We start from the raw sequence: 57,671 nt of genomic DNA, 5'->3' as shown, positions 1-57,671 counted from the left end.
ACGTTTCCACCGGCAGGCAGTGGGAAATCGGCAGCAAGTTCGACTATCTCGACGGTCGTGGCAGCGCCACGGCGGCGGCCTATCACATCGTGCGCAAGGACTTCGCCGTCACCGACCCGCTGGACCCGAACAACACCCTGCCGGTGGGTCAGCAATCATCGAAAGGCATCGAACTGGCCAGTTCGCTGCGGATCACCCCGAAACTGCTGGCCGAAGGCAACTTCGCCTGGGTCGATGCGCAGTACGATGAATTCAACGAGAAGAACGCCGCCGGCGTCGTGGTTTCGCGCAAGGGCAACACGCCGACCAATGTGCCGGAACGGGTGGCCAACCTGTGGCTGACCTATGACTTCGATCCGCACTGGCAAGGGGGTGTCGATGCGCGTCATGTGGCCAGGGTGTATGCCGACAGTGCCAATACCCGGTACGTGCCGGGCTATACCCTCTATGGCAGCTTCCTGAGCTACAGGCTCGACAACCACACGACGCTGACCGGGCGGGTGCGCAACCTGACCAACCAGGTCTATGCCGAGTTCGCCCACGTGTCCCCGGCGTATTACCTGGGCACGCCGAGAACCTTCGAGCTGGCGGTACAAACCCGCTTCTGATGGGTTCAGAGATCGGATAAATCCTCCCACAGTGCCCGCGTCGTTCGCAGGATCCATGCACGGCGCGAGCACTTGGGGGAACCGGCGGTCCGGCGTCCCGGTTCATCCGCGAACAGGCCGCCACCGAACCTACAGACTGTCAGCGACCTTCTGCGCCACATCCGCCGGCACCCAGGCCTTCCAGACCTGCGGGTTGTCCTTGAGAAAGGCCCGGGCCACCTGATCCGGCGGCAGGCGTTCCTCGCTCATTTTCGCCAGCGCCTGGTTCAACAGGTCGATCGGCAGGTCGACCTTGGCGAAGAACGCCACCACCTGCGGATGTTGCTGGCGGAACGGTGCCGACACGCCGATACTCAGCTTCGAGGCCAGTGACCGGGTCGGCTTGGGGTCGGGATTGTCGGCATCGGTCAGGGTCTTCCAGGCCTCGGCATCGAACGGCGGCTCCTGCAGTTGCACCAGCTTGAACTTGCCCAGCAGGGGCGTCGGCGACCAGTAGTAGAACAGGATCGGCTTGCCGCGCCGAATCGACGAGGTGATTTCGGCATCCAGCGCCGCACCGGAGCCACTGCGGAAGTTCACATAGCTGTCGCTCAGGCCATAGGCCTTGAGCTTCTGCTTGTTGACGATCTCGGAGGTCCAACCGATCGGGCTGTTGAGAAAGCGCCCCTTGCCGGGCGACTCCGGGTCCTGGAACACCGCCTTGTAGCGCTTGAGATCCTCGACACTGCGCAGCCCCGGCGCCAGGGGCTTGATACCCCGCTCGGGGTCACCCTTGATCACATATTCCGGCACCCACCAGCCCTCGGTCGCGCCCTTGACGGTATCCCCCACCGCCACGACCTCGCCCGCCGCCTCGGCCTTGACCCAGACCGGGCTGCGCCCGGCCCACTCCTCGCCGATCACCTGGATATCGTTTTTGGCCAGCGCGGTTTCCAGGGTCACGGTAGTGCCTGGCAGCGTGTCCGTCGGCAAGCCGTAGCCCTTCTCGACGATATGTCGCAACAGCTCGGTGATCAGGCTGCCACTTTCCCAGTTCAGGTCGGCAAAGTGGATCGGAACCGCCGCACGGGCCGGAAGCGCCGCGAAGGCAACGCTCAATACCGCCAGGGAGCCGGCGAACAGCGCACGAAATCCTTTCATGGGTCTACCTCAGTCATGGAGTCACCCTCGACGCGTTGCCGAAAGTCTCTGAATTAATCAGTCAACTGACTTTAGTAGAGGTTCCCTGACAATCACGGCGCGCTTCAATCCGTAGCGTGCGTCTGAAGTTGCTGCAACTCGCGCCGGACCATGCTGGCGTATTCGGCCGGGGTCATTGCATAGAGCTGTGAAGCGACCCATGGCAACCAGGCGCCCTGCAACTCGCCCTTGCGTTCGAACAGGCGCCGGGCATCGCGGCGGGCCTGCTCCAGGTGCTGCTGATGAAACCCGGCCCTGCCGCCACTCATTGCTCGCTGGCCTTGAATGTCAGCTCGCCCTTGCGCCACTTCGCGGCCTTTCGGGTGACGTCCTTGAGGGTCTTGGTCAGGCCTTCCTGCAGCTGTTCATGGGCCGCGAACACCATCACCACGGTATGGCCTTCCTTGAACAGGATGCCGTGGCCCTGTTCGCAGGTGACATAGGCGTAATCGCCCAGTCCATAGACCGTCAGCTTGATTTCGCGAAACTTGATATCGAACTTCCCACCTTCGCGACTGGGCAGTACCGAGGCGCGGAAATGATCGCCGACTTTCAGTTCAAGACGCTGTTTGTCATCGACGACCATCGCCGTTTCAGTGTCGATTTCAGCGATATAGATGCCTTCGGCGGTTTGTTCGGTGATGTAGACGAAACGTGATTGAAACTGCTTGACCAGCTTTGCCCGCAGGTCGCCCAGTACGAACAATGCGTGCATATCCAGATTACTGACTGCCAACGAAAAGCCCTCAAACCCAAAAATGAAGCCGCCCGGCAGGGAGCAGGCAGCACAAGTCCTTCGGTCATTGCCGACGGTTACTCACTGGAAACCCTGATGACTGCGTGTCGACCCCGCGCAGGTCGCGTGAAAAGACACAGAGAGACTAATGGATCAAAAGCCCCGTTACTTCTGCGAATACTCACCAGGGTGTGAAGGAAAACACCGCATATCGCTGACGCCAGCCAGTGGGACAGTGAAGTTGCGGAGATGACCTTTCTGAAAAAGCGAAGTTTCCGACGTGCAAGTTGAAAGCCCCCCAGAACAACGATCGGGGGCACGACTTCGATTTTAGAACACGTCGACCCGTCACTGCCAATCAAACCACCGTCAAGTGGTATCAGACAAGACAAAAAGTACTGACCGATTGCCGGCCTGGCAATCCCTTGCGGCATGGAACCGGCGATTTCCGCAGTATGGCCGCTCAAGCACCCGGTAACGATGCCGATACAAGGGCAGGCATTCATTGAACGGAGTCCATGATGATCAGCCTGAATCCACTCGCGATCCCCATGCCTTCGCTGACCAGCCGCAGCGACGACACCGAGGATGCGGCGCCGGTCCTGTCGATTCGCGCCCTGCTCGGCGAGGACGCCGACAGCGACTTCAACACCGTGTCTGCCGGCAACAGCCTGGCCGGCAATGAGTTGGCGGCGAAAAACCGCGTCAAGCAGTTGAAGAAACAGATCGAACAACTGCAGCAGAAACTGCGGCGGGCCAACACCCGCCTGGCAGCGCTGAAAAAGGCCCGCTACCGCAGCGAAGAGGCCCGCAATGCGGCCCTCCAGCCGGCCCGGGCCGAGGTGATGGCGCTCAACAGCGCCTTGAGCAGTGTCAATATCGCGCTGTTCATGGCGCAGAAACTGCTGGCCGGGATGGTCAACACGACCGTCTGACAGCGCCGCCCCCATCAGGCGCGGGGCCAGCGGTCACTTGTGCGGCGCGCTTTCCGGCCGGTAGCCCAGGCGCAGGCCACCCCAGTGCCGGCCCTTGACCATGATCGGCACCGACAGGTCGTGCATCAGCTCGCCGGTATCGCGGGTATAGGTCTGCAGCAGCACCGGTTGCTGATGGCTGCCACAGCGAATGCCGGTGCGGTCATCGAACTTGCGCTTGGTGCGGTTCTGCAGGGCGTCCTTGGCCGCATCCCCGGTCAACGGCTGGGAAAACGCCTGGTTGTGGGTCGGCACGTAGCCTTGCGGGGTACAGGCGATGGCGAACACCAGACCCTCATGACGGCTCAGCAGCGGCTCCTGGATCGCCGGCAAGACCTGGTCGGTGTAACGGTCGAAGCGGGTCTGGTACTTGGTCGGTGACGTGTTGGCAATGGGCTGGTAGCTGCGGTCGAACAGATCCTCGAGGCTGATGCGGTTCTGCTCGATATCGGCCTCGAAGCGGGCGGCGATCTGCGCCGCGCCCTCGCGCGCCAGGTCGTAGGCACGCTGGTGATAATCGTCCAGGCCGACCTCGGCCAGCCGTTCGCTGATGGTCTCGGCCTGCCCTTCCATCTGTACCGCAGCCTCGGCCAGCCGCCGGGTTTGCTGGTCACTGATCGACAGGTCGCCGCGCATCTGCTCTACGGCACTGAACAGGCTGCCCAGTTGCTCGCGATTGTTCTGCGCGCCGTGGGCGATTTCGCTGACCTGGCTTTCCACGCCCGCCGCCAGCTGGGCAATATTTTCCAGTTGCCGGCCGGTGTGTTCGACCTGCTCGACACCGCTCTCCAGGTCCACCGACAACTGCTGGATCTGCTCCACCACCTGTGCCGTGCGCTGCTGGATATCGGCGACCATCACCCCGACCTCATCGGTGGCGGCCGCGGTGCGCCCGGCCAGGCCACGCACTTCGTCGGCCACCACGGCGAAACCGCGTCCGTGCTCGCCGGCACGGGCCGCTTCGATGGCCGCATTGAGGGCCAACAGGTTGGTCTGGCTGGCGATCGCCTGGATCACCAGGGTCACTCGCTGGATTTCCTCGCTGCGCTGGCTCAGGGCCTCGATCAGTTGCCGACTGGCCGCCGCGCGCTGGCTGAGCTGGTGCATGCGGCTGATCGACTCCGACAGCACCGCGTGCCCCTCGGCACTGCTCTGCCGCGCCTCGCTGGCCGAACCCAGCGCCTGCTGGCTGAGCTGCGACGTGGCCTGCTCGGTGTCGATCACCCGTTCGGCGCTGCTGACGATCTGCGCCGCGGCATCGAGTTGCGATTGCAGCTTGCCGGCCAGTTGCTTGACCGCAAAGGCCACACCGGCGGCGGACAAGGCGTTATGGCTGGTGGCATAGGACAGGTCGCGGGTCAGTTCGCCCAGCGCATCGCCCTCGGCCTGGGCGGCAATGGCAGCCGGACGTGGACGCAACAGCGGCAACCAGGCCAGCAGCAGCGCCAACGGCAGGCAGACGCCCAGGGACCAGTTGGCATAGGCCATGGCCGACAACAGCAGCGCCAGCCCGATGCTCTGCAGCAGCGGTACGAGCCAGCGTGGGGACGACTTCGACTGCGCCTCCAATGGCGCGAAAACCCCGGACAGAATTCCTTCTCCAGACATAGGCGTTACCCACTCTCGGCTTTTGATTGTTTTCCTTCATTAAACGCCATCACACGGCCATTATCCATGGTCCATTAGTGGTAATCGGCGAAGGGGAACGATCCAGGGGACCGGGCGGCGCTGGAGAACGTGAGAGGGTTCAGGGGCAACACCGCAGGAACTGACGAGCGGCCGGGTCGGGACTCTGCACGCCGTACCCGCGCGGCGAAGTGCTCGCAGCCGATCGTATCGGGGCGTCGGGTACGGCGTCTATCGGCGCTTGCATCGGGGCGCTTTGGCACCCCGACGAGGCCGCGGGCATCAGGAGGCCGATCAGGCCTGGCGCTGGTGCTTGTCGATCTGCTCGTGACGCTCCTGCGCCTCGATGCAGTATTTGGTGGTCGGGCTGATCAGCAGGCGCTTGAGGCCAATCGGATCGCCACTGTCGTCACACCAGCCGAAGGAGTCGTCGCGAATGCGGTCCAGGGCCTGTTCCAGCTGCGGCAGCATGCGCTGGTCGCGATCGATCGCGTTCACCAGCCAGGTGCGCTCTTCTTCAACGGACGCGGCGTCGGCCGGGTCTGCCGGAGTATCGAGGCTTTCGATGGCGACACGGTTCTGCTCGATACGCTCGTGGGTTTCTACTTTCATGGCTTGCAACAGTTCGGTGAAGAAAGCCAGTTGCTCGGCGTTCATGTAGTCGTCCGCCGGCATGGCCAGCAACTTTTCCTTTGTCATTGATTTCTCTATAGAAAATACGTGCATTAAGGCGAATTAGGGAGCGTTCTGGGCACCTGAGGGGATGCACAGAAAGGCGCCGTCCATTCCAAGCGCCACCCGGCACTCAATTTACGAGGGGCGGCAGTCTAAGGCCGAGTTATCGAGTCAGCAACAGAAATGACAGCAAAATCGTTTCGATCGCCCCGAACAGGCGCGATGAAGCCCTGTATACGGGGGATCGGAATGCTTTTATAACAAGAAATTCCCTGGCCTGCCTGCAGCCGGGAGACGGACGGCAGTGGCCAGCGGGCCGGGAATGGCCGCACCACAGGCGCCAACCCTGCGCGCGGCCTCGACTGCCACTATTCGCGCAAGGCCCTGCGCAATACCTTGCCCACCGTGGTCTTGGGCAGTTCCTCGACCCGGAACTCGACGATCCTCGGCACCTTGTAGCCGGTCAGGAACTCCCGGCAATGCGCCAGCAACTGCGTTTCGGTCAAACCCGGATCCCGCCGCACGACGAAGATCTTCACCCGCTCCCCGGTCACCTGGTCCGGCACACCGATCGCCGCCACCTCGGCCACGCCCGGATGCAGCGCCACCACGTCCTCGATCTCGTTGGGATAGACGTTGAAGCCCGACACCAGGATCATGTCCTTCTTGCGATCCACCAGGCGGATGAAGCCCTGCGCGTTCATCACCCCGATGTCCCCGGTTGACAGCCAGCCGTCAGCATCAAGGACCTTGGCCGTCTCGTCCGGGCGCTTCCAGTAACCCTTCATGACCTGTGGCCCACGTACCTGCAGCTCGCCCTCCTCGCCGATTTCCGCCAGCGTGCCGTCCTCGCGGACGAAGCGCACCCAGGTCGACGGCAACGGCACCCCGATGGTCCCGCTGAACTCGCCCTCGCGCATGCGCTTGATATCGATCGGGCTGATGCTCACCACCGGCGAGCACTCGGTCAGCCCGTAGCCCTCGATGATCGGCACCCCGGTCACCTCCTGCCAGCGCCGTGCCACGGCGGTGTGGGTGGCCATGCCGCCGGCGATCGCCAGCTTCAGGTCGGAGAAGTCCCGGGCGCGGAATTCGTCGTTTTCCAGCAGGCCGTTGAACAGCGTGTTGACCCCGACGATGCCGTTGAACTTCTCCTTGCGCAGGATCATCTGCACCCGTTTCACGTCCCGCGGGTTGGCAATGAGGATGTTGCGCCCGCCCAGGCACATGAACATCAGGCAGTTCACCGTCAGCGACAGTACGTGGTAAAGCGGCAACAGGGTGACGTTGGTCTCCTGCCGGTTCTCGTCGAGCTGGTCGCCGACCCAGGCCTTGGCCTGCATCAGGTTGGCGAGGATGTTGCGATGAGTGAGCATCGCGCCCTTGGCGTCGCCGGTGGTGCCGCCGGTGTATTGCAGGAAGGCGATGTCATCGTGGGCCAGTGCCACCGGCCTGGCCTTCAGCCCGCGGGCCTGCTTCAGCATCGCCGGAAAACGGATCGAACCCGGCAGGTCGAAGCGTGGCACCTGCTTCTGCACATGGCGCAGCACGAAGTTCAGCGCAGCGCCCTTGAAGGTCCCGACCAGGTCCCCGATGGCCGCCACCACGATGTTCTTCAGCGAACTGCCGTCCATCGCCTGTTCCAGGGTGTGGGCGAAGTTCTCGAAGATCACCAGGGTTTCGGCGCCGCTGTCCTTGAGCAGGTGCTTGAGCTCGCGGGCGGTATACAGCGGGTTGACGTTGACCACCACGGCGCCGGCCAGCAGGGTGCCGAACAGGCAGATCGGGTACTGCAGGCAGTTGGGCATCATCAACGCCACGCGATCGCCCTTCTTCACCCCGCGCGACTGCAGCCAGGCGGTGAAGGCGAAGACCCGGCGCTCCCATTCGTCATAGCCCATCTCGGTGCCGATACTGACGTAGGCCACCCGCTGGCGGTACTTCTCCACATGTTCGAGGAACACCTCGCGCAGCGACGGGTAACGGTCGATCTCGGCCTCGACATCCGCCGGCACGCCGGGGTGGTAGGCCTTCACCCAGACACGTTCGGTACTCTGCAGGCTCGCGACACTCATGGCAGTCTCCTTGTTGTTGTTTTATTTTTCGACGATCGCCGTCACGCCCAGGCCGCCAGCGGCACACACGGAAATCAGCCCGCGGCCGCCACCGCGCTGGTCGATGGCCTTGGCCAGGCTCGCCAGCAGCCTGCCGCCGGTGGCGGCGAACGGATGTCCGCAACCCAGCGAACCGCCATTGACATTGAGCCTGCTGCGGTCGATGGAGCCCAACGGCGCCTCCAGCCCCAGCCGCTCACGGCAATAGTCGGCATCCTCCCAGGCCTTGAGCGTACACAGCACCTGTGCGGCGAAGGCTTCGTGGATCTCGTAGAAGTCGAAGTCCTGCAGGCTCAGGCCTTCGCGGGCGAGCATTCGTGGCACGGCGTAGGCCGGGCCATCAGCAACCCTTCGCTGCCATCGACGAAATTCACCGCTGCGGTTTCGCCGGTACGCAGGTAGGCCAGCACCGGCAGGTTGTGCGCCGCCGCCCATGCCTCGCTGGCCAGCAGCACCACCGAGGCGCCGTCGGTCAAGGGCGTCGAGTTGCCGGCCGTGAGGGTGCCGTTGCGCTTGTCGTAGGCCGGTCCCAGCCCCGCAAGCCTCTCCAGGCTGGCGTCGGCGCGCAGGTTGTTATCGCGCTGGAGTCCCCGATACGGGGTGACCAGGTCGTCGAAAAAGCCCCGCTGATAAGCCGCATGGAGCGACTGGTGGCTGCTCAGGGCCAACTCATCCTGGGCCAGTCGCCTGATCTGCCAACGCTTGGCCATCTGTTCGCAGTGTTCGCCCATGGACAGCCCGGTGCGCGGCTCGCCATTGCGCGGCAGCAGCGGCTTGAAGAACATCGACGGGCGAATGCCGAGCAGGCTGCGCAGCTTGCCCAGGGTATCCTTGCTGCGATTGGCTTCCAGCAGGATTCGGCGCAACGACTCGTTGATGCCGATCGGCGCATCCGAGGTGGTGTCGGAGCCGCCGGCGACCCCGACCTCGATCTGCCCCAGGGCGATCTTGTTGGCCACCAGCAGCGCCGCCTCCAGGCCCGTGCCGCAGGCCTGCTGGATGTCATAGGCCGGAGTTTGCGGCGCCAGCGTGGTGGACAGCAGCGTCTCGCGGGCCAGGTTGAAGTCCCGCGAATGCTTGATCACCGCACCGGCGGCGAACTCGCCGAGGCGCTGGCCATGCAGGCCGAAGCGCTCGACCAGCCCTTGCAGGGCGGCGGCCAGCAGGTCCTGGTTGCTGTCATGGGAATACGCGGTATTGGAGCGGGCAAACGGAATCCGGTTGCCGCCGAGAATCGCGACCCGTCGTACCGGGGCCGGGGTGAAACTGTATTCGGTCATGCGGAGTTTCCTTCCATACACTGGCCCTTGTCTCTTGTGTTTCCTGTGGAAGCGGGCGGCGTGTTCAAGTGAGCGTGAGCACCCCACGCATGTGCGGTTTGTCGCCCGCCGCCGTGCGCACTTCAAAGGCCTGGCGCGCCTCGGAGGACGGCAACTTCCATAACGTCGCACTGCCGGGCAGGAACATCGGCAGCTTGAACTCGCAGTCGAGCCCGGCCGCGTCCAGGGGCCGCGGTGGCTGTTGCGCCGCCAGGGCCCGGCCGAGGGTCCACATGCCATGGGCGATCGGCCGCTTGAAGCCGAACAGCCGGGCGCCTGGCCAGGAGGTGTGGATCGGGTTGTGATCGCCCGACACCCGGGCAAAACGCCGTCCCAGGTCCGCCGCCAGCGGCCAGCGCTGGGTCAGGACCCATGCCTGTTCATCCGGCTCCAGCTCACCCTGCCAGGGCTCGCCGACCGGCGCGGCGACACCCCGGCGCAGGTACAGGCTCTCGCTTTCCCAGACCAGGCGGCCATCGCCATGGGCCTGGCTGACGATCAGCAGCGCCTGCCCCTTGGGGTGCGCCACCCAGCGTTCGCAATGCACCTGCAGGCGCAACGCCTGGCCCTCGTGCAGCCGCCGGTACTGGCGGATGCGATTGGCCAGGTGCACCATGCCGCTGGCCGGCCAGGGAAACGCCGGACTGGTCAGCAACAGCAGGTGCAGGGGAAACGCCAGGGTGTGCACGAAGGACAGCGGCACCCCGTGTTCGCGGCGAAAGCCACAGGCACGGGCGTAACGCTCGATATCCGCCGCGCGCAGTTCCACCGCCGGCCGTACCAGCCGCTCCTGCGGCAGGCGCGGCGCCCCCTCGACCTTGGGCTTGCGCAGGCTGCGCAAGCCGCTCCACAGCAACTGGCCGGTCGAAGGCACCGGATCGATGATACGAAGGGTCGAATCGGCGTTCATGGTTCAGGCCCCCAGCAGGCTTTGCCCGCACACGCGGACCACCTGCCCGTTGATCCCGCCGGAAGCCGGGTGTGCCAGCCAGGCGATGGTCTGCGCCACGTCCTCGGCCTGCCCGCCCTGGGACATGGCGTTCATCCGCCGCCCCGCCTCGCGGATCAGCAGCGGGATCTTCGCGGTCATCTGGGTCTCGATGAACCCCGGCGCCACGCCATTGACCGTCACCTGCTGCCGCCCGGCCAATGGCGCCAGGCCCTGCACCAGGCCGATCACCCCGGCCTTGGAGGTGGCATAGTTGCTCTGCCCGAGATTGCCGGCGATCCCGGAAATCGACGACACGCAGACGATCCGCCCGCCGGGGTTGAGCCCCTGCCCTTCGAGCAGCGCCGTGCTCAGTCGCAGCGGCGCCTCGAGGTTGACCGCCATGACCTTGCACCAGGCCGCTTCGGTCATCTTCGCCAGGGTCTTGTCCTGGGTGATGCCGGCGTTGTGCACGACGATATCGAAGGCCCCGTGCTCCCCGACAAAGGCCAGCAGGCGCTCGGCGGCCTGCGGCGCGGTGATGTCCATGGCCAGCGCCGTGCCCCCAGTGAACCGGCCACCTGCTGCAACTGCGCCTCGACCGGTGGAATATCCAGGCAGACCACCTCGGCGCCCTCGCCGGCCAGCACCTGGGCGATCGCCAGGCCGATACCGCGACAGGACCCGGTGACCAGCGCCCGGCGTCCGGCCAGCGGCCGCTGCCAGTCGACGGCCTTGGGCACATCCACCGCCTCGGCGATGCGCACCACCTGGCCGGAAACATAGGCGGAACGGCGCGACAGGAAGAAGCGCAGGCTGCTGTCCATTTCCGTTTCCGCACCGGGTTCCACGTACAGCAACTGCACGGTGATGGCCTTGCGCAGCTCCTTGCCCAGCGAGCGCACGAAGCCCTCCAGGGCCCGTTGTACCACGGCCTGGGCCAGTTCCCCGCAGTGCTCCGGCGGCGTGCCCAGCACCAGCACGCGACCGTGCTGGCTCAGGCGCCGGACATTGGCATGGAAGAACCGGTACAACTCGTCCAGTTGGGCGATATCGGCCAGGCCGCTGGCATCGAACACCAGGCCCTGGACCTTGACCGTGGAGGGAGCCTCGACACTCGCCGGGGCGGCGGCCACCGTCTCGGTAGCGGCGAAGATCCGCTGCAACTCGCCCAGCAACCGGCCTTGTGGCGCCCCCGCCAAGACCACCGGATTGAGATGGTTGCCCACCTGCCCCTGCCGGTAGCGCTGCAGCGGCAACGGTTGCGGCAAGCCGACCGAGCGGGCCAGGCGCCGCCCCCAGGGCGAATTGACGAAAGCAAGATAACTGTCAGACATGAAAGAATTCCGTTCCAGACCCGAGAAAGATCAATAGCTGCTGTCGTCAGCGACAGCCGTGCCTTCGCTGACCGCCGCACGCCGCCTGGCCGCCGGCTTGGCGGCCTGCTCGAAGTGCGCCTGGCGCCGTTGCAGGGCTTCGAGCAGACCGAAGTCCTGCGGGAAGTCGTCGACCTGGATCGCGTGGTCGCCGTACTCGACGTAGCGTTCGAGCAACTGCTCCTCCTCGGCGCTGATCAGTTGCAGTTCCAGGGCCTTGGCACGCCAGACCACAAAGGCCTCGCGGGAGATCGGCAGCGGCCCAATGGTCCCGTCGCGGACCGCTGTCTTGAGCCGCGCCTCGATCAGTTCCACCTGCGGCAGCAGGCGGAAGGCCAGTTCGCCATAGGCCAGCTTGTCGATGTCCGGTTGCGGGATATAGGAATCGGCCAGCAGCCGATCGCGGCTCGCACCCGACTGTTGCACCAGTTCGGCGACTTCGCCGAGCAGGCGGTCGGACGGCTTGCGCAGCGGGATACCGAACGGGAAGCTCAGCGCACGAATCACCCGCGCCGCGGCCTTCGACGGGTAGTTGTCGAGGGTTTCGGCCAGGGCCTCATGGGCACGCAGCAAGGCATCCTGGGCAGCCCAGTGCACCAGCGGCAGGTCGCCCTGTGGACGCCCGTCGTCCTCGAAGCGCTTGAGCACGCAGGACAGGATGTACAGTTGCGAAAGGATGTCGCCCAGGCGACCGGTGATGCTTTCCTTGCGTTTCAATGCCCCCCCAGCACGCCCATGGAGATATCCGAGGCCAGCGCCAGCACCACCGACAGCCGTTCGATCTGCCGGTAGTAGGCGGCCAGCGCCTTGTCGGTTTTCGCCGGGGCCTTGAGCAGTCGCCCGCCGCTCAGGCCATGGACCGCCGCCCGTACGGTGTTGGCGACGACGAAGCTGATATGGCCGAACATTGCACTGTCGAACGCGTCCAGGCCGGCACGGCCCTGGGCGCGGGCAGCTTCCATTTCGCGGAACACATAGGGATGGCAACGGATCAGCCCCTGACCGTAGATGATCAGGCAGCGGGTCATGATGTTCGCGCCTTCCACGGTGATCGCGATCGGGCTCTGCTGGTAGGCGCGGGCCAGGAAGTTGTTCGGGCCCATGCAGATACCCTTGCCGGCGACGATGTCCATGCCGTCATTGACCACCGCCCGGGCACGCTCGGTGACGTGGTACTTGGCGATGGCCGAGATCACCGACGGTTTTTCCCCGGCATCCAGCGAGGCCACCGATACCTTGCGCACCGCGTCACAGGCATAAAGGTGCCCGGCCATCCGCGCCAAGGGGGCCTGCACGCCTTCGAACTTGCCGATGGGCAGGCCGAACTGCTTGCGCATCGCCGCATAGGCGCTGGTGCCCCGCACCGCGATCTTGCTCAGGCCGACGTTGGCCGACGGCAGCGAGATCGCCCGCCCGGCGGCCAGGCATTCCATCAGCATGCGCCAGCCGTTGCCGACCTGGTCGCGGCCGCCGATCACCCACTCCAGGGGGATGAACACGTCCTTGCCCTGAGTCGGGCCGTTCTGGAACACCGCATTGAGCGGCCAGTGCCGGCGCCCGCTCTGCACGCCGGGATGGCTGGTGGGAATCAGCGCGCAGGTGATGCCCAGGCTGCCCTTGCGCCCCAGCAGGCCCTCGGGGTCTTCGGCGCGGAACGCCAGGCCGAGCACCGTGGCGATCGGGCCCAGGGTGATGTAGCGCTTGTCCCAGGTAACCCGGAAGCCCAGCACCTGCTCGCCCTCGAACTGGCCCTTGCAGACGATGCCGACATCCGGGATGGCCCCGGCATCGGAACCGGCGTACGGGCTGGTCAGGGCGAAGCACGGAATGTCCTCGCCGCGCGCCAGCCGCGGCAGGTAGTGCTGGCGCTGGGCCTCGGTGCCGTAGTGCAGCAGCAGTTCGGCCGGGCCGAGCGAGTTGGGCACCATCACCGAGATCGCCGCCGCCGAGCAGCGGGTCGACAGCTTCATCACCACCTGGGAATGGGCGTAATGGGAGAAACCCTTGCCGCCATACTGCTTGGGAATGATCATGCCGAGAAAGCCGGCATCCTTGGTGTATTGCCAGGCCTGGGGCGACATGTCCTGCCAGACCTGGGTGGTTTCCCAGTCGTTGGCCATGTCGCAGAGGGTTTCCACCTCGTTGTCGAGGAACGCCTGTTCCTCCGCGCTCAGGCTCGCCGGAGCGGCCTTGAGCAGGCGCTCCCAGTTCGGCTTGCCGCTGAACAGCTCGGCATCCCACCACACCGTGCCGGACTCGATGGCGGCGCGCTCGGTATCGGACATCGCCGGCATGATCTGGCGAAACAGCGCCAGAGCCTTGCTGCTGAGCAAGACCCGACGCAGCGGTTTGATGGCCAGCACCCCAGCGGGCAGCAGGACCAGGATCGCCGCCACCGCCGCCCCCAGCGGACCGACCACGTTGAACAGATAGCCGCCGGCCAGCCAGGCTGCGGCAACGCCGAGCCAGAGAACGGCCGCAGCCTGTCGATAGGCGAGTACGAGGGCGGCAACGAGCCCTGCCAATAACCATACCATCATGGAATACCTCTCTCTTTGCGTACGAGACAACCAGCGAGGGCGGGATTCAGCGCCTTCTCGAAGATCACCTTACAAATGAAGCGCACGCGTTTCAAATTTTATTTTTAAATATTTATTTATTTCATGGGCAAAAAAATGAGGCCGAACGGGTTCAGCCTCAATGAACAGTAAAAGGAGTGAAAATGCGCGCTCAGATCACTTCAGTGCATGCCTCAGAAACGATAGGTCGCCGATAGGCTGACCACTTCGCCCTTGCTGTTGACCTTGCCGTCGAGCGAGGCGCCACCGAGACGATCCTGGTTCTGGGTCTTGAGCTTGACCTCTTCCACGAACTGGCGTGAATACGCACCGTCCACACTCAGGCCCGGTATCGCCCTGATTTCGTAGCCAAAGCCCAGCGATGCAAACCAGCGGTCCCCGTCGGGGATACGCGGGTCGCGGGTCGAATTGCGGGTTGGCGTCTGGTCACGGGCCACACCGGCACGGAAGGTGAAGTCATCGGTGACCTTGTAGTCGCCGCCCAGCGAGAGCATCCACGAGTTCTTGTAGTTGTAGGGAATGGCAACCAGCGTATTGCCATCGGATTTCAGCGTCAGGTTCTTGAACGATGACCACTCGGTCCAGTTGACGCTGGCCCCCAGGGTGAACCTGTCGTTGAACTGGTGAACCCAGTCGAGTGCCGCAGTGGCGGGAATGTCCAGTTGGGTCGAGGCGTTGGCCCCATCGGGAAACAGCTTGAGTCCAGGATAGGCAAACTCGACCAGCGTCTCCCCATTCGGCCCGAAAGGCTGGGTCATGAGGCCCCTGGAGGTCTCATCCGCGTAGATGTTGTATTTGCCCTCCATCTTGTTCTTGATCTTGGCGTGATAGTTCAGGCCGATCGTATCGACCTCGGTCGGTTTCCAGACCACCCCGGTAAACCAGCCCACCGAAGTATTGTCTACCTTCACCCGAATCAGGGACTGCCCCATGCCCGATGGAAGCTGAACTCCACCGAAGTTGGGGGAGAGAGAGGCTGCTGCCAGAAGGTCAATGTTCTGGCTGACGAAACCACTGCTGTGCTGGACGATGAGGCCACCACCCAACGAAAACTGATCGTTCACCTTGAACGAAAGAGATCCAGTCACTCCGACCGTCTCAATTTTGGTGTCCACGGCAAAATCACGTCCTTTCCAATCCTGATCCCAAGTGCTTTTCATGCCTTGGGGAACCACCTGGCTCAGACCGAAACTGATCCGGTCATTGATCGGCATCACCAGAAAACCGGTAGGCAACCAGGCTGTAAAACCTGCCTGACCACCATTGCCAGTACGCTCGTTGAAAACGGGAGCGCCGGTCAGTGGGTCAGTCGTCGTGTTGGAAGTCGGCTGGCCGGTGTAATCCTTGGCCGTTCCCTTGTACTTGATGCTGATTCGCGCGTAGTCCACGGTCTGCTGCACGACCGCCTGATCGATGAATGCCATGGCAGCCGGGTTGTTGAACGCCGCCGAAGGATCGTTCTTGAACAACGAACCACCACCAAATGCCCGCCCCCATCCTGGCGCACCATAGGTCGGTGTCTGAAAGCCACCCGCCTGCACCGAACCGGATGCCATCACACTGCCCAGCAGTGCCAGTCCAATCGCTACATGCAACTGCTGTTTCTTATTATTCATGCCCCACTCCTTATTATTATCTACCGCTGCGCCGTAGCGCTTAGCACTCAACAGGCGCCTCTTGCGAGGCGCCTGTCTTTCAGCGGGTGATCAGCCCATTACGGAGTACCCAGCCTCAAGGGGTGATGCTGATGGTCGGAGCGCTGACAGACAGCGAAGACACGGTGCAGTTACCGCTCAGCGCCTGGTTGGTAGCGCTCAGAGTGCCACCGACCGTCCCCGTGGCGGTCCAGGTCACGTTAATGGTGCTTGGGCCGCAGTTGGTCGATGGCAGGCTGCTGATGGTGTAGCCCACGTTGGCGATGGTACCGGCGGTGGTGCTGGCGGCAGTAATCACCCAGCCTGGAGAAGGCAGGTTCTTGAACTGCGGCAGTTGGCACAGACCGCTACCGCTGGCAGTGCTGAAGCTGGTGATCGTGGCAACCCCATTGGCGACTGTGCCGCTCGCGGTGACAGGGCAGGTCACCGGAGCCTGGAACGACGACGGCGACTTGACGGTGATGGTACCCGTGGCCGAAAACGGACCATTCGGGCCAATGGTTGCGGCGGATGCGATGGATGCAGCGCCCATGCAGACAGCGATTGCAGTTGCAGACACGAGAGTCTTGATGCCTTTCATTGTTGTTTTTCCTCACATGTATGGCGATTCATTTCGCCGGGGTTAATGGCCTTTTGAGACGACACGGAGTACCGCAACCACGACCGAGCTTCCCTTTCAGCCAAACTTCAAAATTCTGCTGTGGCCTGAACCACCGCCGACTCAGGGGACTACCCGGAACGTCGGCGGCATCTGGATCGAAACCGTCTTGATGGTGCAACCGCCGTCCAGCGCCACGTTGGCCGCCTGGAGCTTGCCGGTGCTGTTGTTCCAGCTGCCTTCGGCGGTAGTCGGCCCGCAGTCGCCGCCCACCAGCGGCGCATGCACGGTGACCTGGATACCCGACATCGCACCGCTGGTTTCATCCTTGGCGATCAGCTTCCAGGGCAGGTGCGTGGCCTCGACCTGGCCGCACTTGAGGCCGCCGTCGAAACCGACCTTCTCGACGCTGACATAACTGCCGTCGGCACTGATCCGGCCACTGACCTGGATGGTGCAATCGGCACTGATGATGCTCTTGGCGAAACTGATGGGGCCCTTGGCGGTGAACTCGGCATTGGCCGGCTCGATCCGCGCCGCGGCAAACGCCGGCGCCACCTGGGAAAGCCCCAGCAGCGCGGCAACGACACGAACGGTCAACAGAACCTTGTGCATGGTCGACATCCTTCCCGTTACTTATTGTTTTTATCCGGTCAACTTGTCACGGCTGCAAACAGCCCCCGAAAGTGGGCAAGCCACTCCCGTCATGCGCACTTTCAAGTACGCATTCAATGCAACTCTTCAATTCAATCGGTGTAGCGAGTGCCGTACTGTTGAAGCAACTGCTTTCGCCTGGAAGGTTGCAGATTCGCCAGGCGCACATCACCCGCATAGTGCGCCAGCACCCGGTGATCCATCAGCCGCCGCCAGAGGAACGGCACGTAGGCCCAGACGATCATGCTCGCGTAGCCGTAGGGCAGTTGCGGCGACTCGTCGAAATGCCGCAGTGCCTGGTAACTGCGGGTGGGATAGGCGTGGTGATCGGAGTGGCGCTGCAACTGGAACAGAAAGATGTTGGTGACAATACGGTTGCTGTTCCAGGAGTGCCGGGGCGAGCAACGTTCATAACGACCATTGGGCAACTTCTGACGCAACAGGCCGTAATGCTCCACATAGTTCACCACTTCCAGCAGCGAGAACCCGTAGATACCCTGGATGATCAGGAAAGGAATCACCGCCACACCCAACCAGGCGATCAGCACGCCCCACAGCACCACACTGAACAGCCAGGCCGTCAGCACCGTGTTTTTCCAGTGGAAGGTCGGCAGGCCCTGCTTGTGCAGGCGCTCGCGCTCCAGGTGCCAGGCCGAGCGCAGGCTGAACCAGACCGAACGGGGCAGGAAGCTCCAGAAACTCTCGCCCAGGCGCGAACTGGCCGGATCCTCCGGCGTCGCCACCCGTACGTGGTGACCGCGATTGTGTTCGACGAAAAAGTGCCCATAGAAGGTCGGTGCCAGGGCCACCTTGGCCAGGAACTGCTCCAGCGGCCGGGTCTTGTGGCCCAGCTCGTGGGCGATATTGATCGCGATACCCGTCGCCGCCCCGGTGGACATCGCCATGCCCAGGTAGGTGAACCAGCCGATACTGCCATGCACCTGGGCCCGCTCGGTGATGTAGCCCAGCAGGCCGGCCAGGCCGCCCTGCAGGTGATGGGCCTGGACCAGTTGCGTCAGGCCACCGCCGATGATCCAGTCGATGCCACCGGCGGCCATCCAGGCCGTGGTGACCACGGAAAGGCACATCAGGGCGACACAGGCGTAGATGATCCAGCGGTAGTAGGTCTGTTTTTCGAGGTCAGGAACGATGGTTTCCGGTGGGTTGCTGCGGTCTTCGCCGAGCAGGCCGTCGATCATCGGGATCAGGCCGAAGATCACCACCACCCCGCTCCACCACAGCGATTGAACGCCGGTGACCAGGGCAAAGATGCCGGACAGCACCGGGGTTGCCATGGGCAAGGCGCCGAGCCACCACAGGTGACGCTTGCCATCCGTCCAGATGCCAGGTGCAGCGACAGTGGAGTTCATGGCAACCTCCGGACGACGCTGATGGACGGCGCTGTGGCGGATGCAGCCCAGATGCGGGCCGAATCTTGCGCCAGGCAGCGGGCAGGAGTAGACAGAGAAAATGCTTCAAAAGGCGTTATTTTCATTATTCTAATCGCTCAATTGCATTTTTTAAAAAAAACATTCAAAACGTTTTTTCAAAAAACTAGCCCGATTTCGATAGCTCGTCAACTATTTTTTTTGGCGTCATTTCGAATGTCGTTCGTGGCGCCGCTCGCACACCTGAAACCCATCTCAGGAAAGCGTGGCGGCCGCTGCTTCGTGTTGCCGGGTGGTACCTTGTTGCTCGTTGGCCCGAGCGGCGACAGCGCGCACCATGGCCACCACCGGCTCAACTGCCGTCACCGGCAGCATGTGCCCTCGCCCCTCGAGAATGTCCATTTGAATGCCGGGCACCAGGCCCGCCATCGACTCGCCGTGCCGGCGATAGTCCAGCACCTCGTCCTGCGCGCCGTAGATCAGCCCCACCGGCAGGTCGAGCTGCGGATAGCGCCGGACCATCCGCGGCAGATCGTCGTTGACCGTGGCGATCTCGCTGGAGGCGCAATAGAAGTTGCCGGAGCGCATGCCCAGCAGGCCGCCGCCGCGCTCGGAGAAATCCGCCGGCGGCCGTTCGGGCGCGAACACCGCCTTGAGCAGGCTGCCGCGTCCGAGCATGGCCATGGGCGCCGCCAGGGTCCGGGCGAACCAGCGCCGGATGAAGTCGGGCCTGACCCCCAGTGACAGGAACACCAGGGGCAGCATGCGCTGCGGATGGGTCAAGGGAGCCACCAGCACCAGCCCGGACACCCGCTGTGGATGATCGAGCGCCAGGGCCAGTGCCAGCGCGCCACCCAGGGAGTGCCCGACGACCAGTGGCCGGTCCAGGTGCAGGATCTCGATGAAACGGGCGACCAGGCTGGCCTGCGCGGTAATGCTGACACCCGCACCGCGAGAGCGGCTCGAATAACCGGAACCGGGGCGATCCAGGGTGATCACGCGGAACTGCTCGCACAGCCGGGGCGACAGCGAATGGGTCAGGTTGCGCCCGCAACCGCTCAGGCCATGGATCATCACCAGCACCGGGCCCTTGCCTTCATCCACATAGTGAAGGCGCTCGCCGTCGACTTCGATAAAACGCCCATCGGGCGGCACGGCCTGTTCGATCCGACGATTGATCCGGTTGCTGGTGGCCCAGAGTCCGACACTGCCCAGCACAAAAGCCACCGCTGCTACGCCCCATCCCATGACTTCAACCCTCTGCCTCCCTGCACCCGGCCAGAAACCGGTATTGGCTCCTGCCGTGGCTATCTCCCGGCGCCTGTTTCGCGACTCCCATCGGTCGGGTGAGTCGGTCAATTCGTACAGACCACTAGCGTAGGTGAGATTTTCAGGTAAATTATTTAAATTAATTTTTAAAACAAATAATTTAATTGTGCAACACCGGGTTTTCCCCAAACGACGAAACTGACGGTCAGGCGTCGCCACAATCGAGGTACACACCATGAATGCGTACTCGTCACCCCCAGGCCGCGAATCGGTCGATATCGTGATCATCGGCTCCGGCTTTGCCGGGCTGTGCATGGCCATCAAGCTGAAAGAGGCCGGGATGGCCGATTTCTTCATTGCCGAACGCGCCGACTCGCTCGGCGGTACCTGGCGGGACAACCACTATCCGGGCTGCGCCTGCGATGTGCAGTCCCATGTCTATTCCTTTTCCTTCGCACCCAACCCGCACTGGAGCCGGCAGTTCGCGCCCCAGGCGGAAATACGCGCCTACCTGGAGCGCTGCGCCCGGGACTTTGGCCTGACGCCGCACCTGCGCTACAACATGGAGCTGCAGCAGGCCGTGTACGACGAGACGCAGCAACGCTGGCACCTGAGCTTTTCCGATGGCCGCGAGGTCAGCGCCCGGGTGTTGATCAGCGGCATGGGCGGGCTGTCCCGCCCGGCATTGCCGGATATTCCGGGGCTGGAGAATTTCGCCGGCAAGAGCTTTCATTCCCAACACTGGGATCACCAGTACCCACTGGAGGGCAAGCGTGTCGCGGTGATCGGTACCGGCGCCAGCGCCATCCAGTTCGTGCCGCAGATCGCCCCGCGGGTGGCGCACCTGAGCCTGTTCCAGCGCACCCCGCCGTGGATCCTGCCCAAACCCGACCGCCCGTTGTCCGACGCCGAGCGCTGGCTGTTCAAGCACCTGCCGTTCACCCAGCGCCTGGCCCGTTCGGCCATCTACTGGCTGCTCGAAAGCCGGGTGATCGCCTTCGCCCGCCAACCCAGGCTGATGAAACTGGTGCAGAAGGTCGCCCTGCGCCACCTGCACAAGCAGGTCGCGGCCCCGACCCTGCGCCAGGCCCTGACCCCCGACTACACCATCGGCTGCAAGCGCATCCTGATCTCCAACGACTATTACCCGGCGCTGACCCGCAGCCACGTCAGGGTGGTGACCCAGGACGTGCAGCGGATCGAGGCCGATGCCGTGGTCACCGCCGATGGCGTGCGCCACCCGGTCGACTGCCTGATCTACGGCACCGGTTTCCAGGCCACCGAACCGCTACCCCGTGGCCTGCTGATCGGCCGCAACGGCGAGGACATCATGGACGCCTGGGCTGAGGGTGCCCACGCCTACCTGGGCACCTGCCTGCCCGGCTACCCCAACCTGTTCCTGATCATCGGCCCCAACACGGGCCTGGGGCACAACTCGATGATCCTGATGATCGAGGCCCAGGTCGACTACATCCTCCAGGCACTGAAACAGATGCGCGACCAGCGGATCCGCGCCCTGGAGGTCCGGCCCCAGGTCGAAAGCCGGTACAACAGCCGGCTGCAGCAGCAGCTCAAGCGGGCGATCTGGTCCACCGGCGGTTGCCGCAGCTGGTACCTGGACCCGCGCACCGGCAAGAACACCACGCTCTGGCCGGGCTCGACCTGGCGTTTCCGCCAGGCGACGCGGCACTTCGAGCTGCGCGACTACCTCACCTTCGGCGACAGCCATCAGCGCCCCGCCGCTGCCGCGCCCGCCGCCATCGAACCCGTACAAGGCAGCCACTCATGAAGACATTCGACGGCAAGGTCGCCGCCATCACCGGCGCCGCTTCCGGCATGGGCCGCGCACTGGCCATTGCCCTGGCCCGCGAGGGTTGCCACCTGGCGCTGGCCGACAAGAACGCCGCCGGCCTGGAACAGACATTGCACCTGGCCCGCGCCGCGGCGCTGCTGCCCCTGCGCATGAGCTCGCAGGTGCTCGACGTGGCCGATCGCCTGGCGATGTTCGACTGGGCCGCAGCCACAGCCGCCGAACATGGCCAGGTCAACCTGATCTTCAACAACGCCGGCGTGGCGCTGTCGAGCACCATCGAGGGCATGAGCCTGGAAGACCTGGAGTGGATCGTCGGCATCAACTTCTGGGGCGTGGTGCATGGCACCCAGGCCTTCCTGCCCTACCTCAGGCAGTCCGGCGAGGGGCATATCGTCAACACCTCCAGCGTGTTCGGGCTGTTCGCCCAGCCGGGCATGAGCGGCTACAACGCCAGCAAGTTCGCCGTGCGCGGTTTTACCGAAGCGCTGCGCCAGGAACTCGACCTGATGAACTACGGCGTCTCGGCCACCAGCGTGCACCCGGGCGGCATCCGTACCGATATCGCCCGCTCCAGCCGCATCAGCGACAACGTCAAGGGCCTGCTGATCGACAGCGAGCAACAGGCCCGGGCCGACTTCGAGAAGCTGTTCATCACCAGTGCCGAACAGGCCGCCAGGGTGATCCTGCAGGGCGTGCGCAAGAACCGCCGCCGCGTGCTGATCGGCCGTGACGCCCACGCCCTGGACCTGTTCGTCCGGCTGCTGCCCAGCGCCTACCAGGCCCTGGTGGTGTTCCTCACCCGGCGCCTGTCGCCCCTGGGCCGCCGCAAGAACAGGGCCGCAGGCTACGACGTCAAGGACTCGGGCGGAATCTGACCGCCCCCAACCGACATTTCAGGAGGGCCAGCCATGCTGCCAATCCGTCGCGACATCCACCCCGAACTGCCAGCCGAACGCATCAAGGACTGGCATGCCGAAGGCCCCTGGGTCACGCATTTCTTCAACGCCCTGTCCCTGCTGTTCCCCTCCGGCGAGCTGTTCTTCATGGACAGCGTGCGCCACTACCGCGACCGCATAGAGGACCCGCAACTGCGCAAGGCGATCCAGGGCTTCATCGGCCAGGAGGCCATGCACAGCCGTGAACACCTGCTCTACAACGACCTGCTGCAGCATGCCGGCCTGCCGGCGCACCTGCTCGACCGGCGCCTGCGGGCCATCCTCGACTTCCAGAAGAAACACTTCGCGCCGTCGTTCAACCTGGCGATCACCATCGCCCTGGAACACTACACGGCGATGCTCGCCGACCTGCTGCTACGCGACCCGAGCCGCTTCGGCGATTCGGTCGAGGGCTACCGGCAGATGTGGACCTGGCACGCCCTGGAGGAAACCGAACACAAGTCGGTGGCCTTCGATGTCTGGAACACGGTGATCAAGCCGGGGCCCAAGCGCTACCTACTGCGGACCGGCGCGATGCTGTCGACCACGTTCTTTTTCTGGCTGGTGGTGTTCGACTTCCATGTCCGCCTGCTGATCGCCGACCGCAAGGCCGGCCATCACCTGCGGGGCGGGTGGCGGATGATCAAGTATCTGTTCGGCTGGCGCGGGGTGTTTCCGCGCATTGCGCTGCCGTGGCTGGACTACTTCAAGCCGGGGTTCCATCCCTGGGACCATGACAACCGCGAGCAACTGGAGCGCATCGAGGGGTTGATGGAGGCCATCAAGGGTGGCAAGCCTGCCCAATAGTTGAGTGGGCGCCGGAATCAGCTGTCACCTTTAGAGCCCTGTTCGCGGATAAATCCTGCTCCCGCAAACGCTTCGCGCTGAGCACAGGCCCTATGAGCCCGGTCAATCGGTGGGAGCCGGCGGTCCGCTTCATCCGCGAACAGGCGCAACCCATCTCAGAAGGCCTCCTCCACCGCCTTCACCTCACTGGCGGTGTCGATACTCACCACCACCGACATCCCCGGCCGCAGCCGCTCGGCCTCGGCCTGGCCCGGATCGACAGTGATCCGCACCGGCACCCGCTGGGCGATCTTGACGAAGTTGCCGGTGGCGTTATCGGCCTGCAACAGGCTGAACTCCGAGCCCGTGGCCGGCGCGATGCGCTGGACCCGCCCGGTAAAGCGGCGATGGTCGAGGGCATCCACAGTGAACGAAGCCGCCTGCCCTTCGCGCACCCCGGCCATCTGCGTTTCCTTCAGGTTGGCGATGACCCAGCGCCGCTCCGGCACCAGCGCCATCAGTTGCGCACCGGAGTTCACATAGGCGCCCAGGCGCACGCCGATCTGCCCCAACTGCCCGTCCCGGGGCGCCACCACCCGGGTATTGGACAGGTCGATGCGCGCCAGCTCGACCGCCGCCTCGGCACTGGCCACCGCCGCTTCCAGCGACCCGCGGTTGACCACCACCGTCTGCAGGTCCTGCCGGGAAATCTCCAGCGCGGCCTCGGCCTGGGCGATGGCCGCCAGGGTCTGGGCCCGGTCGGCACGGGTCACGTCCAGCTCACGGCGTGATACCGAGCCATCGGCGATCAACGCCTGGTTACGGGCCAGGTCGGCTTCGCTCTTGCGCGATTGCGCCTTGCTGTTCTCCAGGGCGGCGCGCCGCTGGGCAATGGTTGCCTCGGCACTGCGCCGTTGCTGCAGATTGTTGGCCAGGGCAGCCTTCTGCACCGCCAGTTGGGCCAGTGCCTGGTCCAGGCGTTGCTGGTAGATGCGGTCGTCGAGGCGCACCAGCAGGTCACCGGCCTTGACGTGCTGGAAGTCCTGCACCGGCACCTCGAACACATAGCCGCTCAACTGCGGGCCAATCAGCGTCACCTGGCCGCGAACCAGCGCGTTCTCGGTGCTCTCGATGGCACTGCTGAACGGCGGCAGTTGCCAGGCGTACAGCACGATCAGCACGCCGACCAGGGCGATCGCGGCAAAGCCCAGTGACGAGATGATCCGCACCCGCAACGAGCGCGGTTCGGTCGACGATGCCCCGGGAGGCGTCTGGCCCTCGGCGGTGGCGGCAATGGCATTGGTGGTGGTGACGGATTCGCTCATCGTGGGGTGGCACCGCTGCTGGAGGTGGAAGGTGGAGGATTGCCGGCGACCCGCCGCGTGGTGCTCATCAGCCACAGGCTGCGGATGAAGATCCAGATCATGGTCAGCACCGCGATCAGCGCGATCAGCATGAACACATCGTTATAGGCCAGCACGTTGGCCTCGCGGGTCGCCGCCGTGGCCAGCGCGCGCATGCCCTGGGTGGTACGCAGCGCCGGATCGAAAATGGTCGAGGCATAACCGGCGGCGGAACCCTGTATCCGCGCGGCCACCAGCGGGTCGCTCAGCACCAGGTGCTCGACGATGCTGCTGGAGTGGAGTTTCTCGCGCACCACCTGGAAGGTTCCCAGCAGCGCCGAACCGATCAGCCCGCCGAGGTTGTTGCAGATCCCGAACAACACGGAAAAACTCACCAGGTTGCGCGGGTTGGTGATCACGTTGCGGGTGCCCAGGGCCATGGTCGGACCGACGAAGAAGGTACCGCCGAACGCCAGCAGGAACTGGCTGAGGTACATGTTGGCCGGACGGGTCAGGTTGTTCGAGAAGCTGTCGAGGGAGGAACCCAGCGCCATCAGCGCCAGGGAAATGATCAGCGGCATGAACAGGTGGTCGGGATGAATGGTCAGGGCACTGACCGCCAATCCGGCGATGCTGCCCACCAGCATCACCAGATAAAGGCTGCGCATCTGCTCGCTCCCCATGTTCAGGGCCTGCAGGAAGCCCACCGCCCCCGTGGACTGCTCGGAGAACACCAGGCGGATCAGGATCACCGCCAGCGCCAGGCGGATCATCGCCCCGCTGCCCAGCCAGCGGGTCATCAGCATCGGGTTGCTGCGGTTGTGCTCGATCGCCAGCCCGGCCAGGATCAGCACGATCGACGCGGCGCTGGCGATGCCGATCCACGGCGCCTCCAGCCACCAGTCGATGCGGCCCAGGGACAGCACCGCACACAGCAGCGCGACACCGGTGGCGAGGATCGCGAAGGTGAGAAAGTCGAGCTTTTCGAAGGTCCTGAAACGGTCGCCCGGTGGCAGCTTGAGCAGGAACACGCAGCCCAGCGCCGCCAGCGCCAGGCCCAGTTCGAACAGGTACAGGCCACGCCATTCGGCGATCTGCAAAAGGTCCTCGGAAAACAGCCGGGCCAGCGGCAATGCCAACTGCGAGGTGCCCAACCCCAGCACCAGGGCCTTGAGCCGCCATTTCGCCGGGAACGCCTGGATCATGTAGTAAAGGCCGAGGGAGCTCAGGGCCGCGCCGACCATGCCGTGGGCCGCGCGCACGGCAATGGCCGAACTGAGGTCGTTGACGAACAGGTGGCCGAAGGTCACCAGGGCGTAGAGCACCAGGAACACCTCGGTGAACGCCCGCAGACCGAACTGCTGGCGAAATTTCACCAGCAGCAGGTTCATCGAGACATTGGTCATCACATAGGCCGCCGGCAGCCAGGCCATTTCCGCGGTGGTGGCGCCGAGTGCGCCCTGCAGGTAAGGCAGGTTGGCCACCACCAGCGCATTGCCCAGGCCACCGGTCAGGGCTACCAGCAGCCCGACCATGGCATAGGCCAGGCGCCGGGGCGTCGAATGCAGTGGAGTCGAGGGTGAGCCGGGCAGACTGGGGCGTTCGTGGGGCTGCCAGTTGCGCGGCGTGTACTGATTCATCCCGGATTCCCGAATACAAGAGCGACTTGGAGATTACTTATTTTCGTACAGCGCCGGGAGCCTGTCAGAAAAATTCCCATGCTCGAAGCGGTTGCAGTGGGTTGAGCAAAAAATCACCGATTGCAAGCCGCAGAACGTTACAAGTTTTCACATCCCCCCGGATTCCTGAATAGAGCCTGTCTGTATGTCAAAAAGGACACGATGTTGAGCTATCTTTCATAGGCTTTTCACATCTCTACGTTTACCGTAGCCCCTGTCCAGGACTCAAGTCAGGGAATTGATGGAAATCATGAAGATAACGCGACATCACTCCTTTACCTTTCACGGTTTTAGGCTTTAATCGCCGGATGTCCGTCGTGTGTGTTTAGCATCTTCCTACAAGCAGTTCTGGTTTTGCCCGACACACTGGTACAAGTCGTCTTTCCCATGGTGAAATCCGACCTGTCACACGATGACACAGATCATCGCTTGCATTACTGAAACCTTTCTGGAAAGAAGCCTTTGAAACCTTACCCGATTCAGCGCGTGTCGATCGTCATACCGGTCTACAACGAAGAACAGAGCTTGCCCGAGCTGTTGCGCCGTACCGAAGCCGCCTGCGCGCAGTTGAGCCAGGACGTGGAAATCATCCTGGTTGACGACGGCAGCCGTGATCGCTCCGCCGATATCCTTCAGGAAGCCGCCGAGCGCGAAGGCAGCCCGGTGGTTGCCGTGATCCTCAACCGCAACTATGGCCAGCACGCAGCGATCATGGCCGGTTTCGAGCAGTCCACCGGTGACGTGGTGATCACCCTGGACGCAGACCTGCAGAACCCGCCGGAAGAGATCCCGCGCCTGGTGGCCCAGGCCGCGCTGGGCTACGACGTGGTCGGTACCGTGCGCAACAACCGCCAGGACTCGGCCTTCCGCCGCTGGCCGTCGCGCCTGATCAACCTGGCCGTGCAGCGCTCCACCGGCGTTGCCATGAGCGACTACGGCTGCATGCTGCGCGCCTATCGCCGCAGCATCGTCGACGCCATGCTCGCCTGCCGCGAACGCAGCACCTTCATCCCGATCCTGGCCAACAGCTTCGCCCGCCACACCACCGAGGTGCTGGTGCAGCACGCCGAGCGCGAGCACGGCGACTCCAAGTACAGCCCGATGCGCCTGATCAACCTGATGTTCGACCTGGTCACCTGCATGACCACCACGCCCCTGCGGCTGCTGAGCATCATCGGTTTCGCCATGGCCGGCCTCGGCGCGCTGTTCGCCTTGCTGCTGATCTTCCTGCGCCTGATTTTCGGCGCCGAATGGGCCGGTGACGGTACCTTCGTGCTGTTCGCCGTGCTGTTCGTGTTCACCGGCGGCCAGTTCATCGGCATGGGCCTGCTGGGTGAGTACCTGGGTCGCATGTACAGCGATGTCCGCGCCCGTCCACGCTTCTTCATCGAGAAAGTGCTGCGCAGTCAGCCCTCTTCCAGCAGCACTGCCGCGCAAACCCCTTCTACAACTACTGTCAATCAGGTTGCCCCATGAATCCGAAAGCTGTTGTCTTTGCCTATCACGATATCGGTTGCGCAGGCATCGAAGCCCTGCTGAACGCAGGTTATGAAATCGCTGCCGTGTTCACCCATGCCGACGATCCCAAGGAAAACACCTTCTACGGTTCGGTAGCCCAGCTGTGCGCCCTCAAGGGCATCCCGGTGCATGCCCCGGAAGACGCCAACCACCCGCTGTGGATCGAGCGCATCGCCAAGCTGAACCCGGATTTCATCTTCTCCTTCTACTACCGCAACCTGCTGAGCGAAGCGCTGCTGGCCACCGCCAAAAATGGTGCGTTCAACCTGCACGGCTCGCTGCTGCCACGCTATCGCGGCCGCGCGCCCGCCAACTGGGTACTGGTCAACGGCGAGACCGAAACCGGCGTGACCCTGCACCGCATGGTCAAGCGTGCCGATGCCGGTGCGATCCTGGCGCAGAACCGCGTCGCCATCGAGCGCTCCGACACCGCCCTGAGCCTGCACGCCAAACTGCGTGACAGCGCCGCCAGCCTGCTGCGTGACGCCCTGCCACAACTGGCCCAGGGCAAGCTGAGCGAAACCGCCCAGGACGAGTCCAAGGCCACCTACTTCGGCCGCCGTACCGCCGCCGATGGCAAGCTGGTCTGGAGCAAGCCTGCCGAAGAACTGTTCAACCTGGTTCGCGCCGTGACCAAGCCTTATCCGGGTGCGTTCTGCGCCGTGGGTGAGCACAAGCTGATCGTCTGGGGCGCCGAAGTGGTCAAGGGCAACGAAGGCCAGGCGCCTGGCCGCGTGATCAGCGTCGACCCGCTGCGCATCGCCTGCGGCGAGGACTCGCTGGTGATCAACGCCGGCCAGCGCAATGAAAACGGCCTGTTCCTCAGCGGCCCGCAACTGGCCAACGAGCTGGGCCTGGTCGACGGCTCCCTGCTGCGTGGCGCTGAAGCGGCCCGCAAGAAACGTCGGACCCGCGTGCTGATCCTGGGCGTCAACGGTTTCATCGGCAACCACCTGTCCGAGCGCCTGCTGCGTGACGACAAGTACGAAGTCTATGGCCTGGACATCGGCTCCGACGCCATCGAGCGCCTGCGCAGCCACCCGAACTTCCACTTCGTCGAAGGCGACATCAGTATCCACTCCGAGTGGATCGAGTACCACATCAAGAAGTGCGACGTGGTCCTGCCGCTGGTGGCCATCGCCACCCCGATCGAATACACCCGCAACCCGCTGCGCGTGTTCGAACTGGACTTCGAGGAAAACCTGAAACTGGTTCGCTACTGCGTCAAGTACAACAAGCGCGTGATCTTCCCGTCGACCTCCGAAGTCTATGGCATGTGCCAGGACAAGAACTTCGACGAAGACACCTCGAACCTGATCGTCGGCCCGATCAGCAAGCAGCGCTGGATCTACTCCGTCTCCAAGCAGCTGCTGGACCGCGTGATCTGGGCCTACGGCGCCAAGGGCCTGAACTTCACCCTGTTCCGTCCGTTCAACTGGATGGGCCCGCGCCTGGACCGCCTGGACTCGGCCCGTATCGGCAGCTCCCGCGCCATCACCCAGCTGATCCTGAACCTGGTGGAAGGCACGCCGATCCGCCTGTTCGACGGCGGCGAGCAGAAGCGCTGCTTCACCGACATCGCCGACGGCATCGAGGCGCTGGCGCGTATCGTCGACAACGAGAACGACTGCTGCAACGGCCAGATCATCAACATCGGCAACCCGGACAACGAAGCCAGCATCCGCCAACTGGGCGAAGAGCTGCTGCGTCAGTTCGAAGCGCACCCGCTGCGCGGCAACTTCCCTCCGTTCGCCGGTTTCCGCGAGGTGGAGAGCAAGGCGTTCTACGGCGCCGGCTACCAGGACGTGGAACACCGCAAGCCGAGCATCGAAAACGCCAAGCGCCTGCTGAACTGGGAGCCGACCGTCGAGATGAGCGAAACCATCGGTAACACCCTGGACTTCTTCCTGAAGGAAGCCATGCTCGAAATCGCGGAAAAACGCTGATGCAAGCTGGACTTCGTATCGATGTGGACACCTATCGCGGCACCCGTGACGGTGTGCCGCGACTGCTGGAACTGCTCGACGAGGCCCAGGTCAAGGCGACGTTCTTCTTCAGTGTCGGGCCGGACAACATGGGGCGCCACCTGTGGCGCCTCATCAAGCCGCAGTTCCTGCTGAAGATGCTGCGCTCCAAGGCAGCCAGCCTGTACGGCTGGGACATTCTCCTGGCCGGCACCGCCTGGCCAGGCAAGCCGATCGGTCGGGACCTGGGGCATCTGATGCGCCAGACCCTGGCCGCCGGTCATGAAGTCGGCCTGCACGCCTGGGATCACCACGGCTGGCAGGCCAATGCCGGACGCTGGAGCGAAGTCGAGCTGATCGAACAGATCCGCCGTGGCGTCGACTGCCTGAGCGACATCACCGGGCAAGCCGTCGAATGCTCTGCCACCGCCGGCTGGCGGGCGGACGAGCGCGTCGTGCAAGCCAAAGAACATTTCGGCTTTCGCTACAACAGCGATTGCCGGGGACACGGCCTATTCCTGCCACGGCTGGCAGACGGTAGCCCGGGCACCCCGCAAATCCCCGTGGACCTGCCGACCTTCGACGAAGTCGTCGGTGCGGACCTGGCCGCGAAAGACTTCAACGCATTCATACTCGACCGGTTCAGCCCGGCGAAACTGAATGTCTACACCATCCATGCAGAAGTAGAAGGGATTCTGATGGCAAACGAGTTTCGTCAGCTGCTGGCGCAAGCCAAGGCACGCAGTATCGAGTTTCAACCCCTGGTCAATCTGCTGCCAGCCCAACTGGACAGACTGCCCGAAGGTCGGCTGGTGCGTGGCACCCTCAGTGGCCGTGAAGGCTGGCTGGGGGTGCAGCAGGGATGACCAGACGCTGGGCTTTGCCACTCCTGTTCCTCGCTTTCCTGCTGTTCTATCTGGCTCCGCTGATGAGCCATGGCATGTGGATTCCGGATGAAACCCGCTACGCGCAGATCGGCCAGGAAATGCTCCTGCGCGGCCACTGGGCGGCACCGCACTTCATGGAGCTGCGCTACTTCGAGAAGCCGATTGCCGGCTACTGGATGATTGCCATCGGCCAGGCGATCTTCGGCCAGAACTTCTTCGGCGTGCGCTTCGCCTCGGCCCTGAGTACGGGCCTCAGCGTGTTGCTGGTGTATCTGCTGGCCGGGCGCCTGTGGAACGACCCGCGCAAGAGCTTCGCCAGCGCCGCGCTGTTCATGAGCTTCGGGCTGATCGCCGGCCAGGCCGGCTATGCCAACCTCGATCCGCAATTCACCTTCTGGGTCAACCTGAGCTTCGTCGCCCTGTGGCTGGCGATCGACAGCCAGACCCGCAAGGCCCGCCTGCTGTCCTGGGCAGCCCTGGGCTTCGCCTGCGGCTGGGGCTTCATGACCAAGGGGTTCCTGGCCCTGCTGCTGCCGGTACTGATCGCCCTGCCCTACATGATCTGGCAGAAGCGTTTTCGCGAACTGGTGGGCTATGGCCTGGTGGCGGTGCTGGTCGCCGCGCTGGTCAGCCTGCCCTGGGTCATCGCCGTGCACCTGCAGGAACCGGACTACTGGCGTTTCTTCTTCTGGCACGAGCATATCCGCCGCTTCGCCGCCGAAGACGCCCAGCACACCCGGCCGTGGTGGTTCTACCTGCCGCTGATCGTGGTTTCCAGCCTGCCCTGGGCCCTGCTGTTCCCGATCACCCTCAAGGATGCCTGGAAAGGCAAGGGCCAGCGGATTACCGCGTTCCTGCTGCTGTGGCTGTTCCTGCCGCTGGCGTTCTTCAGCCTCAGCCGCGGCAAGCTGCCGACCTACATCATGCCGTGCCTGATGCCATTGGCGCTGCTGATGGGCCATTCGCTGATGGAGCGGCTCAACCAGGGCCTGCCCAGGGTGTCGCGCCTCAATGGCCTGCTCAACCTGCTGCTGGGCCTGCTGGCGCTGGCTGCCGTGGTGTTCTTCCAACTGAAGAAACCGTTCTACGACAACGAGCCGCAGCACCTGGCCCTGCTGTGCGTGGTGATCGTCGGCTGGATCCTGTTCAACGCCCTGACCGTGTTCAAGCCGCTGCAATTGTGGGCGCTGCCGGCACTGGGCATGGGCCTGCTGATCGCCCTGCTGCCGGCGGCGATGCCGAGCGTGATCGTGCACAACAAGATGCCCGACCAGTTCATCGCCGACCACGAGCAGGAACTGGCCAGGAGCCGTCATCTGCTGAGCAACGACCTGGGCGCCGCCTCGGCCCTGGCCTGGCGGGTGAAACGTACCGACATCACCCTCTACAACACCCAGGGCGAGGTGAAATACGGCCTCTCCTACCCGGAGGCCGAGCACCGTACCCAGGACATGGACCAGATCCAGGGCTGGATGGAGCAGGCCCGGCGTGAAGGCCAGGTGGGTGTGGTGATGCGCGTCAAGGACGAGGAAGAGTTGCGCGAAATCGACCGGTTGCCAAAGGACTTCAAGCGTTACGACGAAGGCAATATCGTGATCCTGATCTTCCCGCAGAGCGCTCCATGACCCTGGTTCTCCTCCTCGGCGCCTGCCTGCTGACGTGCCTGGGCCAGGTGGCCCAGAAGTTCGCCGTCGAAGGCTGGCGTGAAACCTCCCCGGGCGCACTCGACAAGCTGCGTTCGCCCTGGTTGTGGCTGGCCCTGGCCAGCCTCGGCCTCGGCCTGCTGGTGTGGTTGCTGGTACTGCAGCGGCTGGAGGTCGGGATCGCCTATCCGATGCTCAGCCTCAACTTCGTGCTGATCACCCTGGTGGCGCACTACCTGTTCAAGGAATCGATCGACCGCCGCCACTGGCTGGGCGTCGCCCTGATCATGGCCGGCGTGGTGCTGCTGGGGTTGCATCTATGAGCCTGGCACGCGGTTTCACCTTCGCCAGCGCTAGCGTGGTGCTGGTCAGCAGCGCCCAACTGGGCATGCGCTGGAGCATGACGCGCCTGCCCGAGCCAAGCCAGTGGCTGGACGCGCTGATGACCGGCAACGTCTCGCTGGTCGCCCTGGCCGTCGTAGCGGCTTCGATCCTCGCCTATGCGCTGTCGATGCTCTGCTGGCTGATGGCCCTGCGTGACGTGCCGCTGGGCCGCGCCTACTCGCTGCTCAGTGTCAGCTATGCACTGGTCTACCTGCTGGCCGCCAGCCTGCCGTTCTTCAACGAAAGCTTCAGCCTATCCAAGACCCTGGGGGTGGCGTTGGTCATCCTCGGTGTCCTTACGATCAATTCTCCACGTATACCCCGTCCTAGAGACTCCGTATGAAAATCAGCGTAATTGGTAGCGGTTATGTAGGCCTGGTACAGGCGACTGTTCTGGCCGAAGTCGGTCATGACGTCGTGTGCATGGACGTTGACCAGAACAAGATCGACTTGCTGCGCAAGGGTCATATCCCGATCTTCGAACCAGGGCTGGAGACCATGGTCAAGAGCAATCTGGAAAGTGGCCGCCTGCACTTCACCAGCGATGAAAAGCTGGCCATCGAGCACGGCCAGGTGCTGTTCATCGCCGTCGGCACGCCATCGGACGAGGATGGTTCGGCCGACCTCAAGTACGTGCTGTCGGTGGGTGACGCCGTGATCCGCCATCGCTTCGAACCGCTGATCCTGGTGGAAAAGTCCACCGTGCCGGTCGGCACCGGCGACACCCTGCGCGCCCACATCGAGGCCGGTCTGAGCAAAGCCGGCCGCAGCCTGCAGTTCGATATCGTCTCGAACCCGGAATTCCTCAAGGAAGGCTCGGCGGTCGAAGACTGCCGCCGGCCGGACCGCATCATCATCGGCTGCGAACGCGAGGAAGTGCGCGAGGTGATGCGCGACCTGTACGCACCGTTCAACCGCAACCATGACCGCATCATGTTCATGGACCTGCGCAGCGCCGAACTGACCAAGTACGCCGCCAACTGCATGCTGGCGACCAAGATCAGCTTCATCAACCAGATCGCCGAACTGGCCGAACACCTGGGCGCCGACATCGAGGCCGTGCGCATGGGCATCGGCGCCGACCAGCGCATCGGCTACCACTTCATCTACCCGGGCTGTGGCTACGGCGGCTCGTGCTTCCCCAAGGACATGCGCGCCCTGATCCACAGCGCCCAGGAAGCCAACTGCTCCAGCGACCTGCTGCAGGCGGTGGAGGCGATCAACGAACGGCAGAAACACAAGCTGTTCGACCGCATCAATGCGTTCTACAAGGGCGACCTCAAGGGCAAGACCTTCGCCCTCTGGGGCCTGGCGTTCAAGCCCAACACCGACGACATGCGCGATGCGCCAAGCCGGGTGCTGATGGAAGCGCTATGGGCCGCCGGTGCCCAGGTCCGCGCCTTCGACCCGGAAGCCATGCAGGAAACCCAGCGCCTGTATCCCGATGAACCGGGCCTGTCGCTGATGGGTACCCCGGAAGCGACCCTGGTCGGTGCCGATGCCCTGATCATCTGCACCGAGTGGCAGCAGTTCAAGGCGCCGGACTTCGAGCGGATCAAGCAGCGCCTCAAGGCACCGGTGATCTTCGACGGCCGTAACCTGTATGACGCCAACCGCATGCAGCGCAAGGGTTTCACCTACTTCGCGATCGGCCGCGGCGCGTCCCTGGAACTGCCGGTGACCCGCCATGGCCAGGTAGAAGCCTGATCCCCGGCGTGCCTCTGTAGGAGCCGGCTTGCTGGCGATAGCGGTCTGACAGCCCCGATGCGGTCGTTGAATGGCCGCCTGGCGGCGGTTCGCGGGCAAGCCACGCTCCTACAGACTTCCTTCGCGTCCTCAAAACGGTGTCATCCTCCTTTCACAAGGACTTCGTTGTGACATTGACCTCCCGCGCCACCCTCAATCGTCAGTCCCTGGGCCTGGGCCTGCTCGCCCTGCTGCTGTTCCTCGCCGGGGTTCACCAGCAGGCGGCCATCGGCTTCGATTCGCGCTTCGTCCTGTTCGCCCAGGAAATGTTGCGCCACGGCCCGGGCTTCTTCCCGACCACCTACGGCGAGCCCTACCCCGACTACTCGGCCTTCTCGACCGTGCTGGTCTGGCTGTTCGCCCTGCCCTTCGGCACCGTCAATGCCCTGGCGGCGTGGCTGCCCAGTGCCCTGGCAGCGGCCTGGATCGTGGTGCTGATGTACCGGCTGGTCGCCCCCCACTCCCCGCGCTGGGCACTGCTGAGCATCGCCCTGCTGTTGTTGAGCAACACCTTCATCACCGAGACACGTGCCGTCTCGCTGGATCTGCTGCTGGCCGCCGTCGGCTTCTCGGTGTTCTACCTGGGCTACACCGCCGATCATTTCGCCGCAACGAAACGCCATGGCTGGATACTCGCCCTGCTGGTGCTGGGCTTCGCCATCCGCGGACCGATCGGCCTGGTGATCCCCACCGGCATGCTCTGCAGCTACTACCTGCTGGGCGGCCAGTGGCGACGCCTGTTCGTCTTCGGCTTCCAGGCCCTGGGCCTGCTGGCGGTCTGTATCGCACTACTGCTATGGCTGGCCTGGCTGGATGGCGGCAGCGTCTTCCTCCATGAAGTGATCCGCATGCAGTTCACCGGCCGCATGGATGGCAGCGAAGGCTCCAGTGGCCTGCTGTATTACTTCGGCAGTTCGTTCGGCAACTACGCCCTGGCCTATCCGCTGGCGGTCCTGGGGGTGGTGGCACTCTTCGCCGGTGGTCGCCAGCAACGTGGGCCGGCGCTGCAATTGATGCTCTACTGCCTGGCCGCCGGCCTGATCGTGATGCTCGGGCTGTCGGTACCGCAGGCGAAGAAGGCCCGCTACATCCTGCCGATGGCGCCAATGATCGCCATCGTCGCGGCCTTTGCGTTCCAGGCAGGCCAGGGGCGGCTGTTCGCCTGGCTGCGCGGGCTGATCCAGGGCCTCTGGCTGCTGCTGCCGGCGCTGCTGATCGGCGGGATGATCCTGCTGCATCGACGCTTTCCCGAGGAACTGCCGACACTGGGCATCGCCCCCTGGCTGGTGGGTGCCCTGCAGGTCATCGCCGTGATGATGCTGTTCAAGACCCGCTGGCGTGCCATCGGCCTGGCGGCCTGTGCGGTATTGGCGATGTGGGCGAGCTACATCCTGGTCGTCGAGCCGGTCGAGCGGACGGCCTATGACACCCGGACATTTACCCGGGCAGCCCAACAGTTGATCCATCAGGCGTCGGCGCCCGTGGTGCTGCACGCCATGGGCAAGGACGCGAAGGCAATCAAGTTCATGGTCAACCTGGACGAGGATCTGCAACCGCTGTTCACCGATACGCCGCAGCAGTTGCAGGCGGTGAGCGGGCCGGCGTGGCTGGTGATGGACAGGCAGGATTACCAGAAGCTGCAGGGTACGCCGGTCGGGGCGCTGGTGCCGGTGTTGAGTGGGCGGTTCGACAAGAATGATTTCGTGCTGCTCAAGCAGCCCTGATACGGAGTCGCCTGGCCGCTCCTGGCGGTTCGCGGGCAAGCCCGGCTCCTACGGGGGATCGATACCGAACGCGGCATTGGCGTACGGCACCATCCTGTAGGAGCGTGGCTTGCCCGCGAACCGCCGCAGGCGGCCAGACGACAGCAGCCGACTACCCTCAGGCGATCACCACACTGGCGCCTTTGAGCGTATCCAGCCCAACCCCCACCAAGGTCACCGAATCAGCGCCAAAGCTGAGCACGGTGTCATTGCCGACCACCTTGGCATGTTCAAGAATGTTGTGCCCCTGGGTATCGGCATAGCCCATGAACACCAGCTTGTCCGAAGACTGGAAGCCGCTGATGCGGTCCTGGCCAAAGGCACCGTTGAACAGAAAGGTGTTGCCCCCGCCCCGCGCCTCCATCAGGTCATTGCCCGCCCCGCCGATGAACAGATTGCCGCCATTGGCCGCGCCGATCAGGTGATCGTTGCCGCCATTGCCCAGCAACCATTCACCCGAAGCCTTCGCGGTCAGGGTGTCCGCCCCGGCGCCGCCCACCTGCGAAGCGACATACTGGCCGCCGGACAGGCTCTGGTCAGCGACCTTGTGGGCCACGTCCCGGGACAGGAACACCAGGTGCGGTTCACTGCTGACCAGCGTGCCGATATCCCTGGCAATGGTGATCCCACCCTGGGCATCGCGAAGATACAGCGTGCCCTGGCCGTCATTGGCGATCTCGACGCTGTCGAGAGGCTTCTGCAGGTCAAGGGTGTTATGGCCCTTGCCACCGAGAATGATGTTGTAGCCGCCGTCGTCGCGGAACGTGTCATCGCCGCCGCCCCCTTCGAGATAGTCGTTGCCGCGCCCGCCCTTGAGCAGGTCGCTGGCCTCGCTGCCGATGATGAAGGTGGTGCCGCTATGGGCCTCGGCGTTGCGGTTGAGGTCCTGCACCCAGGTCTTGTCCCGCGCCGGATCCGACAGGTTGCTGACGACGATGGTCGAGTTCCTGCCGGTCAGGTCGTAGAACGACGAATCGACTATCCGTTGCATGCCGTTGCCATAGGCGGTCGGCAGATGCGACAGCCAGGTGGCGATGTTGCCGATGGAGAACGGCATGGCGTTCCAGGCATCGGACGCGTAGTGGTCGTTGAAGTTGACGATGTTGTTGGTCGCCGAAGCCTTGTAACCGTCATGCACGCCGAGGGTCGCCAGGGTCAGGCTGGAGCCGTCGAGGGCCCGGAACACCGGATCGTTTTCATAGCCGATGTTCAACACATGGGTGCCCGCGCCGCTCTGGGTCGGCGAGGCGAAGGCGATGTAGCTGGCATCCTTGTAGAAACCGCCCCACTGGCCCGCACTCAGGTCCGCCAGGCTGTTGACCGCCAGCCCGCCCAGGCTGTGCCCGCTGACCAGCACATCCTTGCCGCCCAGGCCGTTGGCCCGGGCAAAGGCGGCGACGCTGTCGAGCAGGCCGGAGAAGGCATTGGCGCTGTAGTTTTTCGCGTAGTCCTTGGGGCCGATGGCCGCCAGCAGGTCATTGATCGCATCACCGATGGTGTCGGTGATCACGGTTTCCCGCGGGCCGCTGGTGCCGCGAAAGGCGATGCCGATGGAGGTCAGGTGGCCCTCGGCGTCGTACTTGCCGAGCACTTCCGCCTGAGCGGTGGTGTAGCCGGCCTTTTCGCCGTAGAAGGTACCCCGGCCATCGGTCTTGCCGACGTAACCCAGCTGGCTGGCGCTGATCGGCGTCCAGCCGGCCGCCTTCACCGCCGCCAGCGCCGCCTTCTCCGAATCGGGGTTCCAGGGCACGCCGGGAATTACGCCCTGGGCGTCCGTGCCACCGATCAGCGCCTTGACCAGCGTCGCCGGCAGGCCGAGGCCGAAGCCGTGCTGCTGGTAACCGACAGCCAGGCCATTGTCGATGTTGTGGTAGGAATACAAGGTGATCGCCATCGCGTCAGCGTACAGCGCCTTGGAGACAGTGGAACCCGCATTTTCATAGTCAAAAACACCCATGGTATTGCCTCTCTGTTGTTGAAATTGTCGAGAAAGCCTGCAACGGAAGTCAGTGAACGGCCGCCGGCGCCACGAAAGCCTCATCGACCCTGGCCAGGTCGGTTTCGCGCAGCGTGCCGGCGTAGTAATGCAATCGGGTCCAGGCCATCAGGTAGTCATAGCGCGCCTGCGCCATGTCCCGACGGGTGCTGTAGAGCTGTTGTTCGGCGTTGAGCAGGTCGAGGTTGACCCGCTCGCCGCCGAGGATGCTTTGCCGGGTGGAGAGCACCAGCGACTCGGCCGAAGCCAGCGCCTTGCGGTAGGCGCGCAGCTTGCTCGCCCCCGACTGGCAGGCGTTGTACTGGCGCCGCAGCTCGATCAGGGTTTCGCGGGTCTTGCCATCGAGTTCGTATTCGGCCTGTTCCAGGTTGGCACTGGCCTGGCGAACCGAGGCGGACACCCCGCCACCGGCGAACAACGGCACGCTGACCTCGAAGCCGACGGTGTTGGTGTCGTAACGCTGGTTGTAGGTGTTGCCGCTGTCGGACTCGCTCTTGCGCAGGCTGGCATAGGCATTGAGCTTGGGCAGGTGCCCGGCGCGGTTGCGCTCCACTTCGTAGTGCGCCACTTCCACCGCCTGGCGCTGGGAGGCCAGCGTCGGGTTGTTGCTCAGGGCCAGCTCATGCCAGGTGGCGAAGTTGGCCGGCTCCAGTGGAAACGACTCGAACCCCTGCGCCAGCGGCGCCAGTTCGGCGACGTCGACCGTCGGCACGCCGATCAGCGCTCCCAGCTCGCGCAACGCCGCATCCTGCGCATCGCGGGCCTCGATCTCCTCGGCCGTGGCCAGTTCATAGCGCGCCTGCGACTCGAGGATGTCGGTGCGGGTGCCCTCGCCCTGGCGGAACAGCTGCGTGTTCTGCTGGAACTGTTCGTCGAGGGCCTTCTTCCGGGCCCTGGCGATCTGGATCTGGTCCTCGGCGAACAGCGCCTGGGTGTAGTAGGTCAGCACCCTCACCAGCAGTTCCTGGCTCTTGCCGCGAAAGGTCTCGTCGGCAAACAGCGCCTGGGCCACGCCCTTGCGATAGTTGGCATAGGCCTCGTAGTCGATCAGCGGCTGCTGCAGGGTCAGGGTCGAGCCGGAACTGGTGTAGTTGCGGTCCTCATGGAAATTGCCGCGTTCGTTGAGGTAGGTGACCCGAGAGTCGTTGCGGCCCTGGTTGTAGTTGTAGGACAGCCGCGGCAGCAGGCCGGCGCGGCCGATGGCACGGTTTTCCTGGCCGGCATCGCGCTCCTTGAGCGCGCCGAGGAACACCGGGTCGTTGCGCAGCGCCTGCTCATAGACCTGGAACGGCCCCATGGCCTGGCAATCGAGGGAAAACAACAGCAACGCAGCCGCCACACACAGCGGTTTGGTCATCAGGCGCAACATACTACTCCTCGGTCAACGCAGAGCCCGCACGGTCCATCAGGGGCTTGAACAGATAGTTGAGCAACGACCGCTCACCGGTGCGCACGAACATTTCCGCCGGCATGCCCGGCTTGATCACCAGCCCGTTGAGTTTCTCCAGGGCCAGGTCGCTGACCGAACTGCGCAGTACGTAATACGGCGTACCACTTTTTTCATCGAGCAACTGGTCGGCGGAAATCAGGCTCACCGCACCGCTGACCCGCGGCGTGCGATTCTGGTTGAAGGCGGTGAACAGGATGTCCACCGGCAATGCCGTGCCGACCTTGTCCACCAGGTGGACCGGCAACCGCCCCTCCACCTCCAGGCGTTCGCCCTGCGGGACGATCTCCACCAGGGTGTCGCCGGCACGCACCACCGCACCTTCGGTATGCACTCCCAGGTTCACCGCGATACCTTCGGCCGGTGCGCTGATTTCGCTGTGCTGCAGTTCGAAACGGGCCGAGGTCAGTTGCTGTTCCAGGGTCAGGGTCTTGAGCTGGGCCTCGGCCAGTTGGCTGCGCACCTCCTTCTGGTATTCCTCGGCGTGCTGCGAAAGCTTCAATCGCGACTCGAGAATGCCCTGCTCGACCCGCCCGCTCTCACCGCTGTTCTGCGCCAGGTCCTGCTGCACCTGGGACAGTTGCCGCTCGTACTCCAGCAGGCGGTTGGCCGGGATATAGCCGTTCTCGGCCAACGGCCGCAGATTGTCCAGTTGACGCCGCAGGGAGTCGGCGCGGGCGTTCATGTCGGCGCGGGCCCGACGCATGCCGGCCAGTTGCGCACCAGCGCCCTCGATGGCGGCACGAATGCCGGCCTGTTCGCGGGCAAACGCCTCGCGCCGGCTGCTGAACAACTGCCGCTGACCTTCGAGCACCAGGCCCAGTTGCGGGTCGGTATCGGCGGTCAGCTCATCCGGGAAGTTCACCCGCGCCAGGTTGTCCCGCTCGCTCTGCCAGCGCGCCTGGCTGGCCCAGGCCACCCGGTACTGCGCGCGCAGGGACTGGACATCGGCCGAGCGCTGGGTCTGATCGAGGCGAAACAGCGGCTGCCCCTGGCGGACCAACTGCCCTTCGTGCACCAGGATCCGCTCGACCACCCCTCCGCCGAGGGACTGCACCGCCTTGCGCTTGCCGGAGACCACCACGGTCCCTTGGACCGCAATGCCCTGGTCCAGCGGCGCCAGGGCCGCCCAGGCGAAGAAGCTGCCGGCGCCCAGCAGCGCCAGCCACCAGCCGGCGCGGACAAAGAAGCCGGCATCGCGCTCCTGGCGCTCGTGGGGTTCATCGTGTTGCATCAGGCTGTCCTGGCTCATGCTCCGCTCCTGCGTGTCGCTGCACCGTATTGCCGGCTCAGGCTGAGCCCGGCTGGGGTTGGGGATGGCTCGCGCGGGGCTTCGGCCACCGTGGCCGCCGCCGGTTGCGCGTTGCCGGCCAGGGCCTTGAGCACCTCGGCGCTGGGCCCGAAGGCCTGCATCCGCCCCTCGTTGAGCACCAGCAGCTTGTCGGTCTGGGCCAGGGACGTGGTCCGGTGGGTCACCAGGATCACACTGCTGCCCTGGGCCTTGAGCTGGGCGATGGCCGCGGTGAGCGCCGCCTCGCCGACCGCGTCGAGGTTGGAGTTCGGCTCGTCGAGGATCACCAGCCGGGGGCCGCCATACAGCGCCCGGGCCAGGGCCACCCGCTGTTTCTGCCCACCGGACAGGCCGCAGCCATCGTCGCCCAGCAGGGTGTCGTAGCCCTGGGGCAGGCGCAGGATCAGTTCATGAACACCGGCCTGTACCGCGGCAGCCACCACCTTTTGCGGGTCGGCCTCGCTGAAACGGGCGATGTTCTCGGCCACCGTGCCACTGAACAGTTCGATCGATTGCGGCAGGTAGCCAATGTGCGGGCCGAGTTCATCGCGGTCCCAGCGATGGATATCCGCGCCGTCCAGGCGCACCACGCCCGCCAGGGTTGGCCAGCCCCCCACCAGCACCCGTGCCAGGGTGGACTTGCCCGACCCCGAGGCGCCCAGTACGCCCAGCACCTCACCGGCCTCGATGGCAAAGCTGACATGGTGCAAGGTGGCCCCGCGCCGCCCGGGGGACCTGCGCTGACCTGCTCGAACGCCACCCGCCCCTTGGGCTCGGGCAGGCTCATGGCGGGCTCGCCCTGGGGAAACTCGCGCAGCAGTTCGTCGAGCCGCCGGTAGGCCAGCTTGGCCGCGCTCCACTGCTTCCAGACGGCGATCAACTGGTCGATGGGGCTCAGGACGCGCCCCATCAGGATCGAGCCGGCGATCATCATCCCGGAGCTCATGTCGCCCTTGATCACCAGCAAGGCGCCCAGCCCCAGCACCAGCGATTGCAGGCACAGGCGCAGCGACTTGCTCAGCGAAGTCACCAGCGCGCCGGTATCGCTGGCCTGGTTCTGCCGCGCGAGAAACCGCGAATGCACCTGGAACCAGCGTCGACGCAGGGCCCCGAGCATGCCCATGGCCTGGATGGTTTCGGCATTGTGCAAATGGCTGGTGGCCAACTGGCTGGATTTCTGCGAATAGCCACTGGCTTCGGCCAGGGGTTTGCGGGTCAGCCACTCGTTGAGGCAGGCCAGCGCAATCAGCAGCACCGCGCCCACGCTGGCAAACACTCCGAGCCACGGGTTGAACAGGAAGATCACCAGCAGGTAGAGGGGAAACCACGGCGCGTCGAAGAACGCGAACAACGCGGGCCCCGTGAGAAACTGGCGGATATGGGTCAGGTCGCCCAGGGCCTGGCCGGCATGCCCCTCGCCGCGAAACAGGTTGCGTTCGAAGGCCGCCTTGTACACCCGCAGGTTGAACTGCCGTTCGAGCTGGCTGCCGATGCGGATCACGATGAAACTGCGGATGGTTTCAAGCACCCCGATGAAGGCGAAGAAGCCCACCACCATCAGCGTCAGCATCACCAGGGTGGTTTCGTTCTGCGACGTCAGTACCCGGTCGTAAACCTGCAGCATGTAGATCGACGGGACCAGCATCAGCAGATTGATCAGGGCGGTGAAACAACCGACGCTGATCAATATGCTCTTGTAGTCACCCAGTACGCGGAACAAGGGTGTACCCGAAATCATCTTCAACGATTTCATTTATCGTCCCTGATTTTTTGATTCTAGAAATTCGTGAGACCCGCAAGGATCTCTGCCCTGTCACTGAAGTTGATTCAAAACATGCAACGGCCCTTTTCCCCTGGCGATGGATTCGCCATCCAACGGACAGAGGCAGCCATCAGGCTGCCTCCTTTCCCAGACTCAGGCGACGATATCCGTCTGCACCGCCTGCCCGACGGTCATGACCCGGAAATCGGCCACGCCGTCCCCATCGAAGTCGACCGTCAGGTCATACCCCAGCACCGCCTCACGGGACTGCCCGGTGAACTTCTCGACATAGGTCAGGCCCGAGCCGTGGGTGAGAGCACTCAGATCGATCTTGTCCTTGCCGCTGACGAAGTCGACGATCCAGTCGGCACTCTCCGGGATCGAGTCGCTGATATCGCGATACAGGAAGGTATCCCGACCGGGGCCGCCCACCAGCCAGTCAAGCCCGGGGCCCCCGACGAGGATGTCGTCGCCGGCCCGGCCATTGAGACGATCTTCGCCGTCGCCACCATTGAGGTGGTCGGAACCGCGGCCGCCGATCAGGAGGTCGTCACCGGCGCCCCCGTAGAGGGAACTGGCCTTATTGCCCGCCCTCAGCGTGTCGTTGCCAGTACCCCCGAGCAACAAGTCATGACCACCGCCGCCGACGATACGATTGTCCTGGGCATTACCGACGATGTAGTCGTTGCCGGTCGTGCCGTTGAAGTTGACAAGCGGGTCAGGCACATCCTGCCTGGGAGAAACGGGATTGAGGGTAAACAAAGACATATCATTTCCTTAAAAATCAATAGGTAAAGCAACAAGAGCGCTTCGCCAACGAAAGGTCGTATCGGGCGGACTCTTGTGTACGGCTGTCCTGGGCAGGCGGTCACCCGCGCTTGCCGAAACTCAGTCGCGGCTCTTTCTGCCGAGGGTCAGCTCACCTTGCTGGCGTGACACCGAATAACCCGCGCCATCCCGGTTCAGGTGCACCAGGCCGCTGCCCTGCTGATCGAACAGCCACAGGCCATCCGGAGTCGGCTCCCAGCCGCTGGGGCGCTCGCCGAGCAGCTCGGTGGCGCACTCCAGGTCGCCCGTCAGCATGGGCGGCTGGGCCGCCAGCTCCAGCACGCAGGTCCGCGCCGGGCTCGAGCTGCTGGACAACTGCCATTGGCCCGCGAGCGATTCGCGGCTGGGTAACACCAAACTACTGGCCATGACGGCTTCTCCCATGAAAGTGAGTGACAGGGCCAGCAGCCAGGCCCCCCTGCGTTTTCGAGTGATGGGCCCGCTGGCGGGCCGGTGGTGGTCTTGCATGCGTTCCTTGCTCGTGGGTTTCATACCATCAGACCAGAATATCCGTGACCGCCATCCGCCCTACGGTGACAACCTGGAAATCCGCCAGGCCCTGCCCGGAAAAGTCGATGGCCAAGGTGCCCTGGTCGGTGTCGGCGTCATGACTCAACACCGCCTCGCCAGCCCGTCCGGTAAATGCGTCGACGAAACTCAGGCCGCCCCCCTGGGTCAGCCTGCCCAGATCGATCTGGTCCTGGCCGCTGACAAAATCCATGATCCGATCAGAGGCCTGCGGCGTCGAGTCGGTGATGGCGCCGAACACGAAGATGTCGTTGCCCTCGCCGCCCCAGAGGCGATCCGCACCGCCGCCACCCTGGAGGATATCGCTGCCGGCGCCGCCACGCAGTTCGTTGGCCACGTCATTGCCGATCAGCACATCGTGGCCCGAACCGCCAATGGCATTCTCGAGGATGACGCCGTGGGCAATCGAGACATTGCCCCGCAGGCCACCCACATCGGAGAACGAACCGGCCCGCAGATTGATTTCCTGGTCCTGGGTGAAACCGGAGAAGTCCAGGGTGTCATTGCCACCCCCATCCCACACCGAGAACACCAGGGCATCGGCAGACGACTGGGCACTGAGGTAGTCACGGCCGGTGTTGGAGTTGAAACCATAGACGGTGTCATCGGCACGGGTACTGTAGTTGGCCCCATAGAGCTTCTGGATCGCCGCGATATCGTCGCGCAACGGCGCGGATGAATAGTGTTCGGCGCCGTTCTTGACGAAGTTCTGCCCGGTGTTGCTTTCACTGAAGTAGCTCATGATGCTGTAACCCAGCGTGTCCTGCACGTAGCCGGCATCCCGGTAGCTCGGCTGGTCCACATTCGCCCCGTAGTCACTGGGGTGGGACAGCCCCAGGGTATGGCCGATCTCATGGACCAGCGACATGCGCCCATAGTTGTTCAGGCCGGGTGCACTGTTGAGGTCGTAGCTGTCGCTGACCAGGTACCACGACTGGCCGTCGTAGTCGGGATCGGACCCTGGCGCATAGGCGAACGCCGCGCTGCCCGCCGGGCCGACCTCGTAGTTGCCAAAGCTCAGGTGCCCTTCGCCACCGCTCGGCGCCTCGGTGAAGCTCAGGTTGGCGACATCCGCCCAGGACTGCAGGGCCAGCACCGCCTGCGCCTGCTGCAACGCGCTGAACTGGCCGAAGCCGCCGAGGCCGTGGTCGACCTTGAGCTCGACGAAGTTCGAGGGCGGCGTGTCCGGGAAGGCGAACGTCAGCTCGACGGTGCCGTTGCCGTCCTTGTCCTTCCAGGACTGGCCGCTACGGGTGAGCTGCTGCGCCGCCTGGTCCACGGAATAGCTCGGCTTGCCGCTGGTGATAGGGGAATTGATCGTTGTCACGCAAAATCCTCAAGGCAGGGCATCAGGCCACGATATCCGTGACGGCCATCCGACCGACCGTGGTGATCTGGAAATCCGCCAGGCCCCGCCCCGCGAAGTCGATCGCCAGGGTGCCCTGGTGGGTGCTCTCGTCATAGGCCAGTACCGCCTCCCGGGCATTGCCACTGAAGGCACCGACGAAGTTCAGGCCCGAACCGCGGGTCATCCCGGCCAGGCTGATCTCGTCCTGACCCGTGGTGAAATCCATGATCCGGTCAGAGGCCTGCGGCGTCGAATCGGAGACGGCGGAGAACATGAAGGTATCCCTGCCGGCACCGCCCCATAGTTCATCCGCGCCACCGCCGCCCTTGAGAACGTCGTCGCCGGCACCACCGCGCAACTGGTTGCCCAGTTCGTTGCCGACCAGCAGGTCCTTGCCCGAGCCGCCCATGGCGTTCTCGATAGCCACGCCATGGGCGATGGAAACATTGCCACGCAGGCCGCCCACGTCGGAAAACGCCCCCTCATTCAGGTTGATCTCCTGGTCCTGGGTGAAACCGGAGAAGTCCAGGGTGTCATTGCCACCGCCATCCCAGACCGAAAACACCAGCTTGTCCGCGGACGAGGTGGCGGTCAGGTAATCGCGGTCGGTATTGGAGTTGAAGCCATAGGTGGTGTCACCGGCGCGGGTGCTGAAGTTGGGGCCGTAGAGTTTCTGGATCGCCGCAATATCGTGCAACTGCGGCGCCGAAGGGTAGACAGACGCGTCGTCCTTGGCGAAATCCTGTCCGGTATTGGTTTCACTCCAATAGCTCATCAGGGTGTAGCCGACAGAATCCTCGACCACATCGGCCTTCAGCCCGTAGTCATCGTCGCCGCTGATCCGATTCCACAGCCAGTCGAGCCAGGTATCTTCCCGGGAGTTGTAGTCACCGGGGTGGTCCAGGCCCAGGGTATGACCGATTTCGTGAACCAGGGCGAATCGGCCAGCGCTGCCCATCACCGGCAGCTGGTTGGGCCCGTCGCCGGAGGCCCGGCTACGCAGCCATCCGGACCAGGTATCGTCGCTGGGCACCCGGTACCAGGACTGGCCGTCAAGGATGGGGTGGCTGTTGGGCAGGAAGGCGAATGCCGTGGCACCGTGCATGCCCTCGCTGAAATTGCCAAAGCTCATTTGCCCCTCCCCACCCGCCTGGGCCTCGGTGAAGGTCACATTGGTCACATCCGCCCAGGTCTGCATGGCCAGTTTCGCCTGCGCCTTCTGCTGCGCATTGAACTCACTGAATCCATCCAGGCGCATTCCAACGAAGGCCAGGTTGGGTGCGGTGAGAAACTGGTAGGTCAGGTCGATTCGACCGTCACCGTCCTGATCCGCCCAACGCTGATTGTAACGGGCGAGATGCATCGCGGCCTCATCCGTGGTCAGGGAAAACTTTCCGGAAGATTCCAAAGTATATTGCCGGACCTCGGACGGAAACTGTCCAGAGAGAACTTTATTGGAGCTGGTAGATGTCATGCTGAAATCCTTGAGGCATGGAAAAACTTGCTCGAACCGGTAACTAACCGATAACAAGCCGGCCTATTGGACTTTTCCCTGTCCGAAGCCTCCTGCAAATAACGCTCATTCTTCCATCCCTCGTACAACTTTTGAAAATGCTATCTGAAGCGTGCTCAGCCCCAGGAGGAAAAGTCGACAAGACCGTTAAATCATCCAGACTTCCCCTCGAGATTTCCCTTTACCCAGGCAACAGCAACTTCTCCATTCGACTTGCAGGAGTAGCGTAGACGCTCCCCTGTTTGATCAACTTACGCCATGATATCCGTGACTCTTACCACACCCAGCGTAGTAACCCGGAAATCGGCTACACCATCGCCAGAGAAGTCGACCTCCAACGTCCCCTCGTGGGCACGGCCCAGTACCGCCTGCCCGGCCTGCCCCGTAAAGGCCTCGACGAAGCTCAGGCCCGAACCATGGGTAATGTCGGTCAGGTCGATCCGGTCCTCGCCGCTGACGAAATCCATGATCCAGTCGGCGGCCTCTGGCGTCGAATCCGATATCCGGGTGAACACGAAGAGGTCGCGCCCTTCCCCTCCACGCAGCCAGTCAGGCCCGGCACCCCCCAAGAGGACGTCGTGGCCGGAACCGCCGGTCAACCAGTCTTTACCGTCGCCACCCTCGAGGATGTCATCGCCGGCATCCCCATACAGGACGTCGCAACCAGCCCCCCCATGAGCCGATTGTTCGCCGCATTACCGATAATCACATCGTCGCCCCTGCCACCCACGGCGTTTTCCAGGGTAACGCCCTTGGCGATCGACACATTGCCCAGCAGCCCGCCCACGCTTGAAAACGCGCCGGCGTTGAGGTTGATGTTCTGGTCCTGGGTAAAACCGGAGAAGTCCAGGGTGTCATTGCCGCCACCGTCCCAGACGGTGAACACCAGCTTGTCCGAAGACGAGGTGGCACTGAGGAAATCGCGCCCGGTGTTGGAATTGAAGCCATAGACGCTGTCATCGGCGCGCGTAGCGTGGTTGGCGCCATAGAGCTTCTGGATGGCCGCGATATCGTCCATCAGCGGACCGGACGCATGGGCCCCGTTGAATTTCTGGCCGGTGTTGCTTTCACTCCAGTAGCTCATGACGCTGTAGCCACGCGTGTCCTGCCAATAGCTTGCATCCTTGTAGCTTGGGCTGCCCTTGACGGCGTCGTAGTCTCCAGGGTGGCTCAGGCCCAGGTTATGGCCAACCTCGTGGACCAGGGTCTGGCGACTGTAGTTACCCAACCCGGGCGTCTTGCTTTCATCGGCCTTGTACCAGGACTGTCCATCGCTGCTGGCTCCGGAACCCGGCTGGAACGCGAATGCGGCCCCCTTCTTGCCGGCGCTGTAGTTGCCGAAGGTCAGATGCCCCTCCTTGCCTGGCTTCGCCTCGGTGAACGTCACGTTGGCGACGTCGGCCCAGGATTGCATGGCCAGGACCGCCTGCTTTTTTTGCAGGGCACTGAACGGACTGAACCCGGTGACGCCCAGGCCGCTGAAGTTCTTGGGGGCGGACGTCAGGAAACTGTAGGTCAACTCGATCTGCTGATCGTCATCCCGGTCCTTCAATACCCTGCCGCTACGGTTGATCTGGTTGACCGCCTGCTCCTGGGAATAGAATGGCTTGCCATCAATCGACAGGGGCGTCTGTGACGATGCCCATTCGGGCGGATCCCGATGCACGGAATTAAAGATTTTATCGAGGTTTCTGGTAATGGGCTGAGGCATTCTGATGCAAGTCCTTGAGACAGGGAAAACGTGCCCGAACACGTCAATGTTCGGCCACGAGGGTGCGCATTTGACGGCCCCTTATCCGATGAATCCTGCAAATAGCGCTCACCCGACACCTTGCGATTCGAGGAGGCGGCGCAGGCGCCACCTCCCGTTTCATCGACTCAGGCCACGATATCCGTGACCGCCGCCTGGCCCACCGTGGTGACCAGGAAGTCCGCCACACCGTGCCCGGAGAAGTCGACCGCCAGGGTGCCGAGGTTGGTACCCGCGGCGTAGGTCAGTACCGCATCGCCGGCATGCCCGGTAAACGCGTTGACGAAGTTCAGGCCCGTACCATGGGTGATCCCGGACAGGTCGATCTTGTCCTGGCCACTGACGAAATCCATGATCCGGTCGGCCGCCTTCGGTGTCGAATCGGAAACCGCGCCGAACACGAAGGTGTCGCTGCCGGCACCGCCCCACAGCTTGTCCGCACCGCCAGCCCCGTAGAGTATGTCGTTGCCGGCACCGCCACGCAGTTCGTTGGCGACGTCGTTGCCGATCAGCAGGTCGTTGCCCGAACCGCCGATGGCGTTCTCCACCGTTACGCCCTGGGCAATCGAGACGTTGCCGACCATGCCGCCCACATCCGAGAAGGAACCTGCATGCAGGTTGATCTTCTGGTTCTGGGTGAAGCCGGAGAAGTCCAGGGTGTCATTGCCGCCGCCATCCCAGACCGAAAACACCAGCTTGTCCGAAGACGAGGTGGCGCTCAGGTAGTCACGACCGGCGTTGGAGTTGAAACCGTAGGTGGTATCCCCGGAACGGGTGCTGTAGTTGGCGCCGTAGAGCTTCTGGATCGCCGCGATATCGTCCATCAGCGGGCCGGACGAATAGGCCTCGACGCCGCCCTTGCTGAAGTTCTGGCTGGTGTTGCTTTCGCTCCAGTAGCTCATGATGCTGTAGCCGCGGGTGTCCTGCCCGTAGGTCGCATCCTTGTAGCTCGGGTTGCCCTCGCCGGCGTTGTAGTCGCCAGGGTGGGACAGGCCCAGGGTATGGCCGATCTCGTGGGTCAGGGTCTGGCGCCCGTAGTTGTTCAGGCCCGGCGTCTTGTTGACGTTGTAGCCGCTGCCGGTCAGGTACCAGGACTGGCCGTCGTAGCCAGGCTCGGTCCCCGGCAGGAAGGCGAATGCCGCCGCACCTTCCTGACCGGCGCTGTAGTTACCGAAGGTCATGTGACCATCTCCGCCCCGCGCCGCCTCGGTGAAGGTCACGTTGGCGACATCGGCCCAGGACTGCATGGCCAATACCGCCTGCGACTTCTGCAAGGCACTGAACTGACTGAACCCGGTAACGCCCAGACCGCTGAAATTCGAGGTCGGGGACGTCAGGAAGGTATAGGTCAGCTCGATCTTGCCGCTGCCGTTCAGATCATGCCAGGCGGCACCGTCACGCAGCAGTTGCGTGGCGGCCTGATCGACGGAGTAGGAGGGTTTGCCATTGACCGTGAGATTGCCACCGCGGTCATACTGATGGCTGAAGCTATCGATCTGGTTGAAGGCGGAACTTGTACCGCTGGCCGCCAGCGCCGACTCTACCGAAACAATAGCTTTCGCTTTGACTTTCGACATAAACACACTTCCTTGTTTACAAGTGAAACAGTTTTTGTCCGATAGCGACAATCCCTTGGCGAGATCATCCTATCACTCGCCCTTTTTGAAGGCAGCGAGAAACTGACACATTTTGAAATCAACCGTCCAGCGCTTTTTTTGATATCAAAACGCCAAAATCCGGAAAGATCCCGTAAACATTGCCTATGTCTGGGAAAATATTTTCTGACAGAAGTTTCCCAACCCCATGAGCAGGACATCGCGAACATTCAAGTGAGAAAAATGCATAAGCGAAGTGCATCGTTAAATGACCAATGGGTCATTTATTAACTTATGGGTCTTATTACTATTTTTCACCCTTTATTATTGTAGGACAATCCAACTATTCAACGCCACCGGTCCAGCCCCCGCATTCCCGCCATGGCATGCCCGCGAGGCCCCGGACAGCTGCACAGATGTTCTAGACTTGCCCTGGCCAGGCAGTGCCTACTGTCATCCTGCACGATTGAGCTATGTTCCAGGTACAGCATGCCCAGCAACGCCGACAACTGGATCGACCTGACTCAGGATCGCGATACCGGTATCGAAACCCTCCGTGCCCACTTCAAGGGGCACGCCTATGACGCCCACTGGCACGACACCTACCTGATCGGTGTCACCGAACAGGGCGTGCAGCAATTCAATTGCCAGCGCACCCGCTTTCACAGCATGCCGGGCCATGTGTTCATGCTCGAACCGGGGGAAATCCACGACGGCGACGCGCCCACCGAAGGCGGCTTCACCTACCGGACGCTGTACCTGGAACCCCACTGGCTGGAGCGTGAGCTGGGCGCATTGTTCCAGGAAGCGCCCGCCAACAGCCAGTTGTCCTTTGCCACACCGCTGGCGACTGGCGACAGTCGCCTGGCCCAGGCCACCAGCGCGGCGTTCCAGGCGATGCACAGCCCGGAGCTGCGGATCGTCCAGCAAAGCGCCCTGGACCAGATGTTCGACGCCCTCACCCGCCACCTGCACTGGCGCTCCCGCTACCGCGAGGACCCACGCCTGCCGCGGGTGGCACAGCGGGCCCGGGAATACCTGCATGCCAACCTGCAGCTGGATGTCAGCCTGGATGACCTGGCCGCGGTGACCGGTGTCGACCGCTTCCGGCTGACCCGGGCCTTCAAGTCGGCCTACGGCCTGCCACCCCATGCCTACCTGGTGCAATTGCGCCTGGCCCGGGCGCGGCAACTGCTGGCCCGTGGCGAACCACCGGCCACGGTGGCGATGACCCTCGGCTTCTCCGACCAGAGCCATCTCGGACGCTGGTTCGTCCGGGCCTACGGCCTGACGCCGGCAGCCTACCGCAAGCGCTGCTCAAACCTTCCAGACGCCTGAGGCGGCAACCGCGAAGATCGTTGCATCGATTCATTCGCGGAGCCGCCCTTCATGCTGTCCACTTTCCCCAACCTGCTTCCTTTCGTGCTGTTCGCCTTCGTCGCCTCGGTCACCCCGGGCCGAACAATATCCTGGTGCTGAGCAACAGCGCCCGTCACGGCGTGGCGGCGGCGTTGCCGATCATCCTCGGTGCGGGTACCGGAGCCGCGTTGATCGTGCTGCTGGTGGGCAGCGGGATCGGCCAGTCACTGAGCGACCTGCCCGCGCTGCAAAGCCTGATGCAATGGCTGGGGCTGGCCTGGCTGAGCCGGTTGGCCTGGCAGATCTTCACGGCCCCGGTGAACGCCGTGGACTCCACCGCCACTCAGGCACGGCGTCTCGGCCTGCTGGGCGCCGCCAGCCTGCAATTGATCAACCCCAAGGTATGGATGATGGCCCTGGCGGTGGTCGGCGTGTTCGCCGGCAACGGTGCCGAACGCCAGGCACATGTCGCCTCCTTGTCCCTGGTGTTCTTTCTGGTATCACTGCCGTGCATGGGACTGTGGGCCGTGCTCGGTGCCGGCTCGGCCCGACTGCTGCGCTCGCCCCTGGCGATGCGGCGTTTCAATCGCGGCATGGCGTTGCTGTTGCTGGCCTCGGCATGGATGAGCGTGCTGGCATGATGGAGTCCGAGTCGCCCCAGTGCAAAAGCCGGTCGCCCTGGTGCGCTTTTGCCAGGCAATGGCTGCGTAACTTAGCAGAACGGTGCAAGAAGACACCGGCCACGACAATAACGACCTGCCGCGAGACTCAGCGCTCATGAAAACCCCGAACCTGAAAAGACTGTTCAACGGTTGTCTGCTCCTCGGCGCCACCGCATTGCTCGGCAACCCGGCCTTCGCGGCCGAAGACGCTTCCTGCAAGAACGTGCGCATGGGCGTGGTCAACTGGACCGACGTGATTGCCACCAGTGCGGTGGCCGATGTGCTGCTCAACGGCCTGGGCTATGAAAGCAAGCAGACCAGCGCCGTACAGCAGATCATCTTCGCCGGCATCCGCGACAAGCGCCTGGACATCTTCCTCGGCTACTGGAAGCCGGCGATGGACAAGAACATCGAGCCCTTCGTCAGCGCCAACCAGGTCAAGGTCATGGCCAGCCCCAGCCTGGCCGACGCCCAGGCGACCCTGGCGGTACCGCAGTACGTGGCGGACGCCGGACTGAAGACCTTCGGTGATATCGCCAGGTTCAGGGACCAGCTCAAGGGTACGATCTACGGTATCGAACCCGGCAGCGGCGCCAATACCACGATCAAGACCATGATCGACACCGACCATTTCGGGCTCAAGGGCTTCAAGCTGGTGGAGTCGGGAGAGGCCGGCATGCTGGCCGCGGTGCAGCGGGCGATCAACCGCAAGGAGTTCGTGGTCTTCGTCGGCTGGACCCCGCACCCGATGAACATCAACATGAAGATCGCCTACCTGACCGGCAGCGAGGACGTCTACGGCCCCAACGAAGGCGCCGCGACCGTCTCCACCGTGACCGCCCCGGACTATGCGCAACGCTGCCCGAACGTGAACCGGCTGCTGGAGAACCTGACCTTCACCGCAGCCCAGGAAAGCCAGCTGATGGTACCGATCATGGAGCGCCAGGCTCCCCAGGATGTCGCTCGGCAGTGGCTGCGTGATCATCCCGAGGACCTCAAGCGCTGGCTGGCGGGGGTCACCAGCATCGACGGCCGGGATGGCGTGGCAACGGTGCAGGCCAGCCTGAAACCGCAATGACCGACTATCCCCTTTCCCCCGGCATGAGCGCCTTCGTCAGCAAGACGCTCGGTTTCACCTGTCCGGACAGCAGCATCCAGGGCCTGCGCCGCAGCTACAGCCGGATGTGTCGGGCCTTCACCCCGCCCCGTCCGGCTGATATCGAAGTCCGGGAGCAGCGTATCGGCCAGGTGCCGATACGCCTGTACCGCCCGACCTCACCTCGCCCGGCCAATGGCTGGCCCTGCGTGGTCTATCTGCATGGGGGTGGCTGGGTGGTGGGTGATCTGGACTCCCACGACTTCATCACTGCCGAACTGGCCTCCAGGCTCCAGGCCGTGGTGGTTGCCGTGGACTACCGGTTGGCACCCGAGCACCCCTACCCGGCCGCATTCGACGATTGCCTGGCCGTCTGGCGCGGCTTGCGTGCCGAGGCCGGCACCTGGCAGGTGGACCGGCGGCGCATGGCGATCGCCGGCGACAGTGCCGGCGGCAACCTGGCCGCCGCCGTGTGCCTGGCGCTACGCGATGCCGCCGAGCCGCAACCGCTGTTGCAGGCGCTGATCTATCCGGGACTGGGTGGCAGCGACGGCCTGCCTTCACGTAGCGAGTGCGCCGACGCGCCGTTGCTCAGCAGCGACGATGTACGCAGCTATCACGCCTGGTACCTGGCGGACAGCGACAGGCCTGAAGCCTATGCGATGCCACTGCGGGCAACGAACTTCCAGGGCCTGGCCGCGGCGTTCATCGCCGTGGCGCAGTACGACCCGCTGCGGGACGACGGTGTCTGCTATTTCGAGCGCCTGAAAAAGGCCGGCGGCAGCGCCAGCCTGCATGTCGGCCTGGGCCTGGTGCACGGCTGCCTGCGGGCACGGGGGCAGGTGCCCGAGGTGGACCTGCTGTATGAAAAGCTGCTGGCACAGTTGCGACGCCATCTGACCCTGTGAGCGAGCGCCCCGCGAAACCTCTACCCTAAGCGGGAGCCGGCCCCACAGACAGGGCCGGCAACGTCAGATCACGAAACGGGCCACCATCGCCTTCAGGTCCACCGCCAGGCGCGACAACTCATGGCTGGCAGCGCTGGTCTGGTTGGCGCCGGCTGCCGACTGGGAGGCCAGGTCACGGATGTTCACCAGGTTGCGGTCGACCTCGCGGGAGACCTGTGCCTGCTCCTCAGAGGCACTGGCGATCACCAGGTTGCGCTCGTTGATCAGGTTGATCGACTGGGTGATCTGCTCCAGCGCAACCCCCGCCGCCCGTGCCCGCTCCAGAGTATCCTGGGTACGCTGGTTGCTCTGCTGCATCGACTGCACGGCTTCACTGGTGCCGTTCTGGATCCCCGCCACCATCTGCTCGATCTCGCGGGTCGACTGCTGGGTCCGATGGGCCAGGGCCCGCACCTCGTCGGCCACCACCGCGAAACCACGCCCGGCTTCGCCGGCCCGGGCCGCCTCGATGGCGGCGTTGAGCGCCAGCAGGTTGGTCTGCTCGGCAATCGCCCTGATCACGTCCAGCACCTGGCCGATGTCCCGGCCCTGGGCGGCCAGGCCCTCGATCAACGCCGAAGTGCTCTGCACGTCATGGGTCATGGTCTGGATCGCTTCCACCGTCTCAACCACCCGATCCCGCCCGTCGCGGGCGGCGTGGTTGGACTGCTGGGACGCCTCGGACGTCGAGACCGCGTTACGTGCCACCTCTTCCACGGCGCTGGTCATTTCGTTGACTGCGGTGGCTGCCTGTTCGATCTCGTTGTTCTGCTGTTGCAGGCCACGGGAGGCCTCTTCCGTCACCGCGCTGAGTTCCTCTGCCGCCGAGGCCAGTTGGGTGGCCGAGCCGGAAATCTGCTCGATGGTCTTGCGCAGGTTGTCCTGCATGCTCGACAGGGCCGTCAGCAGGCGCGCCGGCTCGTCCGTACCGTCGATCCGGATCGGCTTGGTCAGGTCGCCACCGGCAATGATCTCGGCGGTTTCGACGGCGGTCTTCAAGGGGCTGACAATACTGCGGGTCAGCAACCAGGCCAGCAGCACCGTCATCAGGGCGGCAATCACCGAAACGCTGATGATGCCGGTGCTGGCATTGTCATACTGACGGCCCGCCTCGTCCGAGGCGGCCTTGGCCCCGGCCTTGTTGATCTCCACCAGTTGATTGAGCTGCACGCCCATCAGGTCGGTCCCCGCCTTGATCTGGGTATTGATCAGGTTGCGCAACTCATCGAGCTTGTTCTGCCGGGACAGCTCCATCATGCGGGTCTGATCCTGCAGGTAGGTCTCGAGGGTCGCGGAAAACTCCCGGTACTTGGCCAGCTCCTCGCCCTGGGAAGGCAGGTCGGCGTAACTTTTCTGATCCTTGCGAACCTTGTCCACCAGGAACGCGATGCGCGTTTCGGCTTCCTGCAGAGCGGCCGGTTCACGATTGGTCAGGACCCGAAAGGACAGGATGCGCATCCGCAGCACACCCTCGATCACATTGCCCAGGTAGCCCACGCTGGGCAACTGGTTGGTCTGCATGTCGATGGACGCCTGACGGATCACCGTCATGCGGGTTTGCGCAAACACTCCCAGCACAATCACCAGCAATGCAATGAATGCAAAACCGAGAAAGGCCCGAGGGGCGATATTCATATTGCGTAGGGACATGGGAAGCTCTCTCTCAACAATGAGGCGATCAGCATCCATGCCATCTCTCTATCGGGCTCTGTCACCGGATAGTTTCAACGCCATGCAGCAAAACGACATGGACTCATCAGCAATATCGGCAGGACTTTATGTTTTATACAGGGCGAAAAGTAAAAATACTTCCAGAAATTACAACTAGTTGAGAACTCTTATCTATGACGTCAAAAAGATGGCCGTTTAATATTAAAAAATCGATTCAGCTAGTGTAACTTTATAACGCTTTAAATAAAACTGGATCCAATACCCAAGGGAAAACAATGAAAAAGGCGGAAAGCGAATGCACTTCGCCTCCCGCCTTCTACCAATCCTGGAAAACCCCGTGGTTATTCACCCGTCTTGATCCTGCTCCACAGCCGTGTGCGAATCCGATCGATGTTCAACGGCATGGCCTCCAGGGCGAACAGCTTGCCCATCATCTGCGGGCTCGGATACACCTTGGTGTCGGCCTTCAGGGCCGGGTCAACCAGGCTGTCGGCCGCCGCGTTGCCGTTGGCATACTTCACGTAGTTGCTGATACCGGCCATCACTTCAGGCCGCAACAGGTAGTTCATGAAGGCATAACCGGCCTTCTCGTCCGGCGCATCGGCCGGCATGGCAACCATGTCGAACCAGATGGCCGCGCCCTCCCTGGGAATCGAATAACCGATCCTGACCCCATTGTGCGCCTCCTGGGCGCGACTGGCGGCCTGCAGGATATCGCCGGAAAAACCCACCGCCACGCAGATATCGCCATTGGCCAGGTCGGTGGTGTACTTGGATGAATGGAAGTACGCCACAAAGGGCCGCACTTTCATCAACAGCGCCTCGGCCTTCTTGTAGTCCGCCGGGTTCTTGCTGTGGTGCGGCAGGCCCAGGTAGTTGAGTGTCGCCGGCAACAATTCGGGGCCATTGTCGAGAATCGCTACACCACACTTGTGCAACTTCTGCATATTCTCCGGCTTGAATATCAGGTCCCAGGAGTCCACCGGCGCATTGTCCCCCAGTACCGCCTTGACCTTGTCGATGTTGTAGCCGATCCCGGTGCTGCCCCACAGATAGGGGAAACCGTGTTCGTTGTCCGGATCGTTGACCTGCAGGGCCTTGAGCAGCACCGGATTGAGGTTCTTCCAGTTCGGCAACTGGCTCTTGTCGAGCTTCTTCAGCGCGCCGCCCTGGATCTGCCGGGCCATGAAGTGGTTGGAAGGAAACACCACGTCATAACCCGATTTGCCGGTCATCAACTTGCCATCCAGAGTCTCGTTGCTGTCGTAGACGTCGTAGCTGAAACCTATCCCGGTTTCAGCCTGGAAGTTCTTGGTGGTGTCCGGGGCGATATAGTCCGACCAGTTGTAGATCTTGACGGTTTCGGCCGCCTGGACGAAGGACGCCACCAGCATCAGGGGAGCAAGGGACATGCGGATCATGAGTCGATTCCTGGGTATGGTTGTTATTGGCAGGCTCAAGTGATCAGAGGATCAGAAAATCAGCACATAGGTCTTGCGCACGGTCTCCTGGATATCCCAGATGCCGGTGCTGTTGGCCGGCAGCATCAGGGCATCGCCGGCTTCTATTTGCAGGGGCTCGCCCTCATCTGGCGTGAAGGTGCAACGGCCCTGGATGAAGTGACAGAACTCCCGGGCGGTAATCTGCCGCCGCCAGCGCCCCGGGGTGCATTCCCAGATGCCGGTCTCGACGCCGTCGCTGCGCTCGACGCAGGTGACCGAAGTCACCGACACCGGCTC

General features: G+C 63.6%; 41 protein-coding genes and 7 pseudogenes (2 of these 48 only partly in view). 17 read left to right on the top strand and 31 right to left on the bottom strand.

Annotated features, from left to right (window positions below):
* Positions 1-608 carry the 3' end of a TonB-dependent receptor gene (locus tag ACZ5KU_RS14390; RefSeq protein WP_464737348.1) on the top strand. It extends 1,525 nt beyond the left edge of the window, so the window shows 608 of its 2,133 coding nt (coding positions 1,526-2,133); the start codon falls outside the window, past its left edge; it ends in the stop codon at positions 606-608.
* Positions 609-737: 129 nt separating this feature from the next.
* Here ACZ5KU_RS14390 and ACZ5KU_RS14385 read toward each other — a convergent pair whose 3' ends face one another.
* The 3 genes from ACZ5KU_RS14385 to ACZ5KU_RS14375 form a co-directional block, all read right to left on the bottom strand.
* Entirely contained in the window at positions 738-1,748 is a 1,011-nt protein-coding gene (locus ACZ5KU_RS14385) for an ABC transporter substrate-binding protein (protein WP_054058950.1), read from the bottom strand.
* A gap of 104 nt (positions 1,749-1,852) precedes the next feature.
* Positions 1,853-2,056 (bottom strand): hypothetical protein, encoded by a 204-nt coding sequence (locus ACZ5KU_RS14380; protein ID WP_054058951.1) that lies wholly within the window; start codon positions 2,054-2,056, stop codon positions 1,853-1,855.
* Positions 2,053-2,523 (bottom strand): hypothetical protein, encoded by a 471-nt coding sequence (locus ACZ5KU_RS14375; RefSeq protein WP_081005987.1) that lies wholly within the window; start codon positions 2,521-2,523, stop codon positions 2,053-2,055. Before ACZ5KU_RS14375 ends, ACZ5KU_RS14380 begins: the two co-directional genes overlap by 4 nt.
* 521 nt (positions 2,524-3,044) lie before the next feature.
* On the opposite strand from ACZ5KU_RS14375, the gene ACZ5KU_RS14370 reads away from it, so the two are divergent.
* Positions 3,045-3,458: a hypothetical protein gene (locus ACZ5KU_RS14370; protein ID WP_464737347.1), complete on the top strand. Its 414-nt coding sequence runs from the start codon at positions 3,045-3,047 to the stop codon at positions 3,456-3,458.
* Positions 3,459-3,491: 33 nt separating this feature from the next.
* Here ACZ5KU_RS14370 and ACZ5KU_RS14365 read toward each other — a convergent pair whose 3' ends face one another.
* The 12 genes and pseudogenes from ACZ5KU_RS14365 to ACZ5KU_RS14310 all read right to left on the bottom strand — a co-directional run bounded on the left by ACZ5KU_RS14365 (position 3,492) and on the right by ACZ5KU_RS14310 (position 19,657).
* Complete coding sequence (locus ACZ5KU_RS14365; protein ID WP_054062257.1) at positions 3,492-5,105, bottom strand: methyl-accepting chemotaxis protein; 1,614 nt, start codon at positions 5,103-5,105, stop codon at positions 3,492-3,494.
* Positions 5,106-5,417: 312 nt separating this feature from the next.
* On the bottom strand, positions 5,418-5,822 hold the full coding sequence (locus ACZ5KU_RS14360) for a TraR/DksA family transcriptional regulator (protein WP_010445713.1): 405 nt from the start codon (positions 5,820-5,822) through the stop codon (positions 5,418-5,420).
* A 344-nt stretch (positions 5,823-6,166) separates the two neighbouring features.
* Positions 6,167-7,873, bottom strand: coding sequence for an AMP-binding protein (locus tag ACZ5KU_RS14355; protein ID WP_464737346.1), 1,707 nt, complete (start codon positions 7,871-7,873; stop codon positions 6,167-6,169).
* A gap of 21 nt (positions 7,874-7,894) precedes the next feature.
* Positions 7,895-9,192: pseudogene (locus ACZ5KU_RS14350) on the bottom strand (acetyl-CoA C-acetyltransferase).
* Positions 9,193-9,256: 64 nt separating this feature from the next.
* A complete protein-coding gene (locus tag ACZ5KU_RS14345; RefSeq protein WP_464737345.1) occupies positions 9,257-10,141 on the bottom strand; it encodes a MaoC family dehydratase in 885 nt (294 codons plus the stop codon).
* A 3-nt stretch (positions 10,142-10,144) separates the two neighbouring features.
* Positions 10,145-11,496, bottom strand: a pseudogene (locus tag ACZ5KU_RS14340) (3-oxoacyl-ACP reductase).
* A 30-nt stretch (positions 11,497-11,526) separates the two neighbouring features.
* Positions 11,527-14,075, bottom strand: a pseudogene (locus tag ACZ5KU_RS14335) (acyl-CoA dehydrogenase).
* Between the two features lie 212 nt (positions 14,076-14,287).
* The gene (locus tag ACZ5KU_RS14330) at positions 14,288-15,730 is read right to left on the bottom strand and encodes an outer membrane protein transport protein (protein WP_464737344.1); all 1,443 of its coding nucleotides are present in this window, start codon (positions 15,728-15,730) and stop codon (positions 14,288-14,290) included.
* A 115-nt stretch (positions 15,731-15,845) separates the two neighbouring features.
* Positions 15,846-16,349, bottom strand: coding sequence for an alkane oxidation protein activator PraB (gene praB / locus ACZ5KU_RS14325; RefSeq protein ID WP_464737343.1), 504 nt, complete (start codon positions 16,347-16,349; stop codon positions 15,846-15,848).
* Between the two features lie 141 nt (positions 16,350-16,490).
* On the bottom strand, positions 16,491-16,982 hold the full coding sequence (gene praA, locus ACZ5KU_RS14320; protein WP_081005873.1) for an alkane oxidation protein activator PraA: 492 nt from the start codon (positions 16,980-16,982) through the stop codon (positions 16,491-16,493).
* A gap of 131 nt (positions 16,983-17,113) precedes the next feature.
* Entirely contained in the window at positions 17,114-18,391 is a 1,278-nt protein-coding gene (locus ACZ5KU_RS14315; RefSeq protein WP_464737342.1) for an alkane 1-monooxygenase, read from the bottom strand.
* 273 nt (positions 18,392-18,664) lie between these two features.
* On the bottom strand, positions 18,665-19,657 hold the full coding sequence (locus tag ACZ5KU_RS14310) for an alpha/beta fold hydrolase (protein WP_464737341.1): 993 nt from the start codon (positions 19,655-19,657) through the stop codon (positions 18,665-18,667).
* A 256-nt stretch (positions 19,658-19,913) separates the two neighbouring features.
* Between ACZ5KU_RS14310 and ACZ5KU_RS14305 the strand changes: the two genes are divergently transcribed.
* The 3 genes from ACZ5KU_RS14305 to ACZ5KU_RS14295 are packed head-to-tail and all read left to right on the top strand — an operon-like array spanning position 19,914 to position 23,233.
* The gene (locus tag ACZ5KU_RS14305; protein ID WP_464737340.1) at positions 19,914-21,467 is read left to right on the top strand and encodes a flavin-containing monooxygenase; all 1,554 of its coding nucleotides are present in this window, start codon (positions 19,914-19,916) and stop codon (positions 21,465-21,467) included.
* A complete protein-coding gene (locus ACZ5KU_RS14300; RefSeq protein WP_464737339.1) occupies positions 21,464-22,366 on the top strand; it encodes an SDR family NAD(P)-dependent oxidoreductase in 903 nt (300 codons plus the stop codon). The genes ACZ5KU_RS14305 and ACZ5KU_RS14300 overlap by 4 nt, the downstream gene beginning before the upstream one ends.
* Before the next feature lie 33 nt (positions 22,367-22,399).
* Positions 22,400-23,233: a metal-dependent hydrolase gene (locus ACZ5KU_RS14295; protein WP_054060829.1), complete on the top strand. Its 834-nt coding sequence runs from the start codon at positions 22,400-22,402 to the stop codon at positions 23,231-23,233.
* Between the two features lie 155 nt (positions 23,234-23,388).
* Here ACZ5KU_RS14295 and ACZ5KU_RS14290 read toward each other — a convergent pair whose 3' ends face one another.
* Positions 23,389-24,537, bottom strand: coding sequence for an HlyD family secretion protein (locus tag ACZ5KU_RS14290; RefSeq protein ID WP_054060830.1), 1,149 nt, complete (start codon positions 24,535-24,537; stop codon positions 23,389-23,391).
* Positions 24,534-26,195: an MFS transporter gene (locus ACZ5KU_RS14285; protein ID WP_054060831.1), complete on the bottom strand. Its 1,662-nt coding sequence runs from the start codon at positions 26,193-26,195 to the stop codon at positions 24,534-24,536. Before ACZ5KU_RS14285 ends, ACZ5KU_RS14290 begins: the two co-directional genes overlap by 4 nt.
* Before the next feature lie 501 nt (positions 26,196-26,696).
* Here ACZ5KU_RS14285 and arnC point away from each other — a divergent pair.
* The 8 genes from arnC (at position 26,697) to ACZ5KU_RS14245 (ending at position 36,100) form a co-directional block, all read left to right on the top strand.
* On the top strand, positions 26,697-27,710 hold the full coding sequence (arnC, locus tag ACZ5KU_RS14280; protein WP_464737338.1) for an undecaprenyl-phosphate 4-deoxy-4-formamido-L-arabinose transferase: 1,014 nt from the start codon (positions 26,697-26,699) through the stop codon (positions 27,708-27,710).
* A complete protein-coding gene (gene arnA, locus ACZ5KU_RS14275; RefSeq protein ID WP_054060833.1) occupies positions 27,707-29,698 on the top strand; it encodes a bifunctional UDP-4-amino-4-deoxy-L-arabinose formyltransferase/UDP-glucuronic acid oxidase ArnA in 1,992 nt (663 codons plus the stop codon). The genes arnC and arnA overlap by 4 nt, the downstream gene beginning before the upstream one ends.
* Positions 29,698-30,582 (top strand): 4-deoxy-4-formamido-L-arabinose-phosphoundecaprenol deformylase, encoded by an 885-nt coding sequence (arnD, locus tag ACZ5KU_RS14270; RefSeq protein ID WP_054062269.1) that lies wholly within the window; start codon positions 29,698-29,700, stop codon positions 30,580-30,582. The genes arnA and arnD overlap by 1 nt, the downstream gene beginning before the upstream one ends.
* Entirely contained in the window at positions 30,579-32,228 is a 1,650-nt protein-coding gene (arnT, locus tag ACZ5KU_RS14265) for a lipid IV(A) 4-amino-4-deoxy-L-arabinosyltransferase (RefSeq protein ID WP_273820720.1), read from the top strand. Before arnD ends, arnT begins: the two co-directional genes overlap by 4 nt.
* Positions 32,225-32,569: a 4-amino-4-deoxy-L-arabinose-phosphoundecaprenol flippase subunit ArnE gene (arnE, locus tag ACZ5KU_RS14260; protein ID WP_054060836.1), complete on the top strand. Its 345-nt coding sequence runs from the start codon at positions 32,225-32,227 to the stop codon at positions 32,567-32,569. The genes arnT and arnE overlap by 4 nt, the downstream gene beginning before the upstream one ends.
* Complete coding sequence (gene arnF / locus ACZ5KU_RS14255) at positions 32,566-32,973, top strand: 4-amino-4-deoxy-L-arabinose-phosphoundecaprenol flippase subunit ArnF (protein ID WP_054060837.1); 408 nt, start codon at positions 32,566-32,568, stop codon at positions 32,971-32,973. The genes arnE and arnF overlap by 4 nt, the downstream gene beginning before the upstream one ends.
* Positions 32,970-34,337, top strand: coding sequence for a UDP-glucose dehydrogenase family protein (locus ACZ5KU_RS14250; RefSeq protein WP_273820718.1), 1,368 nt, complete (start codon positions 32,970-32,972; stop codon positions 34,335-34,337). The genes arnF and ACZ5KU_RS14250 overlap by 4 nt, the downstream gene beginning before the upstream one ends.
* A gap of 167 nt (positions 34,338-34,504) precedes the next feature.
* Positions 34,505-36,100: an ArnT family glycosyltransferase gene (locus tag ACZ5KU_RS14245; protein WP_464737337.1), complete on the top strand. Its 1,596-nt coding sequence runs from the start codon at positions 34,505-34,507 to the stop codon at positions 36,098-36,100.
* A 157-nt stretch (positions 36,101-36,257) separates the two neighbouring features.
* Here the strand turns inward: ACZ5KU_RS14245 and ACZ5KU_RS14240 are convergent, their stop codons facing one another.
* The 10 genes and pseudogenes from ACZ5KU_RS14240 to ACZ5KU_RS14195 all read right to left on the bottom strand — a co-directional run bounded on the left by ACZ5KU_RS14240 (position 36,258) and on the right by ACZ5KU_RS14195 (position 50,179).
* A complete protein-coding gene (locus ACZ5KU_RS14240; RefSeq protein WP_464737336.1) occupies positions 36,258-38,096 on the bottom strand; it encodes a polyurethane esterase in 1,839 nt (612 codons plus the stop codon).
* Between the two features lie 49 nt (positions 38,097-38,145).
* Complete coding sequence (locus tag ACZ5KU_RS14235; RefSeq protein WP_054060840.1) at positions 38,146-39,504, bottom strand: TolC family outer membrane protein; 1,359 nt, start codon at positions 39,502-39,504, stop codon at positions 38,146-38,148.
* A 1-nt stretch (position 39,505) separates the two neighbouring features.
* Positions 39,506-40,834 (bottom strand): HlyD family type I secretion periplasmic adaptor subunit, encoded by a 1,329-nt coding sequence (locus tag ACZ5KU_RS14230; RefSeq protein ID WP_054062274.1) that lies wholly within the window; start codon positions 40,832-40,834, stop codon positions 39,506-39,508.
* A pseudogene (locus tag ACZ5KU_RS14225) lies at positions 40,831-42,626 on the bottom strand (type I secretion system permease/ATPase). The gene ACZ5KU_RS14230 and the pseudogene ACZ5KU_RS14225 overlap by 4 nt, the downstream one beginning before the upstream one ends.
* A 162-nt stretch (positions 42,627-42,788) precedes the next feature.
* Positions 42,789-43,403: a calcium-binding protein gene (locus ACZ5KU_RS14220; RefSeq protein ID WP_054059345.1), complete on the bottom strand. Its 615-nt coding sequence runs from the start codon at positions 43,401-43,403 to the stop codon at positions 42,789-42,791.
* A 120-nt stretch (positions 43,404-43,523) separates the two neighbouring features.
* On the bottom strand, positions 43,524-43,832 hold the full coding sequence (locus ACZ5KU_RS14215) for an AprI/Inh family metalloprotease inhibitor (protein WP_054062425.1): 309 nt from the start codon (positions 43,830-43,832) through the stop codon (positions 43,524-43,526).
* A gap of 127 nt (positions 43,833-43,959) precedes the next feature.
* Positions 43,960-45,318 (bottom strand): serralysin family metalloprotease, encoded by a 1,359-nt coding sequence (locus tag ACZ5KU_RS14210; RefSeq protein ID WP_464737335.1) that lies wholly within the window; start codon positions 45,316-45,318, stop codon positions 43,960-43,962.
* 22 nt (positions 45,319-45,340) lie between these two features.
* Entirely contained in the window at positions 45,341-46,813 is a 1,473-nt protein-coding gene (locus ACZ5KU_RS14205) for a serralysin family metalloprotease (protein ID WP_416773298.1), read from the bottom strand.
* A gap of 290 nt (positions 46,814-47,103) precedes the next feature.
* Positions 47,104-48,563: pseudogene (locus ACZ5KU_RS14200) on the bottom strand (serralysin family metalloprotease).
* Positions 48,564-48,730: 167 nt separating this feature from the next.
* A complete protein-coding gene (locus ACZ5KU_RS14195; protein WP_054059348.1) occupies positions 48,731-50,179 on the bottom strand; it encodes a serralysin family metalloprotease in 1,449 nt (482 codons plus the stop codon).
* Positions 50,180-50,686: 507 nt separating this feature from the next.
* On the opposite strand from ACZ5KU_RS14195, the gene ACZ5KU_RS14190 reads away from it, so the two are divergent.
* The 4 genes and pseudogenes from ACZ5KU_RS14190 to ACZ5KU_RS14175 all read left to right on the top strand — a co-directional run bounded on the left by ACZ5KU_RS14190 (position 50,687) and on the right by ACZ5KU_RS14175 (position 54,222).
* A complete protein-coding gene (locus ACZ5KU_RS14190; RefSeq protein ID WP_464737334.1) occupies positions 50,687-51,535 on the top strand; it encodes a helix-turn-helix domain-containing protein in 849 nt (282 codons plus the stop codon).
* Between the two features lie 51 nt (positions 51,536-51,586).
* Positions 51,587-52,197: pseudogene (locus ACZ5KU_RS14185) on the top strand (LysE family translocator).
* 151 nt (positions 52,198-52,348) lie between these two features.
* Positions 52,349-53,296 carry a choline ABC transporter substrate-binding protein gene (locus ACZ5KU_RS14180; protein ID WP_416773489.1) on the top strand — a complete coding sequence of 316 codons (948 nt, stop codon included), beginning with the start codon at positions 52,349-52,351 and terminating at the stop codon, positions 53,294-53,296.
* Positions 53,293-54,222: an alpha/beta hydrolase gene (locus ACZ5KU_RS14175; protein WP_416773293.1), complete on the top strand. Its 930-nt coding sequence runs from the start codon at positions 53,293-53,295 to the stop codon at positions 54,220-54,222. The genes ACZ5KU_RS14180 and ACZ5KU_RS14175 overlap by 4 nt, the downstream gene beginning before the upstream one ends.
* A gap of 63 nt (positions 54,223-54,285) precedes the next feature.
* Here ACZ5KU_RS14175 and ACZ5KU_RS14170 read toward each other — a convergent pair whose 3' ends face one another.
* The 4 genes and pseudogenes from ACZ5KU_RS14170 to ACZ5KU_RS14155 all read right to left on the bottom strand — a co-directional run.
* A complete protein-coding gene (locus ACZ5KU_RS14170; RefSeq protein ID WP_416773487.1) occupies positions 54,286-55,149 on the bottom strand; it encodes a methyl-accepting chemotaxis protein in 864 nt (287 codons plus the stop codon).
* Positions 55,144-55,896, bottom strand: a pseudogene (locus tag ACZ5KU_RS14165) (MCP four helix bundle domain-containing protein); the annotation flags it as partial. The pseudogene ACZ5KU_RS14165 and the gene ACZ5KU_RS14170, both read right to left, overlap by 6 nt.
* 377 nt (positions 55,897-56,273) lie before the next feature.
* On the bottom strand, positions 56,274-57,353 hold the full coding sequence (locus tag ACZ5KU_RS14160; protein ID WP_054061404.1) for a polyamine ABC transporter substrate-binding protein: 1,080 nt from the start codon (positions 57,351-57,353) through the stop codon (positions 56,274-56,276).
* 51 nt (positions 57,354-57,404) lie between these two features.
* Positions 57,405-57,671, bottom strand: partial view of a cupin domain-containing protein gene (locus ACZ5KU_RS14155; RefSeq protein WP_054061403.1) — the 3' portion only. 75 nt of this gene lie beyond the right edge of the window; 267 of the gene's 342 nt are visible here — the last part of the coding sequence; its start codon lies beyond the right edge, outside the window; its stop codon occupies positions 57,405-57,407.

Source organism: Pseudomonas sp. Tof1 (assembly GCF_055390395.1).
This window is presented reverse-complemented; position numbering and strand designations above follow the sequence as displayed.

Excerpts from the sequence above, each read along its gene's own strand:
- ACZ5KU_RS14385 (WP_054058950.1), bottom strand. The coding sequence starts at position 1,748 with ATGAAAGGATTTCGTGCGCTGTTCGCCGGCTCCCTGGCGGTATTGAGC.
- ACZ5KU_RS14380 (WP_054058951.1), bottom strand. The coding sequence starts at position 2,056 with ATGAGTGGCGGCAGGGCCGGGTTTCATCAGCAGCACCTGGAGCAGGCC.
- ACZ5KU_RS14370 (WP_464737347.1), top strand. The coding sequence starts at position 3,045 with ATGATCAGCCTGAATCCACTCGCGATCCCCATGCCTTCGCTGACCAGC.
- ACZ5KU_RS14365 (WP_054062257.1), bottom strand. The coding sequence starts at position 5,105 with ATGTCTGGAGAAGGAATTCTGTCCGGGGTTTTCGCGCCATTGGAGGCG.
- ACZ5KU_RS14360 (WP_010445713.1), bottom strand. The coding sequence starts at position 5,822 with ATGACAAAGGAAAAGTTGCTGGCCATGCCGGCGGACGACTACATGAAC.
- ACZ5KU_RS14355 (WP_464737346.1), bottom strand. The coding sequence starts at position 7,873 with ATGAGTGTCGCGAGCCTGCAGAGTACCGAACGTGTCTGGGTGAAGGCC.
- ACZ5KU_RS14345 (WP_464737345.1), bottom strand. The coding sequence starts at position 10,141 with ATGAACGCCGATTCGACCCTTCGTATCATCGATCCGGTGCCTTCGACC.
- ACZ5KU_RS14330 (WP_464737344.1), bottom strand. The coding sequence starts at position 15,730 with ATGAATAATAAGAAACAGCAGTTGCATGTAGCGATTGGACTGGCACTG.
- praB (WP_464737343.1), bottom strand. The coding sequence starts at position 16,349 with ATGAAAGGCATCAAGACTCTCGTGTCTGCAACTGCAATCGCTGTCTGC.
- praA (WP_081005873.1), bottom strand. The coding sequence starts at position 16,982 with ATGCACAAGGTTCTGTTGACCGTTCGTGTCGTTGCCGCGCTGCTGGGG.
- ACZ5KU_RS14315 (WP_464737342.1), bottom strand. The coding sequence starts at position 18,391 with ATGAACTCCACTGTCGCTGCACCTGGCATCTGGACGGATGGCAAGCGT.
- ACZ5KU_RS14310 (WP_464737341.1), bottom strand. The coding sequence starts at position 19,657 with ATGGGATGGGGCGTAGCAGCGGTGGCTTTTGTGCTGGGCAGTGTCGGA.
- ACZ5KU_RS14305 (WP_464737340.1), top strand. The coding sequence starts at position 19,914 with ATGAATGCGTACTCGTCACCCCCAGGCCGCGAATCGGTCGATATCGTG.
- ACZ5KU_RS14300 (WP_464737339.1), top strand. The coding sequence starts at position 21,464 with ATGAAGACATTCGACGGCAAGGTCGCCGCCATCACCGGCGCCGCTTCC.
- ACZ5KU_RS14295 (WP_054060829.1), top strand. The coding sequence starts at position 22,400 with ATGCTGCCAATCCGTCGCGACATCCACCCCGAACTGCCAGCCGAACGC.
- ACZ5KU_RS14290 (WP_054060830.1), bottom strand. The coding sequence starts at position 24,537 with ATGAGCGAATCCGTCACCACCACCAATGCCATTGCCGCCACCGCCGAG.
- ACZ5KU_RS14285 (WP_054060831.1), bottom strand. The coding sequence starts at position 26,195 with ATGAATCAGTACACGCCGCGCAACTGGCAGCCCCACGAACGCCCCAGT.
- arnA (WP_054060833.1), top strand. The coding sequence starts at position 27,707 with ATGAATCCGAAAGCTGTTGTCTTTGCCTATCACGATATCGGTTGCGCA.
- arnD (WP_054062269.1), top strand. The coding sequence starts at position 29,698 with ATGCAAGCTGGACTTCGTATCGATGTGGACACCTATCGCGGCACCCGT.
- arnT (WP_273820720.1), top strand. The coding sequence starts at position 30,579 with ATGACCAGACGCTGGGCTTTGCCACTCCTGTTCCTCGCTTTCCTGCTG.
- arnE (WP_054060836.1), top strand. The coding sequence starts at position 32,225 with ATGACCCTGGTTCTCCTCCTCGGCGCCTGCCTGCTGACGTGCCTGGGC.
- arnF (WP_054060837.1), top strand. The coding sequence starts at position 32,566 with ATGAGCCTGGCACGCGGTTTCACCTTCGCCAGCGCTAGCGTGGTGCTG.
- ACZ5KU_RS14250 (WP_273820718.1), top strand. The coding sequence starts at position 32,970 with ATGAAAATCAGCGTAATTGGTAGCGGTTATGTAGGCCTGGTACAGGCG.
- ACZ5KU_RS14240 (WP_464737336.1), bottom strand. The coding sequence starts at position 38,096 with ATGGGTGTTTTTGACTATGAAAATGCGGGTTCCACTGTCTCCAAGGCG.
- ACZ5KU_RS14235 (WP_054060840.1), bottom strand. The coding sequence starts at position 39,504 with ATGTTGCGCCTGATGACCAAACCGCTGTGTGTGGCGGCTGCGTTGCTG.
- ACZ5KU_RS14230 (WP_054062274.1), bottom strand. The coding sequence starts at position 40,834 with ATGAGCCAGGACAGCCTGATGCAACACGATGAACCCCACGAGCGCCAG.
- ACZ5KU_RS14220 (WP_054059345.1), bottom strand. The coding sequence starts at position 43,403 with ATGTCTTTGTTTACCCTCAATCCCGTTTCTCCCAGGCAGGATGTGCCT.
- ACZ5KU_RS14215 (WP_054062425.1), bottom strand. The coding sequence starts at position 43,832 with ATGGCCAGTAGTTTGGTGTTACCCAGCCGCGAATCGCTCGCGGGCCAA.
- ACZ5KU_RS14205 (WP_416773298.1), bottom strand. The coding sequence starts at position 46,813 with ATGACATCTACCAGCTCCAATAAAGTTCTCTCTGGACAGTTTCCGTCC.
- ACZ5KU_RS14195 (WP_054059348.1), bottom strand. The coding sequence starts at position 50,179 with ATGTCGAAAGTCAAAGCGAAAGCTATTGTTTCGGTAGAGTCGGCGCTG.
- ACZ5KU_RS14190 (WP_464737334.1), top strand. The coding sequence starts at position 50,687 with ATGCCCAGCAACGCCGACAACTGGATCGACCTGACTCAGGATCGCGAT.
- ACZ5KU_RS14175 (WP_416773293.1), top strand. The coding sequence starts at position 53,293 with ATGACCGACTATCCCCTTTCCCCCGGCATGAGCGCCTTCGTCAGCAAG.
- ACZ5KU_RS14170 (WP_416773487.1), bottom strand. The coding sequence starts at position 55,149 with ATGCAGGACAACCTGCGCAAGACCATCGAGCAGATTTCCGGCTCGGCC.
- ACZ5KU_RS14160 (WP_054061404.1), bottom strand. The coding sequence starts at position 57,353 with ATGATCCGCATGTCCCTTGCTCCCCTGATGCTGGTGGCGTCCTTCGTC.